Annotated in this window: 49 protein-coding genes and 3 tRNA genes (1 of these 52 cut by a window edge); 28 read left to right on the plus strand and 24 right to left on the minus strand. The window is 76.4% G+C overall.

Annotation, left to right across the window (positions count from 1 at the left end):
• Positions 1-79: 79 nt before the first annotated feature.
• A complete protein-coding gene (locus D459_RS0117255) occupies positions 80-454 on the minus strand; it encodes an FKBP-type peptidyl-prolyl cis-trans isomerase (RefSeq protein ID WP_017594262.1) in 375 nt (124 codons plus the stop codon).
• A gap of 79 nt (positions 455-533) precedes the next feature.
• A complete protein-coding gene (gene manA / locus D459_RS0117260) occupies positions 534-1,712 on the minus strand; it encodes a mannose-6-phosphate isomerase, class I (protein WP_017594263.1) in 1,179 nt (392 codons plus the stop codon).
• Positions 1,713-2,276: 564 nt separating this feature from the next.
• Here manA and D459_RS0117270 point away from each other — a divergent pair.
• Positions 2,277-3,653, plus strand: coding sequence for a GntP family permease (locus D459_RS0117270; protein WP_017594264.1), 1,377 nt, complete (start codon positions 2,277-2,279; stop codon positions 3,651-3,653).
• On the opposite strand, the gene D459_RS0117275 is transcribed toward D459_RS0117270, so the two are convergent.
• A complete protein-coding gene (locus tag D459_RS0117275) occupies positions 3,637-4,374 on the minus strand; it encodes a FadR/GntR family transcriptional regulator (RefSeq protein ID WP_017594265.1) in 738 nt (245 codons plus the stop codon). The genes D459_RS0117270 and D459_RS0117275 overlap by 17 nt on opposite strands.
• A 132-nt stretch (positions 4,375-4,506) precedes the next feature.
• Here D459_RS0117275 and D459_RS0117280 point away from each other — a divergent pair, with 132 nt between their 5' ends.
• Positions 4,507-5,043 (plus strand): gluconokinase, encoded by a 537-nt coding sequence (locus D459_RS0117280; RefSeq protein ID WP_017594266.1) that lies wholly within the window; start codon positions 4,507-4,509, stop codon positions 5,041-5,043.
• Between the two features lie 20 nt (positions 5,044-5,063).
• On the opposite strand, the gene D459_RS0117285 is transcribed toward D459_RS0117280, so the two are convergent.
• The 7 genes from D459_RS0117285 to D459_RS0117315 all read right to left on the minus strand — a co-directional run bounded on the left by D459_RS0117285 (position 5,064) and on the right by D459_RS0117315 (position 15,456).
• On the minus strand, positions 5,064-5,813 hold the full coding sequence (locus tag D459_RS0117285) for an IclR family transcriptional regulator (RefSeq protein WP_040710357.1): 750 nt from the start codon (positions 5,811-5,813) through the stop codon (positions 5,064-5,066).
• 240 nt (positions 5,814-6,053) lie between these two features.
• Positions 6,054-6,734 carry a sarcosine oxidase subunit gamma gene (locus D459_RS0117290; protein WP_017594268.1) on the minus strand — a complete coding sequence of 227 codons (681 nt, stop codon included), beginning with the start codon at positions 6,732-6,734 and terminating at the stop codon, positions 6,054-6,056.
• Positions 6,727-9,942 (minus strand): glycine cleavage T C-terminal barrel domain-containing protein, encoded by a 3,216-nt coding sequence (locus tag D459_RS0117295; protein WP_020380226.1) that lies wholly within the window; start codon positions 9,940-9,942, stop codon positions 6,727-6,729. Before D459_RS0117295 ends, D459_RS0117290 begins: the two co-directional genes overlap by 8 nt.
• Entirely contained in the window at positions 9,939-10,223 is a 285-nt protein-coding gene (locus tag D459_RS0117300; RefSeq protein ID WP_017594270.1) for a sarcosine oxidase subunit delta, read from the minus strand. Before D459_RS0117300 ends, D459_RS0117295 begins: the two co-directional genes overlap by 4 nt.
• A 49-nt stretch (positions 10,224-10,272) precedes the next feature.
• Complete coding sequence (locus tag D459_RS0117305; RefSeq protein WP_017594271.1) at positions 10,273-11,487, minus strand: sarcosine oxidase subunit beta family protein; 1,215 nt, start codon at positions 11,485-11,487, stop codon at positions 10,273-10,275.
• 94 nt (positions 11,488-11,581) lie between these two features.
• Positions 11,582-14,086, minus strand: a complete 2,505-nt coding sequence (locus D459_RS0117310) for a GcvT family protein (protein WP_051065463.1) — start codon at positions 14,084-14,086, stop codon at positions 11,582-11,584.
• Positions 14,087-14,253: 167 nt separating this feature from the next.
• Positions 14,254-15,456, minus strand: coding sequence for a glycine cleavage T C-terminal barrel domain-containing protein (locus D459_RS0117315; protein ID WP_017594273.1), 1,203 nt, complete (start codon positions 15,454-15,456; stop codon positions 14,254-14,256).
• 330 nt (positions 15,457-15,786) lie between these two features.
• On the opposite strand from D459_RS0117315, the gene D459_RS31980 reads away from it, so the two are divergent.
• The 3 genes from D459_RS31980 (at position 15,787) to D459_RS0117330 (ending at position 17,912) form a co-directional block, all read left to right on the plus strand.
• A complete protein-coding gene (locus D459_RS31980) occupies positions 15,787-16,320 on the plus strand; it encodes a methylenetetrahydrofolate reductase C-terminal domain-containing protein (RefSeq protein WP_017594274.1) in 534 nt (177 codons plus the stop codon).
• Positions 16,317-17,330 (plus strand): methylenetetrahydrofolate reductase, encoded by a 1,014-nt coding sequence (locus D459_RS0117325; RefSeq protein ID WP_017594275.1) that lies wholly within the window; start codon positions 16,317-16,319, stop codon positions 17,328-17,330. Before D459_RS31980 ends, D459_RS0117325 begins: the two co-directional genes overlap by 4 nt.
• Positions 17,331-17,411: 81 nt before the next feature.
• The gene (locus D459_RS0117330) at positions 17,412-17,912 is read left to right on the plus strand and encodes a GNAT family N-acetyltransferase (RefSeq protein ID WP_017594276.1); all 501 of its coding nucleotides are present in this window, start codon (positions 17,412-17,414) and stop codon (positions 17,910-17,912) included.
• A gap of 100 nt (positions 17,913-18,012) precedes the next feature.
• Here the strand turns inward: D459_RS0117330 and D459_RS0117335 are convergent, their stop codons facing one another.
• Positions 18,013-19,017 carry a CPBP family intramembrane glutamic endopeptidase gene (locus D459_RS0117335; protein ID WP_017594277.1) on the minus strand — a complete coding sequence of 335 codons (1,005 nt, stop codon included), beginning with the start codon at positions 19,015-19,017 and terminating at the stop codon, positions 18,013-18,015.
• A 591-nt stretch (positions 19,018-19,608) separates the two neighbouring features.
• Here D459_RS0117335 and D459_RS0117340 point away from each other — a divergent pair.
• Both D459_RS0117340 and D459_RS0117345 read left to right on the plus strand, forming a co-directional pair.
• Positions 19,609-20,925: a sensor histidine kinase gene (locus tag D459_RS0117340; protein WP_020380227.1), complete on the plus strand. Its 1,317-nt coding sequence runs from the start codon at positions 19,609-19,611 to the stop codon at positions 20,923-20,925.
• On the plus strand, positions 20,922-21,665 hold the full coding sequence (locus tag D459_RS0117345) for a response regulator (protein ID WP_017594279.1): 744 nt from the start codon (positions 20,922-20,924) through the stop codon (positions 21,663-21,665). Before D459_RS0117340 ends, D459_RS0117345 begins: the two co-directional genes overlap by 4 nt.
• Before the next feature lie 301 nt (positions 21,666-21,966).
• Here the strand turns inward: D459_RS0117345 and D459_RS0117350 are convergent, their stop codons facing one another.
• On the minus strand, positions 21,967-23,301 hold the full coding sequence (locus D459_RS0117350) for an MFS transporter (protein WP_017594280.1): 1,335 nt from the start codon (positions 23,299-23,301) through the stop codon (positions 21,967-21,969).
• 285 nt (positions 23,302-23,586) lie between these two features.
• Entirely contained in the window at positions 23,587-25,233 is a 1,647-nt protein-coding gene (locus tag D459_RS0117355) for an amidohydrolase (protein ID WP_017594281.1), read from the minus strand.
• A gap of 139 nt (positions 25,234-25,372) precedes the next feature.
• On the opposite strand from D459_RS0117355, the gene D459_RS0117360 reads away from it, so the two are divergent.
• The gene (locus D459_RS0117360; protein ID WP_017594282.1) at positions 25,373-26,563 is read left to right on the plus strand and encodes a helix-turn-helix domain-containing protein; all 1,191 of its coding nucleotides are present in this window, start codon (positions 25,373-25,375) and stop codon (positions 26,561-26,563) included.
• Here the strand turns inward: D459_RS0117360 and D459_RS0117365 are convergent.
• Positions 26,514-27,077 carry a TetR/AcrR family transcriptional regulator gene (locus D459_RS0117365; protein ID WP_017594283.1) on the minus strand — a complete coding sequence of 188 codons (564 nt, stop codon included), beginning with the start codon at positions 27,075-27,077 and terminating at the stop codon, positions 26,514-26,516. The genes D459_RS0117360 and D459_RS0117365 overlap by 50 nt on opposite strands.
• Positions 27,078-27,253: 176 nt before the next feature.
• On the opposite strand from D459_RS0117365, the gene D459_RS0117370 reads away from it, so the two are divergent.
• Positions 27,254-28,834 (plus strand): MFS transporter, encoded by a 1,581-nt coding sequence (locus tag D459_RS0117370; protein ID WP_026120479.1) that lies wholly within the window; start codon positions 27,254-27,256, stop codon positions 28,832-28,834.
• Between the two features lie 349 nt (positions 28,835-29,183).
• Here the strand turns inward: D459_RS0117370 and D459_RS0117375 are convergent, their stop codons facing one another.
• The gene (locus tag D459_RS0117375) at positions 29,184-29,903 is read right to left on the minus strand and encodes a GntR family transcriptional regulator (protein ID WP_020380228.1); all 720 of its coding nucleotides are present in this window, start codon (positions 29,901-29,903) and stop codon (positions 29,184-29,186) included.
• Between the two features lie 125 nt (positions 29,904-30,028).
• Positions 30,029-31,240, minus strand: coding sequence for a molybdopterin molybdotransferase MoeA (locus D459_RS0117380; protein ID WP_017594286.1), 1,212 nt, complete (start codon positions 31,238-31,240; stop codon positions 30,029-30,031).
• Positions 31,241-31,512: 272 nt separating this feature from the next.
• Between D459_RS0117380 and D459_RS0117385 the strand changes: the two genes are divergently transcribed.
• From D459_RS0117385 to D459_RS0117395, 3 genes are all read left to right on the plus strand, one after another.
• A tRNA-Gly gene (locus D459_RS0117385) sits at positions 31,513-31,585 on the plus strand.
• A gap of 41 nt (positions 31,586-31,626) precedes the next feature.
• Positions 31,627-31,697 (plus strand) — tRNA-Cys (locus D459_RS0117390).
• A 15-nt stretch (positions 31,698-31,712) separates the two neighbouring features.
• Positions 31,713-31,786, plus strand: a tRNA-Val gene (locus tag D459_RS0117395).
• Between the two features lie 337 nt (positions 31,787-32,123).
• Here D459_RS0117395 and D459_RS0117400 read toward each other — a convergent pair.
• A complete protein-coding gene (locus D459_RS0117400; protein WP_017594287.1) occupies positions 32,124-32,591 on the minus strand; it encodes a hypothetical protein in 468 nt (155 codons plus the stop codon).
• Between the two features lie 420 nt (positions 32,592-33,011).
• Here D459_RS0117400 and D459_RS31985 point away from each other — a divergent pair, with 420 nt between their 5' ends.
• From D459_RS31985 to D459_RS0117455, 11 genes are all read left to right on the plus strand, one after another.
• On the plus strand, positions 33,012-34,100 hold the full coding sequence (locus D459_RS31985; protein ID WP_017594288.1) for a GlxA family transcriptional regulator: 1,089 nt from the start codon (positions 33,012-33,014) through the stop codon (positions 34,098-34,100).
• Between the two features lie 139 nt (positions 34,101-34,239).
• A complete protein-coding gene (locus tag D459_RS0117410) occupies positions 34,240-35,055 on the plus strand; it encodes an enoyl-CoA hydratase (protein WP_017594289.1) in 816 nt (271 codons plus the stop codon).
• A gap of 274 nt (positions 35,056-35,329) precedes the next feature.
• The gene (locus tag D459_RS0117415; protein WP_020380229.1) at positions 35,330-35,893 is read left to right on the plus strand and encodes a TetR/AcrR family transcriptional regulator; all 564 of its coding nucleotides are present in this window, start codon (positions 35,330-35,332) and stop codon (positions 35,891-35,893) included.
• A gap of 36 nt (positions 35,894-35,929) precedes the next feature.
• On the plus strand, positions 35,930-37,222 hold the full coding sequence (locus D459_RS31990) for a cytochrome P450 (RefSeq protein ID WP_017594291.1): 1,293 nt from the start codon (positions 35,930-35,932) through the stop codon (positions 37,220-37,222).
• A gap of 176 nt (positions 37,223-37,398) precedes the next feature.
• A complete protein-coding gene (locus tag D459_RS0117425) occupies positions 37,399-37,935 on the plus strand; it encodes a YbhB/YbcL family Raf kinase inhibitor-like protein (protein ID WP_017594292.1) in 537 nt (178 codons plus the stop codon).
• 156 nt (positions 37,936-38,091) lie between these two features.
• Complete coding sequence (locus tag D459_RS0117430) at positions 38,092-38,733, plus strand: HAD family hydrolase (RefSeq protein ID WP_017594293.1); 642 nt, start codon at positions 38,092-38,094, stop codon at positions 38,731-38,733.
• Positions 38,734-39,152: 419 nt separating this feature from the next.
• Positions 39,153-40,166: an ATP-grasp domain-containing protein gene (locus D459_RS0117435; RefSeq protein WP_017594294.1), complete on the plus strand. Its 1,014-nt coding sequence runs from the start codon at positions 39,153-39,155 to the stop codon at positions 40,164-40,166.
• The gene (locus tag D459_RS0117440; protein ID WP_017594295.1) at positions 40,163-40,981 is read left to right on the plus strand and encodes a 3'(2'),5'-bisphosphate nucleotidase CysQ family protein; all 819 of its coding nucleotides are present in this window, start codon (positions 40,163-40,165) and stop codon (positions 40,979-40,981) included. Before D459_RS0117435 ends, D459_RS0117440 begins: the two co-directional genes overlap by 4 nt.
• 205 nt (positions 40,982-41,186) lie before the next feature.
• A complete protein-coding gene (locus tag D459_RS0117445) occupies positions 41,187-41,645 on the plus strand; it encodes a DUF1707 domain-containing protein (protein WP_017594296.1) in 459 nt (152 codons plus the stop codon).
• Positions 41,646-41,862: 217 nt separating this feature from the next.
• On the plus strand, positions 41,863-42,294 hold the full coding sequence (locus D459_RS0117450; protein ID WP_017594297.1) for a DUF1707 SHOCT-like domain-containing protein: 432 nt from the start codon (positions 41,863-41,865) through the stop codon (positions 42,292-42,294).
• 35 nt (positions 42,295-42,329) lie between these two features.
• The gene (locus tag D459_RS0117455) at positions 42,330-42,800 is read left to right on the plus strand and encodes a DUF1707 SHOCT-like domain-containing protein (RefSeq protein WP_017594298.1); all 471 of its coding nucleotides are present in this window, start codon (positions 42,330-42,332) and stop codon (positions 42,798-42,800) included.
• Between the two features lie 60 nt (positions 42,801-42,860).
• Here D459_RS0117455 and D459_RS0117460 read toward each other — a convergent pair whose 3' ends face one another.
• A complete protein-coding gene (locus tag D459_RS0117460) occupies positions 42,861-43,355 on the minus strand; it encodes a DUF3145 domain-containing protein (RefSeq protein ID WP_026120481.1) in 495 nt (164 codons plus the stop codon).
• Between the two features lie 217 nt (positions 43,356-43,572).
• On the opposite strand from D459_RS0117460, the gene D459_RS31995 reads away from it, so the two are divergent.
• The 5 genes from D459_RS31995 (at position 43,573) to D459_RS0117485 (ending at position 49,246) form a co-directional block, all read left to right on the plus strand.
• Entirely contained in the window at positions 43,573-44,199 is a 627-nt protein-coding gene (locus D459_RS31995; RefSeq protein WP_193790261.1) for an RNA polymerase sigma factor, read from the plus strand.
• Entirely contained in the window at positions 44,189-44,989 is an 801-nt protein-coding gene (locus tag D459_RS35055; protein ID WP_051065464.1) for a hypothetical protein, read from the plus strand. The genes D459_RS31995 and D459_RS35055 overlap by 11 nt, the downstream gene beginning before the upstream one ends.
• Positions 44,990-45,081: 92 nt before the next feature.
• The gene (locus D459_RS0117475) at positions 45,082-45,606 is read left to right on the plus strand and encodes a YbaK/EbsC family protein (protein WP_017594301.1); all 525 of its coding nucleotides are present in this window, start codon (positions 45,082-45,084) and stop codon (positions 45,604-45,606) included.
• Positions 45,607-46,362: 756 nt separating this feature from the next.
• Positions 46,363-48,789 carry a CHAT domain-containing protein gene (locus D459_RS0117480; protein WP_020380231.1) on the plus strand — a complete coding sequence of 809 codons (2,427 nt, stop codon included), beginning with the start codon at positions 46,363-46,365 and terminating at the stop codon, positions 48,787-48,789.
• Positions 48,790-48,847: 58 nt separating this feature from the next.
• On the plus strand, positions 48,848-49,246 hold the full coding sequence (locus D459_RS0117485; RefSeq protein WP_020380232.1) for a DUF2203 domain-containing protein: 399 nt from the start codon (positions 48,848-48,850) through the stop codon (positions 49,244-49,246).
• Between the two features lie 114 nt (positions 49,247-49,360).
• Here D459_RS0117485 and D459_RS0117495 read toward each other — a convergent pair whose 3' ends face one another.
• The 6 genes from D459_RS0117495 to D459_RS0117520 all read right to left on the minus strand — a co-directional run.
• Entirely contained in the window at positions 49,361-50,014 is a 654-nt protein-coding gene (locus D459_RS0117495; RefSeq protein ID WP_026120483.1) for an MBL fold metallo-hydrolase, read from the minus strand.
• 8 nt (positions 50,015-50,022) lie between these two features.
• Positions 50,023-50,814, minus strand: a complete 792-nt coding sequence (locus D459_RS0117500; protein WP_017594306.1) for an enoyl-CoA hydratase-related protein — start codon at positions 50,812-50,814, stop codon at positions 50,023-50,025.
• Between the two features lie 85 nt (positions 50,815-50,899).
• Positions 50,900-51,373: a peroxiredoxin gene (locus tag D459_RS0117505; protein WP_026120484.1), complete on the minus strand. Its 474-nt coding sequence runs from the start codon at positions 51,371-51,373 to the stop codon at positions 50,900-50,902.
• Positions 51,374-51,434: 61 nt separating this feature from the next.
• A complete protein-coding gene (locus D459_RS0117510) occupies positions 51,435-52,604 on the minus strand; it encodes an alkaline phosphatase family protein (RefSeq protein WP_017594308.1) in 1,170 nt (389 codons plus the stop codon).
• Positions 52,605-52,653: 49 nt separating this feature from the next.
• The gene (locus D459_RS0117515) at positions 52,654-53,247 is read right to left on the minus strand and encodes a DUF5998 family protein (RefSeq protein ID WP_081620601.1); all 594 of its coding nucleotides are present in this window, start codon (positions 53,245-53,247) and stop codon (positions 52,654-52,656) included.
• Between the two features lie 797 nt (positions 53,248-54,044).
• On the minus strand, positions 54,045-55,951 hold the 3' portion of the coding sequence (locus tag D459_RS0117520; protein ID WP_026120485.1) for a bifunctional acetate--CoA ligase family protein/GNAT family N-acetyltransferase. It continues 826 nt past the right edge of the window; the window shows 1,907 of its 2,733 coding nt (coding positions 827-2,733); the start codon falls outside the window, past its right edge; its stop codon occupies positions 54,045-54,047.

Here is a 55,951-nt window from a genome sequence, read left to right on the forward strand (position 1 = left end):
GGGGGCGCGGCGCCCGGGCGGACGCCGCGCCCCGCCGCTCCGCCGGTGCGGAGCACGGTGCAGAGCACTCCGGGGCCGGTCAGCCGACCTCGACCAGGTCGATGACGAAGACCAGGGTCTCCCCCGGCTTGATCACGCCGCCGGCGCCGCGGTCGCCGTAGGCCAGGTGCGGCGGGATGATCAGCTTGCGGCGGCCGCCCACCCGCATGCCCAGGACGCCCTGGTCCCAGCCGGGGATGACCTGGCCGACGCCGAGCTGGAAGCGGAGCGGCTCGCCCCGGTTCCAGGAGGCGTCGAACTCCTCCCCGGTGGAGTGCGCGACCCCGACGTAGTGCATGGCCAGCCGCGAGCGGTGCACGGCCTGCGCGCCCTCGCCGATGGTGATGTCCTCGACCTGCAGCTCGGCCGGCGGCGGGCCGTCGATGAAGTCGATCTCGGGACGTTCGAGCGCCATCTCTTCGTTCTCCCCGTAAGCGGTTCCAGGCAACGGTGCACCAGCGTATCGGCACTCTTGGGGAGACATCTCCGGGGGTTCAGAGGCCGACGGTCGCCGCGACCAGGTGCCCCTCCCCCTCGACCGCGACGGCCCCGCTGCGCGCCGGGACGAAGACCGACTCCCCGCGGCGCAGCGCCACCCGGGCGCCGCACTCCGCGCTCAGCTCCGCCCCGCCCTCCAGGGCGAGCACCACCGAGGGCGCCCCGCCGGGCAGCTCGGCCGCCACCCGCCCGGGGCCCAGCACCGACAGCGCGAAGTCCTCCACCCCGGTGCGGAACTCGCGCCGCCCCTGCACCGGCACCGGCCGGGTGTAGGGGATGGGCAGCACCGAGAAGTCGACCACCGCGAGCAGCTCGGCCACGTCGACGTGCTTGCCGGTCAGCCCGGCCCGCAGCACGTTGTCCGAGCTGGCCATCACCTCCACGGCGGTGCCGCGCAGGTAGGCGTGGACGTTGCCGGCCGGCAGGAAGAGCGCCTCGCCGGGGCGCAGGGTGATCCGGTTGAGCAGCAGGGCGGCGACGGCGCCCGGGTCGCCGGGGTAGCGGTGGTACAGCTCCAGCACGGTGGCGTGGTGGCCGCCCCCGCCCCGCTCGGCCCACTCCTCGATGAAGTCGCCGAGCAGCCGGGGGCGGTCGGCCGCGTCCAGGGTGAGCAGGTGCGTCATCGCGGAGCGCAGCGCCAGGTGCGGGTCGGGGGCGGCCAGGTCGGCGCGGATCAGCCGGGCCAGCTCGCAGCGGATCCCGGCCAGGTCGCCGAGGGCGGAGACCGGGTCGCGGAAGCCGCACAGCGCCTCGAACGGCTCCAGCGCCAGCACCAGCTCGGGCTTGTGGAAGGGGTCGCGGTAGTTGCGGTGCCCGGCGTCGACCGGGATGCCGGCCTCCTCCTCGGCGAGGAAGCCCGCGCGCGCCCGCGCCTCGTCCGGGTGCGCCTGCAGGGAGAGGGGCGCGTCCGCGGCGAGCACCTTGAGCAGGAAGGGCAGCCGCTCGCCGAAGCGGTCCACGGTCCGCCGGCCGAGCACCTCCTTGGGCGCCGCGGCGATGTACTCCTCGAAGCCGAGCGGGCCCTCCTCGGTGGCGAGCGAGCTGGGGGCGGCCTGGTGGGCGCCCATCCAGAGCTCCGCCTGCGGGGTGCCGTCGGGCTCGGTGCCGAGCAGCCGGGGTATCGCCGCCGTGTCTCCCCAGGCGTAGGGGCGTACCTGGTTGATCAGCCTGTGCATCCGCCCTGCTTCTTCCCGTTCCCGTCCGCCGCGCCGTCGTCCTCCAGTCTCCCGGAGGCGGCCCCGGTCCGTCTGCACTGCGATCCCTACCTGCACGGGTGGTGCGGGCCCTACCCTGCCCCGCCGCGGCCGGACCCCGGCGCCACGAAGTTACCGATTGGTTTACATGGATCCCCCGATCCTGTCCAGCCTGTGCCGCCCCGGGCTCCGGCCCTGCTCTGCGGGAGCGGTGGCCGTTCCGGGCCCGGCGGGCCGCCGCAGGGCGGTGCGGCGCGGATCGGGCGGGGCCTCCGCCGGGGCCGCGCGGCCGGGGCGGGGACCGCGCGGGCCGGCCGGAGCGGGGCCGAGCGGGGCACGGGGCCGGTATCGATCGGGTCACATGTGCCGGGGCCTTCGGATCTTCACACCCGCGCGGCCGCAGCGGACGCGGGGTTTCCGCCGGGTTCACAGCTCTTTACGGGGGTGCCAACAGAACCTCACAAATGGTATTACCATTGCCTGAATGTTACCCCGGCCACGCTGAAGGGCGCGGCCGGGCCGTGTTCTCTCCCGTCCGGAGGCACCGTGGAAACCATCGAACCCGCCTACGGCACAGGGCCGCTGCTGGGGATCGCGGCCGGCGCGATCGCCGTGCTGCTCTTCCTGGTCATGAAGGTGCGGCTGCACGCGTTCGTCTCACTCATCCTGGTCAGCCTGCTGGTCGCGCTGGCCACCCGCATCCCGGCCGCCGACATCATGCCGACCCTGCTGGACGGGTTCGGCTCGACCCTGGCCAACGTCGCCCTGCTGGTCGGCCTGGGCGTGATGATCGGCCGGATGCTGGAGGTCACCGGCGGCGCCGCGGTGCTGGCCAACGCGCTGGTGCGGGCGTTCGGCGAGAAGCGCGCCCCGCTGGCGCTGGGCGTGGCCTCGCTGCTGTTCGCCTTCCCGATCTTCTTCGACGCCGGGCTCATCGTGATGCTGCCCATCGTCTTCAGCGTCGCCCGCCGGATCGGCGGATCGGTGCTGTACTACGCGCTGCCCTCCGCGGGCGCCTTCGCGGTCATGCACGCCTTCGTGCCGCCGCACCCGGGGCCGGTCACCGCCGCCGACATGCTCGGCGCGCCGATGGGCACCACGCTGCTGGTCGGCACCGTGCTGGCCATCCCCACCTGGTACATCGGCAGCTACCTGTACTCGGTGTACGCCGGGCGCAGGTTCGAGCTGCCGGTCCCCGAGGACGGCGCCTCCGCCGCCGAGGACGGCCCGGAGCGCCCGCCGCACCTGCTCACCGTGGTGGGCCTGCTGCTCATGCCGATGGCGATGGTCTTCCTCAACACCGGCACCGCCACCCTGGCCACCGCGGGCGTGCTGGACGGCGACGCGGCCTGGGCGCAGGCCCTCCAGCTGATCGGCCAGGCGCCGGTCGCACTGCTGGCCACCGCCCTGGTCGCGATGGCGGTGCTGGGCCGGGGCCGGTTCTCCAAGGACCGGGTGCAGCGGCTCGTCGACGGGGCGCTCGGCCCGGTCTGCTCGATCATCCTGATCACCGGCGCGGGCGGCATGTTCGGCGGGGTGCTGCGCGCCAGCGGCATCGGCGAGGCGCTGGCCTCCTCGCTGGAGTCCACCGGCCTGCCGGTGATCGTGGCCGCCTTCGCGATCGCCGCGGCGCTGCGCGTCGCGCAGGGCTCGGCCACCGTGGCGCTGACCACGGCCGCCGCCCTGGTCGCTCCGGCGGTCGAGGCCGCCCCGGACATGGGCGGGGTGGAACTGGCGCTGGTGGTGATCGCGATCGCCTGCGGCTCCACCGTGCTCTCGCACGTCAACGACTCGGGGTTCTGGCTGGTCGGCCGGTTCCTGCGGATGGACGTGGCGACCACGCTGCGCACCTGGACCGTGATGGAGACGCTGATCGGCCTGGTCGGCTTCGCGCTGGCCTTCGGGATCAGCCTGCTGCTGTAGCGCCGGGCGGGGCGCCGTCCCCGGCCCCGTCCAGCGCCTCGACCACCTCGCGCACGATCGAGCGCATCGCGGCCTCCGCCACCTCGGGGAGGCCGCCCTCGATGGCCGACGCCACGTGCGCGTGGAGGCAGAGCGCCTCGGGCCGGGGGCGGACCGGCATCAGCCGGTGCTGGGTGCGGCCGGCGAGGACCTCGGCGACCACCCCGGACAGCCCGGCGAACATCTCGTTGCCGGACAGCTCCAGGATGCGCCGGTGGAACTCGATGTCGAGGGCGAGGAACCGGTCCAGGTCGCCGCGGCGCCCGGTCTCGGCCATCACCTCGTTCAGCTCGGAGAGCGCCCTGCGCTGGGCGGGGGTGGCCCGCCGGGCGGCGGCGGCCGCGGCCGGCGGCTCCACGGCGGCGCGCAGCTCGGTGAGGGTGCGCAGCTGGGCCATCCGGCCCGGCCCGGCCAGCCGCCACCGGATGAGCTGGGGGTCGTAGACGCTCCACTCCGCCGCGGGGCGGACGGTGATCCCGGTGCGGGGGCGGCTGAGGACCAGCCGCATCGACTCCAGGACGCGGACCGCCTCGCGGGCCACGGTCCGCGAGACGCCGAAGTCGCGGGCCAGGCTCTCCAGGGTGAAGACGTGCCCGGGGCCGTAGTCGCCGGCCGCGATCGCCGGTCCGAGCTCCGCCAGGACCCGGTTGTGCAGGGTGCGGTGGTCGGCGTCGGCGGTCATCGGGCTCCTCGGCGCTGCGGCGGGCGGCCGGGGGCCGCCCCGGGGCCGCTCCGCCTCATTGATAACACTATTGTTCCGCGGGGTCGGGGACCGATGTGCTCCGGCGCCGCGCCACGGGGAGGGAAACAGTACATGCACTTCGTCTTCATGGGCGTTTCGGGATCGGGCAAGAGCAGCATCGCCCGGCCGGTGGCCGAGCGGCTCGGGCTGCCCTTCGCCGAGGCCGACGCCTTCCACCCGGAGGCCAACATCGCGAAGATGTCGGCCGGCGTCCCGCTGTCCGACGAGGACCGGCGGCCCTGGCTGCTCTCGCTGGCGGAGTGGATCGCCGAGCGGGAGCGGGCCGGGGAGCACAGCGTGATGGCCTGCTCGGCGCTGAAGCGCTCCTACCGGGACCTGCTCCGCGGCGGCGCCCCCGACGTGCGGTTCCTGCACGCCGACGGCCCGGACGAGGTGATCGCCGACCGGCTGGCCCGGCGCACCGGCCACTTCATGCCGGTCGGGCTGCTCGCCTCGCAGCGCGCCGCGCTGGAGCCGCTCGGCGCCGGCGAGGCCGGGGCGGTCCTCGACGTGTCCGCCCCGGTGGAGGAGCTGGTCGAAGAGGCGGTCGGCGTGGTCCGCGCCGCGCTGGCCGGGCAGGGCGGCGCGGCGCCCACCGCGCTGCGCTGACCCCGGCCCGCGGGGGCGGCTCAGTGCTGGTCCATGTGGCCCATCCGGGTGGAGATCTCCATCCCGGCCTCGGCCACGGCCTCGCCGATGCCGTCCAGCTTCTCCTCCTCCATCCGGTAGGAGGGGCCGGAGGCGCTGATCGCCGCGATGACCTCGCCGGTGAGCCCGCGGATCGGCGCGGCGACCGCGTTCAGCCCGGGTTCCAGCTCCTCCACCGCGGTGGCGAAGCCGCGCTCCAGGATCTCCTGGAACTCGGCCCGCAGCTCCTCGGGGTCGGTGATGGTGGCCGGGGTGACCTCCTCCAGCCTGCCGCGGAGGATGCGCTTCTGCTCGTTGGGCCGCATGTACGCGAGGAGCACCTTGCCGCTGGAGGTGGAGTGGATCGGGTTCTGCCGGCCGATCCAGTTCTGGCTCACCACCGCGGAGGAGCCGCGGACCTGGTCGATGTTGACCACCATGTCCCCGCTGGGGATGGCGATGTTCACCGTCTCGCCCAGGTCGGAGGCGAGGTCCTCGCAGACCCGGCGGCTCTGCTGGGTGAGGTCGAGGCCGGCCGCCATGGTCCCGGCCAGCCGGATGACCCCGAAGCCCAGCCGGTACTTGCCGCGCAGGCCCGGCTGCTCCACCAGGCCCCGCCGCTCCAGCGCGCCGACCAGTCGGAATGCAGTGGACTTGTGCACGCCCAGTTCCGCGGCGATCTCGGTCACCCCGGCCTCCTTGTGCTGGGCGAGGATCTCCAGCACGGTGATGGCGCGATCGACCGACTGCACGGGTGCACCGTCCTTCCCGGGGCCGGTCTTCACCGGTCCCTCTTCACCACTCGACCCCCGCTCCGTCCGTTCCGTTGCCGTGGTGCTCCGACTCTTTACTGCGCGGTGGTCGTTGGAAGCCATGCCCACAAAGATAACGCCGTATCCTCCACCTCCCCGGGCGGGGCGCGTCCGCTCCGGTGTCCTCGCAGCTCACCGCAGGCCCCGCGGACCCGAAAGACGCCCCGGTCCGGACGCCCCTCAGCCGACCCGGTGCGGCGGGGCCGCGCCGTGCAGGGCGTCGGCCAGGAACCGCGCCAGGTACTCGGCGAAGGAGGCGCGGACCAGCAGCCGGAACTCCGGGACGCCGCCCTCCGGGCCGGTCCGGTGCACCCCCACCGCGGCCTTGCCCAGCAGCGACTGGGCGTAGCCCCCGGGACCGAACACCCGGGGGTGCAGGTCCAGCGGGCACCCCCGGGCGATCACCTCCGCCGCCTGCGGGCCGCGCAGCTCGAAGACGGCCCGCTGCGCCGACTGGTCGGCGACCGCGGCGCACGGCCCGCCGTACTCCCCGCCGAGCGCGGCGCGCAGCCCGGCCGCCAGGCCCGGCCCGGTCGCCTCGGCGTCCACCACCAGGTACCAGCCCGGCCCGCAGTGCAGCACGTACGGGCTTCCGGTGCCCGAGGAGCGGCCCGGCGCGGGCAGCGCGCAGCCGAGGAACTCCTCGGCCATCCGCGACGCCGCGGCGGCGTCCTCCTCGTCGACCTTGATCTCCACCTGCGCCAGGAACGGGAGCTCGCGCAGCACCGCGGTGCCGGTCGATCCCGCCTCCGCCATGAGCCGCTCCAGGTGGGCGGCGGGGCTGCGCCGCCCCGGCCGCTGCCCCGGCACGCGCACCGGCGCGCCCCCGCCGCCTTCCGCCGGACCCTCCGGGTCAGCCATCGCGCCGACTCCCTTCCCTGTCGTAGAAGACCGGATCGGCGACCCGGACCGGGACCGCCTCCCCCATGTGCACCGCGTACAGCCGCTCTCCGTGCCGCTCCCGCCCGGAGCGCAGCAGGCCGAGCGCGAAGGTCCGGCCCAGCGCCGCGCTGTCGTAGGCGGAGGTCACCCGGCCGATCGGCGCGGCGATCCGCTCCCCGGGTCCTCTCCTACCCGCCCCGGGGCCGCTCCTCCCCCCTCCGGCGGGGCCCGGTGCCTCCGCGACCAGCTGGGCCCCCTCGGCGAGCAGCGCCCCGGGGTCCTCCGGGAGCAGGCCGACCAGCTGCTCCCGGTCGGGCCGGGCGGTGTCCGGCCGGGTCAGCGAGCGCTTCCCGACGAACTCCTTGCGCTTGGCGACCGCCCAGTCCATGCCGAGGTCGAGCGGGGTCACGCTGCCGTCGGTCTCGTGCCCCACCACGATGAACCCCTTCTCCGCGCGGAGCACGTGCATCGCCTCGGTGCCGTAGGGGGTGACGCCGTACCTGCGGCCGGCCTCCACCGCCGCCTCCCACAGCGCGAGGCCGTGCCAGGCCGGCACGTTGACCTCGTAGGTCAGCTCGCCGGTGAAGCTGACCCGCAGCACCCGCGCCGGGATCCCGGCCACCGTCCCCTCGCGCACCGACATGAAGCGGAACCCCTCGGCCGAGACGTCCATGTCCGGGGCCAGCTCCCGCATGACGTCCCGGGAGGCGGGCCCGACCAGGCTCGCCACCGCCCAGTGGTCGGTGGCGTTGAACAGGTGCACGCACAGGTGCGGCCACTCGGTCTGCGCCCACTCCTCCAGCCACTCCAGCACCCGCTCCGCGTTGCCGGTGGTGGTGCTGACCAGGTACTCCTCCTCCGAGATCCGGGCGACGACCCCGTCGTCGAGCACCATGCCGTCGGCCGTGCACATCACGCCGTACCGGCAGCGGCCCGGGCGCAGGGTGGAGAGGGTGCCGGTGTAGATCCGGTCGAGGAAGGCGCCGGCGTCCCGGCCGGCGACGGTGATCGCGCCGAGCGTGGAGGCGTCCAGCATCCCGACCGCCTCGCGGGCGGCGGCGCACTCGCGGAGCACCGCGGCGCGCATGTCCTCCCCGTCCCGCGGGTAGTAGCGGGCCCGGCGCCACTGGCCGACGTCCTCGAAGACCGCCCCGTGCTCCTCGTGCCAGGCGTTCATCGGGGTGCGCCGGAGGGGTTCCAGCAGCTCCCCGCGGGCCCGCCCGGCCAGCGCGGAGAACGGGACCGGCGTGCAGGGCGGCCGGGGGGCGGTCCCGCCGACCTCGTCCATCCCCCGGCCGAGCAGGCCGGCGAGGGCCCCGGTCAGCACGGTGGCCGAGGTCCGCCCCTGGTCCGGGCCGGTCCCGGCGGTGGTGTACCGCTTGACGTGCTCGATCGAGCGCATCCCGGCGGCGACGGCGTCCCGGACCCCGTCCAGCGCCGCGTCCCGCTGCAGGTCGATGAAGACCTCGGCGGCATCGCCGCCCGGCCGCACCACGGTGAACAGCGCCATCGGCGGCGCCGTCCGAGCCTCCGCGCCACCCGACCGCCCGGCGGGAGGCAGGTCGGCGGAACCGGAGCCGGCCCCCGGGGCGGTACCGGTGTCCGAAGCGGCGCCGGTCTCCGGAGCGGGCGGTGCGCCGCGGGCCGACATCGCGGCCGGTGCCGCCCCCTCGGCCAGGGCCGCGGCGGCTGCGGCGCGGCCGGCCCGGTCCCCCTGCTCGGCGGCGGCGCGCACCGAGCGGACCCCGGTCAGCGCCCCGGCGCAGGTCGTGGTCGCCGGGAGCCCTTCGGGCAGGAATGCGGCGTGCCCCTCCGACCAGCGGAGCCGGCCGCCCGCCTGCACCGCCAGGGCCGCCGCGGGGTCGTGGCCCCCGGAGACCGCGAGCAGGTCGCAGCCGATCCGCTCGGCGGGGCCGGTCACCGTCCCGTCCGCCGCGACCGGGGCGAGCAGGGCGGCGGCCAGTTCGCCCCGGCCGTCGGGGACCGTCCCGGCGGCCGCGGTCGCGGTGCGCACCTCGATGCCGCGCCGGGCCAGTCCCGCCAGCGCGTCCGCGCCGGGCTCCGGGCGGGCGTCGGCGACCGCGGCGATGTCCGCGCCGGCGTCGTGCAGCGCGGCGGCGGCCAGCAGCGCCTCGTCGTGGCAGCCCGACACCGTGATCCGCTCCCCCGGAAGCACGCCGTGCCTGCGCGGGTAGGCCGCGGCCGCGCCGGCCAGCATCACCCCGGGCAGGTCGTTCCCGGCGAAGGCGAACGGCCGCTCCACCGACCCGGACGCGAGCACGGTGCGCCGGGCCCGGATCCGCCAGAGCAGGTGCGTTCCGTCCGGGCGGCGCTCCAATGCGACCAGCTCGCCGTGGTCGTAATGGCCGATGACGGTGGTCCGGGTGAGCAGCCGGACCTCGGGGGCGTCGGCCAGCCGGGCGGTGGTCCCGGCGATCCACCGGTCGGTCGCCGGGTCCAGGCCGAGCGCGTCGCCGCCCGGCCTCGGCGCCTCGTCGGCGAGGATCACCCGGACGCCCCGCTGCGCGGCGGCAGCGGCGGCGGCCAGGCCGGCCGGCCCGGCGCCGACCACGAGCACCTCGCAGTGGGCCCAGCGCGCGTCCCCCCGGGGCGGGGTCCGGCCGGCGGAGGGGGACGCCTGCCCTCCAGGGGACTCCTGCTGCAGGTCGCGGTGGGCGACGACCGGGAAGGCCGACGGTCCGGAGGACCCCCGCTGCGGGTCGCGGCCGGCCGGCGATGAGGGGCGCGGCCCGGCGGGCTCCTGCTGCGGATCGCGGTGGGAGACGGGTGGGAAGACCTCCGGTCCGGTGGGCTCCTGCTGCAGGTCGTGGGTGATCGGCGATGAGGACTGCGGCCCGGAGGGCCCCCGCTGAGGGGGCCGGTAGGTGACGGGCAGGGCGCCGAGGCCCGCCGTGGAGGCGGCGATCAGGCCGTCCCGGACCTCCACCCCGGTGGCGGGGGCCAGGGCGCGGAACTCCGGGGCCTCCACTCGGACCTGGGCGCCGGGTTCGGCGGTGCCGATGCCGACCACCCCGCGCGGCCGGCCGGTGCGGACGCCCGCGGCGGCGGTGCGCACCCCGGCGGCGAGCAGCGCCGCGGAGAGCGGCTCCCCGCGCACCGCGGGCAGCTCGCGCCCGTCGAAGAGCACCGAGGTGTCCGGTTCCCCGCTGATCCGCCGCCCTGTCACCACTCGCCTCCTCCGGACGGGCCGCCCTGGCAGGGGGCGGAGGTGAGCACCCGGTAGTCGGCGGTGTGCCGGACCACGTCGCACCAGCGGCGGCAGCCCGCCGCGTGGAACCAGCGCTCGGTGAACAGCCCCTCCGGGTTGTCCCGGAAGAACAGGTAGTCGGCCCATTCGGCGTCGGTGAGCGACGCCGGTGCGGCCGGGTGGGCGATGTGCGACTGGCCGCCGTAGCGGAACTCGCACTCGTCCCGGGGCCCGCACCAGGGGCACGGGATGAGCAGCATCGCGGTCCCTCCTCCCGTCTTCTCCGCTCGTTCGGGCCGGCCGGCCCGCTCAGTGCGCCACCGCGGCCGCGCCGTGCTCGTCGACCAGGGCGCCGGTGCCGAACCGGTCCAGGCCGAACGGCTCGGCCAGCGGGTGCGCCCGGCCGCGGGCGATGGTGTCGGCGAACACCTGCCCGGCGCCGGGGGTCGCCTTGTAGCCGCCGGTGCCCCAGCCGCAGTTGAGGTAGACCCCCTCGACCGGGGTCGGGCCGATGACCGGCGAGGCGTCCGGGGTGACGTCGACGATCCCGGCCCAGGTGCGGACCACGTCGGCGTGGGCGAACACCGGGTACAGCTCGACGGCGGCGGCGACCTGGTCCTCCACGGTGCGGAACGAGCCCCGTTGGCCGTAGCCGTTGTAGGCGTCGATGCCCGCCCCGAGCACCAGTTCGCCCTTGGGCGCCTGGCTGACGTAGACGTGCGTGGCACTGGACATCACCACGGTGTCCAGCACCGGTTCCAGCAGCTGGGAGACGAGCGCCTGCAGCGGGTGGCTCTGCAGCGGCAGGCGCAGGCCCAGCTCGGCGGCGAGCCGGGAGGTGCGGCCGGCGGCGCACAGCCCGACCCGGGGCGCTTCGATGTCGCCGCGGGAGGTGCGCACCCCGGTGACCCGGTCGCCGTCCCGGAGGAACCCGGTGACCTCGCAGTCCTGGATCAGGTCGACGCCGAGCCGGTCGGCCTCGGCGGCGAACGCCCAGGCCACCAGGTCGTGGTCGGCGATGCCGGCGCGCGGCTGGTAGGTGGCGCCCAGCACCGGGTGGCGCACGTGCGGTCCGGTGTCCAGGATCGGGACCAGTTCGGCGACCTGCTCGGGCTCCAGCCATTCGGCGTCGATCCCGCTGAGCAGGTCGGCGTCGACCCGGCGCACCGATTCGCGCACCTCGTGGGTGGACTGGGCCAGGTTGAGCACGCCGCGCCGGCTGAAGTGCAGGTCGCGGCCGAGCTCCTCCTCCAGCCCCTCCCACAGGCGCAGCGCGTGCTCGTAGATCGCGGCGCTGGCCGGCCACAGGTAGTTGGAGCGGATGATCGCGGTGTTGCGGGCCATGTTGCCGCCGGCCAGCCAGCTCCGCTCCAGCACCGCGATGTCGGCCATGCCGTGCTCGGCGGCCAGGTAGTAGGCGGTGGCCAGGCCGTGCCCGCCGGAGCCGACGATGACCGCGTCGTATCCGGCGCGCGGCTCGGGCGAGCGCCACAGCCGGCCGGTCTGCCGGTGGTCGGGGGTCATCGGGGACCGGCCTCCTTCGCTGCGGGGCGGCCCCGGGCGGTCCTCGGCCCGGGGGTGCGGTGCCCGCCGCCGGTGCGCCGGGCCGGGCGTCCGGTCATGCCCTCACCCGCTCCATGCCGGGGTCGAACAGCGGGTCCGCGGCGGCGACCGCCGGCACCCGCCGGTCGAAGTAGCCGATCTCCACCGGGGTGCCCGGGGCGGAGAGCTCGGCGGGGAGCCAGGCGTAGGCGATGCCGGTGCCGACGGTGTAGCCGTAGGCGGCGCTGGTGACGTACCCGGCGGCGGTGTCGGCGCCGGGCCGGTGGACGGGTTCGCCGCCGAGCACGGTGTTCTCCGGCGGGCCGGTGGTCAGGCAGGTCAGCCGGATCCCCGGGTCCTCCGGGTCGAGCGCCTCGACGGCGGACCGGCCGATGAACCCGCCCTTGGTGCGCAGCCGCAGCGCGAAGCCGAGGCCGGCCTGGTAGGGGTCGTGCTCGGCGGTCATGTCGGCGCCGAAGGCGCGGTAGCCCTTCTCCAGCCGGAGGCTGTCGAAGGCGCCCCGGCCCGCGGCGAGCGCGCCGAGGCCGCGGCCGGCCTCCCAGAGCGTGTCCCAGAGCCGCAGCCCCAGCTCGGGGCCGGTGTACAGCTCCCAGCCGAGTTCGCCGACGTAGGAGACGCGCATCGCCAGCACCGGGACCTCGCCGATGTGCAGCCGGGCGCAGTGGAAGTAGTCCAGGCCGCCGTTGCCCAGGTCGTGGCCGGTGAGCGGCTGCACCAGGTCGCGGGCGCGCGGCCCCCACACGCCGATGCAGGCGGTCTGCCCGGTGATGTCGCGGACCGCCACCCCGGGCGGCGCCAGCGCGGCCAGCCGGGCCAGGTCCAGCCGGCTGTTCACGCCGAGCTGGAACAGCTCGTCGGCGACCCGGGCGACGGTGATGTCGCCGAGCAGCCGGCCGCGGTCGTCGAGCATCAGGCTGTAGGAGACCGCGCCGGGCGGGCGGCCGGTGCGGGCGGTGGTGACCCGGTCCAGGAACTCGCCCGCCCCGGGGCCGGCGACCTCCAGCCGCATCAGCGAGGACATGTCGTACAGCGCGACCCGCTCCCGGGTGGCGCGCGCCTCGGCGGCGATCGCCGGGGACCAGTAGCGGGACGCCCACGGCCCGGGGCGCGGCGCCCCCCGCGCCTCGGGGAGGTCGGCGTTGGCGGCGTAGTGGTAGGGGCGCTCCCAGCCGGAGGCCTCCAGGAAGAACGCGCCGAGTTCGCGCTGGCGGGCGTGGAACGGGGCGACGCGCATCGGGCGCGGCCGCTCGATCGGCTGCTGCGGGTGGATCGCGTCGTAGACCTCGATGAAGTTCCGGCAGGCGCGCTCGGCGATGAACGCCGGGGCGAGCTGGTGCTCCTGGAACCGGTTGACGTCGCAGGCGTGCAGGTCGACGGTTGACGCGCCCTCGGCGATCAGCTCGGCGACGGCGCGCGCCGCGCCCGCCGAGTGGGTGATCCACACCGCCTCGGCCGCCCACAGCCCGGGCGTCCCGGCGAACTCCCCGAGCAGCGGCATGTTGTCGGTGGTGAAGGAGAACAGCCCGTTGAAGGCGTCCTCGATCTTGGTGTCGGCGAGGTCGGGCAGGAGGGCGAGGGTGTCGGTCCAGGCCGGGGCGAAGTCCTCCGGGGTGAACGGGTGCATGGACGGCATGGGCAGGTCGGGCGTGCCGTCGGGGGTGCCGATCTCGTCGGCGGGGACCGGCATCGGGCGGTGCCCGTAGTAGCCCACGCCGACGCGGTCGCCGCGCTCCCGGTAGTACAGGTCGCGGCCCTGGTGGCGGAGGATCGGGTGGGGGGCGGCGTCCGGCCCGTTGCCGGCCAGCGCCGCGGTCGGCCCGGTCCAGCCGAACTGGTGGGCCAGCGGGAGCAGCGGCAGCACCTCCCCCGCCATCGCGGCGAGCCGCGGCCCCCACATCCCGGCGCACAGCACCGCGATGTCGGCGGGCAGCCGGCCCTGGTCGGTGCGGACCCCGGTGACCCGGCGGCCGGCCGCCCCGGGCCCGCCCTCCACCTCGATCCCGGTGACCTCGTGCCGGGGCAGGAACCGGGCGCCGCGCCAGAGGGCCGCCTCGGCCTGGGCGCGGGCGGCGCCGAGCGCGTCGGCCAGCCCGTCGGTGGGGGTGTACAGGCCGCCCAGCACCCGGTCGGCGCGGACCAGCGGGTGGGCGGCGGCGCACTCCTCGGGTCCGATCACCCGGGCCGGGATCCCCCAGGAGCGGGCCCAGCCGCACCGCCGGTGCAGCTCGTCCAGGCGCTCGGGGGCGGTGGCGAGCTCCAGGCCGCCCACCGCGGAGAAGCAGGGCCGGCCGTCCACCCGGAGCCGGGTGTACTTGGCGGCGGTGTAGGCGGCGAAGTCGGACATGGCCTTGGCCGGGTTGGTCTGGAACACCAGGCCGGGCGCGTGCGAGGTGGACCCGCCGGTGCGGTAGAGGTCCCCCTGGTCGACGACGGTGACGTCGGTGTGGCCGCGGGCGGTGAGCTCGTCGGCCAGCGCGCACCCGACGATGCCGGCGCCGATGACCACGATCCGGGGCGGCCTTCCGGACCGGGTGCGGGGGACGGTCGGAGAAGCGGCCATGGCAGCCCTGCCTTCGCCTCGTCGTTTCGTTCCGCGCAACGCTCGGCGTTTCACGCAACAGGGTCCGCCGTGCGTTCCGCGCTGTCAAGGGAGCGCCCCCGCCCCTCGGGCCGGGGCGGCCCCGGCCCTCCGGTGCCGGTCGCGGGGCGGGGGGCCGGGGGCGGCGCTCAGCCGACCGGGGCGCGCAGGTCCTGCTTGGGCAGCATCTTCTGCGGGTCGACGAAGGGCTTCTCCACGACCACGGCGGGGACCGTCCCGCCGGGGCGGCCGACGCGGAGCTCGGTGCCGAGTTCCGCGGAGCCGATCGGGACCATGGCGAACCCGATGTTGCGGTCCAGCCGGGGCGAGTGGCAGGCCGAGGTGACCTTGCCGATCGGCGCGTCGCCGCCGGGCCCGTGGACCGGGAAGGCGTCGATCATCGACCCGTCGTTGTAGCTGCCCAGCCGGGGGCCGCCGATCTCCACCCCGACCAGCTTGCGCCGCACGCCCTCGTCGCGGATCCGGGTGAGCGCGGCCTTGCCGATGAAGTCGGCCTCCTGGTCGAGGTCGACCATCCAGCTGACCTCGTAGCCGTAGCCCACCTCGAACGGGTTGGTGTCCAGGCCGATGTCGCTGCCCCAGGCGAGGATGCCGCCCTCGATGCGGCGGATGTGGCAGGGGCCGATGACCTCGATGCCGTGCGGCCGGCCGGCCTCCAGCACGGTCTCCCACAGCCGCACGCCGTCGCGCGAGGCGTTGCGCAGGTAGATCTCGAAGCCGATCTCGGAGGTGTAGCCGGTGCGCGAGACGACGACGTCCATGCCGTCCAGCCCGTACTCGGCGCACCGGTAGTAGCCGATGTCCAGCACGGAGGGGCCGAACAGGTCCTTCATCACCTCGCGGGAGAGCGGGCCCTGCACCTGGACCGGGCCGACGTCGGGTTCGCGGACGGTGACGTCCATGCCGCTGTTGTGCGCCAGCCCCTGGGCCCACAGCAGCACGTCGCTGTCGGCCAGGGAGAGCCAGAAGTGGTTCTCGCCCAGGCGGAGCAGGACGGGGTCGTTGACGATGCCGCCGTCGGGCGCGGTGACGAACACGTACTTGCACTGCCCCACGGCGCATTTGTTCAGGTCGCGCGGGACCAGCATGTTGGTGAACGCGAAGGCGTCCGGTCCGGTGATCTCGACCTGCCGCTCCACCCCGACGTCCCACAGGGTGACGCCGTTGAGGAGGTGCCAGTACTCGGCGACCGGGTCGCCGTAGTGGCGGGGGTGGTAGGTGCGGTTGTAGACGCTGTACTTGGCGACGCCGTGCCTGCGCGAGGCGTAGAAGAACGGCGACTTCCTGATCCGCGGGTAGAGCAGGATCTCCGGGCTCTCGTTCACGGGCATCTGGACCTCCACCACTCGATGCGCAACGAGGATCGCCATGCGCAACAGAGCGTCCCCCGGCGCCTCGGGGGCTGTCAAGGAGTGCGCGGACGGATTCGTTCCGCCTTTCGCAACGGGAATCCATTGACGCAACGAATCGGCCGATTCTACGCTGTGCTCATCTGAAGATGTTCCCTGATATGCGCCTTGTTGCACATAGAGCAACTCGATCGCCGGTGGTGTCCCGGGCCCGCTCCGACGGACCGCACCGGCCCCGCCCCGCGGTCCCCGGCGGCCGCGCGGCCCGTCCCGGCGGACGGCCGCCGACCGGCTCACGGAACGAGGCTGACCATGGCCACGCTTCTCGCCACCATCGAACACGCCGTCAAGAAGCCCGTCTGGGGCTGCCGGATGTGCGGCCAGTGCGTCCTGCACTCCACCGGCTTCACCTGCCCGATGACCTGCCCGAAGAACCTGCGCAACGGCCCCTGCGGCGGGGTCCGCGAGGACGGCTCCTGCGAGGTCGACCCGTCCATGCGCTGCGTCTGGCTCAAGGCCTGCACCCGCGCCGACCGCCTCCCCGGCCCGCTCCGCACCGGCATCGACGAGATGCGCGCCCCGGTCGACAAGCGGCTCGAAGGCACCTCCTCCTGGGCCAACCTGCTGACCGGGCGGGACCGGGCGGTCCCGGCCGGCTGGCCGGCCGGTGACCCGGAGGGGGCCGGCCAGGCCCCGCCGCCGGAGGCGCCCGCCGCCGGCACCGACCCGGAGGAGGACGAGCTGCGCACCCTGGGCCTGGGCGTCGAGGCGGCGCCCGACCCCGGGGACCCGGAGTTCCAGGAGACCGAGGACGGCGCCGGCGGCGCCGCGGAGGCCGTCCGATGACGGCCCCGCCCCGCCCCGGCGCCCCTCCCGGCCGCTCCGGCGCGGAACCGCCCGCGCCGGCCCCGCGCCCGGTCTCGCCCCTGGCCGAGCTGCTCACCGCGGCGGACCCGGCCCGCCCGGTGCTCACCGCCGAGTGCCCGGTGGTCGACACCGGCGGCATCGCGGCGCTCGCGGAGCGCGTCGCCCGGCTGGCGCCCTACGTGGACGCGCTGAACGCCACCGACAACCCGGCCGCGCACGCGCACGCCTCCAACGTCGCCATCGCGATCGCGCTGAAGGGGCTGGGCGTGGAGCCGATCCTGCAAGTGGTCTGCCGGGACAAGAACCGGCTCGCCCTGCAGTCCGACATCGTCGGCGCCGCGCTGCACGGCGTCACCGCGGTCTCCTGCATGACCGGGGACGACGTCACCGCCGGCGACGAGCCCGAGGCCCGCCGCGTGTTCGACCTGGACGGGCCGCAGCTGATCCGCGCCGCCGCCTCGCTGGCGCACGGGCGGTTCCTGTCCGGCCGGCCGCTGGACCCGCCGCTCCCGCTGCTCATCGGCGCGGCGGAGAACCCCGCGGCCCCGCCGTACGAGTACCGGGTCCGGCGCGCCCTGAAGAAGGCCGCGGCCGGCGCCCGCTTCCTCCAGCTCCAGATCTGCTACCGGGCCGAGCACCTGGAGGCGTTCTGCTCGCTGGCCGCAGCCTCCGGGCTGACCCGCCGCACCGCGCTGCTGCCCACCATCGCGCTGGTGAAGGGGGCCCGCGCGCTGCGCTTCATGAACGACCACGTGCCCGGCATCGCGGTGCCGGACGAGGTCGTCGACCGGGTGGAGGGCGCCTCCGACCAGGGCGAGGCCGCCTACCTGCTGGCGCTGGAGCAGGCCCGGCACGCGCTGGCCCAGCCCGGGGTCCGCGGCCTGCACCTGGCCGACTTCCGGCACGACTCCTCCGTCGCCCGGCTCGCCGCCGACCTGGGGCTGCCCGCGGGCCGGGCCGCCCCCGGGGAGAACACCCTGGCCCGGTGAGCCCGCCCGCCCCGCACACCGGGGCGAAACGGGTGGAAACCCCGCCCGGTCCGTGGTCGACTTCCTCCGAGGAGGAACGCGATGCGGATCAGGAAGGGCGGGGCCGGCGACGTCCCCGCGGTCATGGCGATGCTGGACGGCGCGGTGCGCTGGCTCGCCGCCCGGGGCCGGTCCGACCAGTGGGGGAGCCTCCCCTGGTCGGAGATCCCGGAGCGGGTGCGGGCGATCCGGGACCGGGCCGAGGGCGGCCGGCTGTGGATCGCCGAGGACGGGGGCGCCCCGGCCGGGGCGCTGGGGCTGGGCGGGGAGCCGCTGCCCTACGTCGCCCCGGCCCCCGAACCGGAGCTCTACATCGACCTGCTGGTCACCGACCGCCGGTTCGCCGGGCGGGACGTCGGCGGGCGGCTGCTCGGCTTCGCCCGGGAGCAGGCCCGCGAGCGCGGCGTCGCACTGCTCCGGGTGGACTGCTGGGCCGGCGGCGACGGCGCGCTCATCGAGTACTACCGCTCCCGGGGCTTCACCCCGACCGAGCGGGTGCCGGTCCGCGGCACCGCGGTGCAGGTCTTCGAGGACCGGGTGTAGCGGGAGGCGCGGGCCGCCCCCAGGGCGATGACCGGGGCCCTGTCGGAGCGCTCCGACAGGGCCCCGGTCATCGGGGGCGGACCGGCCCCGTCCGCCGGGGTCAGGGCGCGGCGCGCTCCGCCCGGCGCAGCCGCAGCCAGGCGGCGGCCGCCAGGACGGTGAGCACCGCGGTGGCCGGCAGCCCCTCGAACAGGCCCGCGAAGCCCGCCCCTCCGGTGTAGTGCGAGGGGTCGGTGACGGTCACGATGAGCAGGCCGAACGCGTCGCCGGCGGCGGGCCAGCCGCGGTCGCCGGCCTCGGGCAGCGCGACGGTGAGCAGGAACCCGGGCAGGATCAGCACGGCGGCGTGGAAGGCGGTGGCCGCCCACAGGCTGCCGGTGCGCAGCGTGACCAGGGCCGCGAACACCGACCAGAGGAAGATGTTGAGCATCAGCACCCAGTGCGGCTCGTGCGGCGTCGCCCCGGGCAGCACCAGGTTGCCGATGAAGAAGAAGTGGAACAGGGCGAAGCAGGCGGAGGAGAGCAGCACCGCCGCGGTCCTGCCCCAGCGGGCGCCGACGGCCTGCAGCATCCAGCCGCGGAACAGCTGCTCCTCGATGCCGACCATGACGACCCGCATGACCAGGACCAGCGTGCCGATCAGCAGCACGCCCGCGGCGCCGCCGCCGGCCTCGAAGTCGAGGGCGCGGTCGAAGCGCGCGGTCCCGGCGGCCAGCGAGACGCCGATCCAGGCCAGGATGTAGCCGACGGCGAGCAGCGTCCCCCACCCCAGGCCGGGGAGGGTGCGCCGGTCGAAGCCGAACCCGGTCGAGGCGAAGAAGGAGCGCCGCTCGTAGTGGCGCAGCCACAGCCAGAGCACCACGTAGGGGAAGGCGTAGTTCAGCGGAACCGCCAGCACGCCGACCGTCCCGGCCAGGACCTCGTTCCCGGCGGAGAGCCGCTCCAGGGCGGGGCCGATGAGGAACACCGCCGGCACCAGGCCCAGCAGGTAGAAGAGCTGGGTCAGCGGGACGGTGGCGAGCGGGTGGGTGGTGCGGGCGCCCGATGCGCCCGCCGCGATGAAGGCGTCGCCGGGGGTGCGGCGGCGCGCTGCGGTGGTGTCCATGCCGAGGAAGCTACGGCCGCGCCCCGGCCGCGGGCATCGCCCTGCGGGCACATGACGGTCACCTCCGCCGGAGGCGCGCGGCGGCGGCCGATACCGGCGGCGCGAAGAAGAGGCGAGCACTGGAGAACCCCCGTTCCCCGCCGTCGTCCTGCGGCGGCCGCCCCACCGGCGATCCGAGGAGGGGCCGGCGGGTGCTCGGACGCCCCGGCCGAGCACCCGGGGCCGCCGCTCCCTCCTGGCCCGCAGGCCGGTGCGGCCCGCAGGCCAGGACCGGCGGCCCGAGGCCCGCAGGAGGGAAGAGGAGGAGAAGGAAGAGGGGAAAGAACGGACGCCGGGTGCTCGGGCGGCCCCGGTCGGCCTCCCGGACCTGCCGCTCCGCCAGGGCGCCGGCCGTGCTCCCCACTCGGCCGCCGCTCTGCCCCGACCCGCGGGCCGGAACCGGCCGGAACCGGGGCCGGCTGCGGGGAGGAAGAGGGGCCGCCCCGGGCCGGGTGCGGGGCTCCGCCATGCCTCTGGTCATGGGTCCGGACATGACCCCTCCATGACCCGCTGCGCGGCCGGGGTGCGCCGGACCGGTGCTAGCTTCGGCGCATGAACGGGGACGGACCGGACGGAGAGCGGGGCGGCGTGCGAGACCTGGGCAGATGGGTGGCGCTGGACGGGCGGGGGCGGGCGCCGCTGGTGCTGGCCCTGATGTTCTGGGGCGTGTTCCTGCTCGACGCGGGCGCCATCGCGTTCTACGCCGCCTTCGTCCCGCCGCCGCCACCGGACCCGGTGGCCGACCTGCTCGGCCTGGGCCACCTGGCCGCCCTGCCGGTCGCCGCCCTGTGCTGGCCGTTCCTGTACTGGGCCCCGCAGCCGCTGCCGCGCCGGGCGGCGGTGCTGAGCGTCGTCTTCTTCACCGCGGTGCACCTGCTGATGCTCACCTCGGGCGGCTCGCTGGTGTTCGTGATGTCCAGCATCGCGATCGGCAACGTGGTGCTGGTGCTGGGCACCCGCGCTGCGGTGGCCTGCACGCTGCTGGCCGTCCTCACCCCGGTCCCGCTGTTCGCGCTGACCGGCGGGCCGGTGCTGCGCGGCGTGTTCGAGGCCGGGATCATCCTGTTCCTGGGCGTGATGATGATCCTGGTGTTCAGCGGGCTGCTGTCCGCGCGGCGGCAGGCGGAGCGGACCCGCTCCCTCCTCGCCGAGCTGGAGGAGGCCCACGCGGAGCTGCGCCGCTACGCCGAGCGCACTCGGGAACTGACCGTCGCCGAGGAGCGGGCCCGGATGGCGCGGGAGATGCACGACTCGGTCGGGCACTACCTGACCGTGATCAACATGGGCCTGGCCAACGCGGAGCGGTTCCGCCGGGCGCGCCCCGAGGCGGCCTGGGACGAGGTGCGCGACGCCCGGCTGCTCACCCAGGAGGCGCTCGCCGACACCCGGCGGTGGGTGCGCGCGCTGCGCCCGCTGCGCCTGGAGGGACGCGCCGGGCCGGACGCGATGCGCGCCCTGGCCGCGGCGTTCTCCGGAAGCAAGGACGACCCCGCGGTCTCCTTCACCCAGGAAGGGGAGTGGCCCGACCCCGGGGAGGAGGCCGAGCTGGTCTGCTACCGGATCGTGCAGGAGGGCCTGACCAACGCGGCCCGGCACGCGGCGGCCGCGCGCATCGGGGTCCGGCTGGCCTGCACCGGGGAGCGGATCGAGCTGACGGTGGCCGACGACGGGGTGGGCGGCGACCCGGAGCGCACCGGGAGCGGCGGGTTCGGCCTGCGCGGCCTGCGCGAGCGGGTGCAGGCGGCCGGCGGCACCCTGGAGGCCGGCGACGGGGCCGGGGGCGGCTTCGAGCTCCGCGCGGTGCTGCCGGTCCGCCCCGGCGCGGCGGGGCCCCGCGGCGCGTCCGCCCGGACGGAGGCGGCCCGATGAGCGGCGGCGGGCCGCGCCCGGTGCGGGTGCTGATCGTGGACGACCAGGTGCTGATGCGCCAGGGCCTGCGCAAACTGCTGGAGATCGAGGAGAGCGTCGAGGTGGTCGGGGACGCCGCCGACGGGGTGGCCGCCCTGGACCTGCTCTCCCGCACCGACCCCGGCCCCGACGTGGCCCTGGTCGACGCCCGGATGCCGCGGATGGACGGGGTCGAGCTGATCGCCCGGATGGCCGCCGAGCACCCGCGGGTGGCCGCCGTCGTGCTGACCACCTTCGACGATGACGACTACATCTTCGGCGGGCTGCGCGCCGGGGCCAAGGGCTACCTGCTCAAGGACACCCCGCCGGAGGAGCTGGTGGCCGCGCTGCACCGGGCCGCCCGCGGGGAGACGGTGCTCGGCGACGCGGCCGCCGCCCGCCTGGTGGAGCTGGTCCGCGCCCCCGGTTCGGCGCCCCCGCCCTCCCCGGCGGCCCCGGAGCCGGCTCCGGGGCCGGAGCCCGCTCCGGCCGCCTCCGGGCCGCCGGCCTCCCCGCTCTCCGAGCGGGAGGCCGAGGTCGCCCGGCTGGTCGGCGAGGGCGCCACCAACCGGCAGATCGCCCGCCGCCTGTTCATCACCGAGGGCACCGCGAAGAACCACATCTCCAGCATCCTGCGCAAGCTCGGCCTGCGCGACCGCACCCAGCTCGCCGTCTGGGTCGGCCGCTCCGGCCTGTCCGGCCCGCCGGACCGGCCGTCCTGACCGGGCGCCCGGGTTCCCGTTCCCGGCGGCCGCGCGAGCGGTGCCGGGGCGGAACCGTGCGGGTCCGCCGCCCGGCCAGGGGAACGGCGGCGCCTCCGCCCCGTCCCGCCCTCCGGCCGGCGCCGCGGACCGGACGGACGCGGCCCCGCCCCCTCGCGCCGCGCTCACGGGTCCCCGGCCCGGGTGGAACGCCGCGAACGGCCGGGCCTCCTCCCCCGTCCGGGGCCGGCGGCCTCCGCGCCGAGGAACGACGCGGGCCCCGGCGGGGGAACCGCCGGGGCCCGCGCGTGCGCCGGGACGGTCAGCGCACGACCACGTTGTCGCGGACCCGCAGCCGCTCGCCGTAGAACCCGCCGAAGGCGGTGACCACGGCGACCCCGGCGAGCAGCAGCGACGCCACCCAGGAGGCGCCGTCGGCGCCGTCCATCAGGGCGGTGGCGATGAACGGCAGGAACCCGCTGAGCGCGCCCGCGATGTTGTAGGCCAGGGCGACGCCGCTGTACCGCAGGTGGGCCGGGAACAGCTCGGTGAGCAGCGCCCCGGAGACCGCGTAGGCGATGGACAGGATGCCGACGCCCGCGGCGACCGCGAGCACCACCAGCACCGGGGAGGTGGTGTCGATCATCCAGAACACCGGGAAGGCGACGGCCGCGGTGGCCAGCCCGCCCCACATGGTCATCCGGCCGGGGCCGAGCCGCTCGGCGAGCCGGCCGGCGACCACGATCACGCCGATCTGCACCACCGCGGCGACCAGGGTGGAGTTGACCATCAGGCTCCGCGACATGCCGAGGGTGTCGGCGCCGTAGCTGATGGCGAAGGTGGTCATCACGTAGAACCCGCCGACGCCCAGCAGCGCGGAGGCCACCGCGACCAGCAGCCGGCCCCACGCCTGGCGGAACACGTCGACCGCCGGGACCTTGGAGCGCTCCTCGCGCTTCTCCAGCTCCTCGAAGATCGGCGACTCCTCGACCTTGCGGCGGATGTAGACCGCGATCAGGAGCAGCGGGAACGCGGCGAGGAACGGCAGGCGCCAGCCCCAGGAGTCGAACTGCTCGGCCGGCATCAGCAGCACCAGCGCGAAGGCGCCCGAGGAGAGCAGGGTGCCGACCGGGGAGCCGATCTGCGGCAGGGCGGCGTAGCGGCCGCGCTTGTCCGGCGGGGCGTGCTCGACGGCCAGCGTCACCGCGCCGCCCCACTCGCCGCCGACCGCCACGCCCTGCACCAGCCGGAGCAGCGCCAGCAGCAGCGGCGCGGCGATCCCGATGCTCGCGAAGTCCGGCAGCAGGCCGATCAGGCCGGTGGCCGCGCCGATCGCCACCACGGTGAGCAGCAGCGCCGGGCGCCGGCCGATCCGGTCGCCCATCCACCCGAACAGCACGGCGCCGATCGGGCGGGCCACGAACCCGACGCCGAAGGTGGCGAACGCGGCGAGCGTGGCCGCGGTCGCGTCGAGGGTGGTGAAGTAGAGCCGGTTGAACACCAGCGCCGCGGCGGTGCCGAAGAGGAAGTAGTCGTACCACTCCAGCGCCGTGCCGACGAACGCGGCGAAGGCGATCCGTCCGGACTCGCGTCCGCTCACCACCGGGGCCTCCGGCGCGGAGTGCGCGCCGGGGGCCGCCGGGTCGAGATCACTCATGTCGTCGTTCTCCTATTCGCCGCCCGCGCCGGCAGGGACGCGGGACTTTCGGGGGATGCGGGTACTGCGGAGCGGGAGGCGCGGTGCCGCGGTGCGGTCGCGGCGCTGCGGCCGCACCGGGGATCGCCCCTCCCTTCCTATTCGACCTGCGGAAACAAGCGGTCTCGCGGAGCGGCGCACCAGGCGGCGCCGGAGGCACCGGCGGCGCGGCCCGGGACGCCGGGGCCCCGTGCCGGAGCCGGTGCCGGGACCGGCGCCCTGCCCGGCGGCCTCCGCCGGGGCGGGTCAGCCCGCGGCGGCCGCCAGGCCGGGCAGCGCGTCGGCGCCGTGCACGCACGCGCCGCCCACCAGGGTGGCGAGCACCCGGGCGGAGCCGATCGGCCCCTCGGTGACCGGGTCCCGGTCCAGCACCACCAGGTCGGCGAGCTTTCCCGGGGTCAGGCTGCCGCGGCGGTGCTCGTCGCGGGCGGCCCAGGCCGCGTCCAGGGTGTAGGCGCGCAGCGCGGTCTCGGCGGGGACCCGCTCGTCCGGGGAGAGCACGGTGCCGCCGCTGCTGATCCGCTCGACCATGGACTCCATGCCGAGCAGCGGCGCGCCCGGGGCGACCGGCCGGTCGGAGCTGCCGGGGACGCGCAGCCCGTGGTCGAGGAAGGACCGGTGCCGGTAGAGCCAGTCCCGGCGGGACGGGCCGAGCGCGGCGGCCATGGTGTCGCCGACGGTGTACAGGAAGTGCGGCTGCGGCACCGGGACCGCGCCGGCCGCGGCCAGCCGGGGCAGCTGGTCCGGGCGGACCACCCCGGCGTGCTCGATGCGGTGCCGTGCGTCGGGCCGGGGCAGCGCGCGCTGGGCCTCCTCGAAGGCGTCCAGGGCCAGGTCGACCGCGTCGTCGCCGATGGCGTGCGCGGCGACCCGCCAGCCGGCCCGGTGCGCGGCGACGACCAGGGCGCGCATCTCCTCCGGGTCGTTCTGGTAGACGCCGGTGCCGTGGCCGTGGTCGCAGAACGGCTCGGTGACCGCGGCGGTGCGGCCGATCAGCGACCCGTCCAGCCAGATCTTCATCGGCCCCAGGCTCAGCACGTCGTCCCCGAAGCCGGTGCGCAGCCCCAGGTCGATGCCGGTCTCGATGCCGTCCTCGGGGTGGCCGTGCAGCGGGTGCATGTTGTCCGCGGCGACCATCAGCTGGACCCGGGTGCGGAGCAGGCCGCGCTCGCGGGCCAGCTGGTAGGCGGCGGCCTCGACGGGGGTGCGGCCGATCAGCCCGCGGCCGATCCCGGCCTCGGTGACGTGGGTGAGCCCCTCGGCGGCGTACACCCGGGAGGCGCGGCCGACCGCCTCGGCCAGCTCCGCCGCCGGGTAGGGCATGACCAGGGCGGTGACCAGCTCCTGGGCCCGCTCCTGGAGCAGCCCGGTGGGGGTTCCGGAGGGGTCGCGGACGATCACGCCGCCCTCGGGGTCGGGCACCGCCGCGGTGGCGGCGCCGGCCGCCTCCAGCACCGCGCTGCTCACCGCGCACATGTGCCCGGAGCGGTGCTTGAGCCAGACCGGGCGGCCGCCGGCGGCGCGGTCCAGGCCGGCCCGGTCGGGGTGCGCGCCGAGCACCGTGTCGTCGTAGCCGGAGCCGACGACCCAGGCGCCGTCCGGGGTCTCGGCGGCGCGCCGGGCGACCGCCGCGTAGACCTCGTCCAGCGTGGCGGCCTCCTCCAGGGCCACCTCCGACAGCGACTGGCCGAACCACGCCATGTGGTTGTGCGCGTCGCCGAACCCGGGCACGACCACCGCTCCCCCGCAGTCCACGGTGGTGCGGGCGGGCAGGTCGGCGATGTCGCCGTCGAGCCCGGCGATGCGCCCGGCGAACACGCCGAGCGCGGTGGCGGCGGGGCGGTCGTCGTCGACCGTGCGGATCCGCGCGTTGGTCAGTTTCAGGTCCAGCATCGGGCGGTGGTTCCCTCGGTGGTGTCGCGTTCGGTGCGGCCCGGCCGGCGGGGCGGCGGGCGTCCGCTCCAGCGTGCAGCCGGAGCGACCTGGGACACAATGACGATTCGCAGCGAAGTCGGCGGCGGATAATGGGCATATGCACAGCTCCACTCCCGGCGGGGACGCCGGGCCGCTGCACCTGCCGCCGCCCTCCGGGGCGCTCCGCCGCGCCGTCCGCGAATGCCTGGACGACCTGGACGACCTGGTCGGCGTCTACTCCGCCGAGGTGGCCGGTTTCGGCGGCTACCGGGACACCGTCCCCCTGGACGACCTGCGCGGCACCGCGCACGCCTCGCTGGAGCTGCTGCTGCGGATCATCGGCGGGCTGCCGATCCCCGACCGGCTGCAGGGGATCTCCGAGGAGCTCGGCCGGCGCCGCGTCCACCAGGGGGTTCCGCTGGAGGAGCTGGTACAGGCGGTGCGGCTGGACTTCCGGCTGCTGTGGACCGCGCTGCTGGACCGGGTGACCGCCGCGGAGCTGCCCGAGCTGACCCGGGAGGCGGTGCGGCTGTGGGAGTCGGTGGAGTTCCACACGGTGCGCGTGCACACCGGGTATCTGAACGAGACCGCGGTGCTGGCGCGCGAGCGGGAGCAGCAGCGCGCCGTGCTGCTGGGCCGGCTGCTCGCCTCGGACGGCAACGACCGGCGGCTGGTCGAGCAGGCCGCGACGGCGCTGCGGTTCTCCCCCGGCGCGCGGTTCGCGGTGGCGGCGGCGCCGGCCGGGGGCCGGGAGCGGCTGCGCGCCGCCGCGGCCGCGGCGGCCGGCCCGGCGCACGTGCAGGAGCACGACGGGTGGACCGTCCTGGTGGCGCAGCTGGCCGCGGGGCGGCGGGAGGTGCCCGGCTGGCTGGAGGGCGTGCCGTGCGCGCTCGGCCCGGTCGCCGAGGGGCTGGACCGGGTGCCCGCGTCGCTGCGGGTGGCCGCCGCGGTCGCCGCGGTGCTCCCGGCCGGCGCGGAGCGGCCGGTCCCGCTGGCCGAGGCCTGGGCTCCGGTGGCCGCGGCCCGGCTCGGCGAGCTGGCGCCGGTGCTGGCCGACGCGCTGGTGGAGGGGTTGGACGCGCTGCCCGGGCACGAGCGGGACCGGCTGGTGCAGACGTTCCGCCGCTACGCCGCGACCGGGTCGGTCGGCGAGACCGCCCGGGAGCTGTTCTGCCACCGGAACACGGTGCTCAACCGGCTGGCCCGGCTGGCCGAGCTGACCGGGTGCAGGCCGACCCGGCCGGCCGAGGCGGCGGCGCTCATTCTCGCTCTGGAGTGCGCTTCCGAACCGCGTCCGCCTGCTCGATGAGGCGGTCCATCACCCCCTGGAGCACCTCGGGTTCGGGCTGGGGCAGGCCGACCACCGCGGACAGGTAGAGCCCGTCGCCGACCAGCCGGATGGTCTCGGCCAGCACCGGGTCGCCCAGCTCGCGGTGGAGCAGGCGGGACCACTCCTCGAAGAAGTGCCGGACCAGCTCCCGGGAGGCCTCCGACATGCCCTCCTTGCTGCGCAGGGCGGCGATGATCGACCCGTAGACGTCGGCCTCCTCCGCGGACTGCGGCAGGGAGGTGCGCAGGAAGACCCGGACCACCCCCTCGTCGCTCTCCACCGCCTCGCGGAACTCCGATTCCGCCAGGTCGGAGAGGCGCCGGATGAGGCCCTCCATCATGGCCGCCTTGCTCGGGAAGTGGTAGAGCAGCCCGCCCTTGGAGACCCCGGCCGCCGCGGCGACCCCTTCCAGGGTCACGGCGGAGAAGCCCTGCTCGATCAGGATGTCCTGGAGCGCGTCGAGGATCCGGTCGCGCGTTGTGGTTGCACTCACCTTTGACACTGTACCGGCCGGACGGTACTGTACCGTCTGGACGGTTCAGAACAGCGAATGGGAATCGATTCATCCGATGACCCGTTGCCTCCAGGTGCGCGGCCCGCTCCGGGCCGCCCCGGACCTCCGCGACTCCCCGCCCCCATCCCGAAAGCCGACGACGAAGTAGAGGGAACATGACTTCCGCAGTGACCGGCCGGCAGCCGACCGGCCGCACTGTCCCCAAGGCCGGAGCGCGCGAATGGCTCGGCCTGGCCGTGCTGGTCCTGCCGGTGCTGCTGATCGCCATCGACATGACCGTGCTCGGCTTCGCCGTGCCCTACCTCACCGAGGACCTCCGGCCCACCGGCGGCCAGCTGCTGTGGATCATCGACATCTACGGCTTCATGCTGGCCGGGCTGCTGGTCACCATGGGTTCGCTGGGAGACCGGATCGGCCGCCGCCGGCTGCTGATGATCGGCGCGCTGGGCTTCGGCGGCGCCTCGCTGCTGGCGGCCTTCTCCACCACGCCCGAGATGCTGATCGCCGCGCGCGCCCTGCTCGGCCTGGCCGGCGCCACCCTGATGCCGTCGACCCTGTCGCTGCTGCGCAACCTGTTCCTGGACGACCGGCAGCGGATGCTGGCGATCGCGGTGTGGGCCTCCGGCTTCTCCGCCGGTAGCGCGCTCGGCCCGATCATCGGCGGCTGGCTGCTGGAGCACTTCCACTGGGGCTCGGTCTTCCTGATCAACCTGCCCGTGATGGCGGTGCTGCTGGTGCTGCTCCCGCTGCTGGTCAAGGAGTCCCGCGACCCGAACCCGGGCCGGCTGGACCCGCTGAGCGTGCTGCTGTCGATGGCCGCGATGCTGCCCGCCGTCTACGGCGTCAAGAAGACCGCCGAGTACGGTCCGGAGCCGCTGCCGCTGGCGCTGCTCTTCTTCGGCCTGCTGATGGGGGCGCTGTTCGTCCGCCGCCAGCTCCGCCTGGAGCACCCGCTGATCGACGTCCGGCTGTTCCGGATCCGCCGGTTCAGCGTGGCCGTGGCCACCAACCTGATGCTGGTCTTCTCGATGGTGGCGTCGCTGTTCTTCCTCACCCAGTACCTCCAGCTGGTGCTGGGCATGAGCCCGATCCGCGCCGGGTTCGTGCTGGTGCCCGGGCTGCTCCTGTCGGTCGTCGCCAGCTTCGCGGCGGTGGCCGCGGCGCGCCGGCTGAGCCTGGCCGCGGCCCTGGTCATCGGCCTGCTGCTGGTGGCGGCCGGGTTCGTCGCGGTCACCCTGGCCTCCACCGACCAGGGCGCGATCGCGATCGCGGTGGCGTTCGTCCTCATCGGGACCGGCATCGGCCTGGCCGAGACGCTGACCAACGACGCGATCCTCAGCGCCGCCCCGCCGGCCCGCGCCGGCGCCGCGTCGGCCATCTCCGAGACCGCCTACGAGCTCGGCGGCGCGCTGGGCGTGGCGCTGCTCGGCAGCCTGCTCACCGCGGCCTACCGGGTCGGACTGGCCGACGTCCCGTCGGTGCCCGGCCCGGACATGGAGGCGGCCCGGGACACCCTGGGCGGCGCGGTGACCGTCGCCGAGGGGCTGCCCGCCGAGGCCGGCGGTGCGCTGCTGCACGCCGCCCAGGCCGCCTTCACCGACGGCATGCACCTGACCAGCGCCATCGCCACGGTGATCGTGCTGGCCGCCGCGGCCCAGGCCTGGTTCCTGCTCCGCCGGGAGCGCACCCCGGCCGCCGCCGAGGCCGCGGAGCCGGAGAAGGCCGCCGCGCACTGACCGCGCCGACCGTATCGACCGCGCCATTGACCGCGCCGGCCAGGGGCGCCTCCGGATCCCGGGGGCGCCCCGCCGCGCCACCGGTGCCGCACCGCGCGGCACGGAGCGGACTCGGGCTCCGGGACCGGACCCAGGGGTGATCCGGCCCCGGAGCGGACGGGCGCGGTCGAGCCGACCACAGGGGGTTCAGCGGTGCGCCCGCCGGCCCCGAAAGAGAGGCCGGTCACACATTCTGGCCGCTGCCTCCGCCGCGCGCCAGACATCGCGCGCCTTTTCCGGCCTTGACCCTTCGGCGTCGATCTCGGCACCGTCGCGTCTCAGCGCCGGGAGGGGCCGCGGGGCCCGGGGACTACCCCTCCTCCGGCGCTTCCTCCGGCCGCTCGGCCTCCTGCTCGGCGGAGATCTCGTGGTACATCCGGCGGGTGGTGTCGGTGTGCTCGCGCATCAGCCGGGCGGCCCGCTCGCCGTCGCCGGCCTCGATCGCGTCGATGATCCCGGCGTGCTCGCGCCAGGAGTCCCGGCCCCGGCGGACCGCGACCAGGCCGTGGTACCAGCGCACCCGGCGGGCGACCTGGGCGGCCAGCCCGGCCAGGACCTCGTTTCCGGACAGCTCGGTGACCAGCCGGTGCAGATCGGCGTTGAGCGCCACGGTCCGCTCGGCGTCGCCCTGCTCCAGGCAGGCCTCCCCCTCGGCGCACAGCGCGCGCAGCCGGGCGACCCCGGCGGCGCCGGCGTTCCCGGCGGCGAGCCGGGCCGCCTCGCCCTCCAGCAGCCCGCGCACCGCCAGCAGCTGCTCCGCCTCGTCCTCGCCGGGCTGGTGCACGAAGGCGCCGTACCCAGGGCGCAGGTCGACCCAGCCCTCGTTGCTGAGCCGCTGCAGCGCCTCCCGGATGGGCTGGCGGGACACGCCCAGCCGCTCGGCGAGCTCGTTCTCCACCAGATGCTGCCCGGGAGGCAGCCTGCGCAGCGTGATGAGCTCCAGGAGCGTCTCGTAGACGCTCTCGCGCAGCGGCACGGGACGCCGGACCGGAGTGGTGAGCAGGTTCTTGTCGAGCGGGCTTGGCGCCATCGTCAATCGGGTTCCGTCTTCGTCGCGGCGGTGTCGGCGATGCCTGGGCGGGATCGGCCCTCCTGGTGCCAGCAGTGTAATCGGCGCCGCCCCTCGGGGCCGCACCCCCGGCGGGGCCCGGAGGTTCAGCGGGGCAGGCGGAGCAGCTCCGCCTCGGGGCCGCGCCACCCCGGCGGGATCACCGCGTAGGCGTCGGCGGCGGCCGGGGAGCGCAGGCTGCCGGGCCGGTCGTGGCCGATCGGGCGGACCCCGTCCGCGTCGGCCCGGACCGCGACCAGCCGGGTGTCCCGGGGGTGCGGGTCGATCCCGTCCAGCACCCTGGCGCGGGCCGGCTCCGCCGCGGCCGGATCCGGCCGCCCGCCGATCGCCGCCAGCACCGGGACGAGCAGGGTGAGCGCGGCGACCAGGGCCGCGTTGGGGTTGCCGGGCAGGCCGACCACGGCGGGGCCCGGCGCGGAGGGCGGGCCGAGGTGCGCGAGGAGCTGCGGGTGGCCGGGGCGGCACGCCACGCCGTCCACGACGACCTCGGCGCCGAGCGCGGCCAGGGCCGGCCGCAGGTGGTCGGCGGGCCCCTTGGAGGAGGCGCCGCACACCGCGATGGCGTCGGCCCCGGACCCGGCCGCCGCGCGCAGCGCGCCCACCGTGCCGCCGAGCCGGTCCCGCACCCGCACCGGCGGGTCGGCCTGTGCTCCGGCCCAGGCGGCGACGCCGGGGAGCATCGGGCCGATCGCGTCCCGGACCGCGCCCGGGGCGGGGATCCCGGCGGGGACCACCTCGTCCCCGGTGACCAGCACCGCGACCCGCGGCCGGTAGACCGGGAGCGTGTCGTGGCCGAGCGCGGCGGCCAGCCCGAGCACCGCGGGGGCGACCGGGGAGCCCTGCTTGACCACGATGTCGCCGGGGCGGGTGTCCTCCCCCGCCCGGCGGATGTGCCGTCCGGGGGCGGGCGGTCCGCCGTCCGCGGCGACGGCGTCCTCCGCGGTGCGCACCGCCTGCTCCAGCGGGAGCACGGCGTCGGCCCCGGGCGGGACCGGCGCGCCGGTGGCGATCTCCACCGCCGTGCCGGCGGCGAGCGGGACGGCGCTCGGCGCGGCGCCGGCCAGCACCCGCCCGGTGACGGCCCACGGGCCGGGGCCCGCCACCGCGTAGCCGTCCATCGCCGAGGTGTCGCAGTCCGGGATGCCGACCAGCGCGGTGAGGTCGGCGGCGAGGACGGCGCCGAGCGCCTCGGAGAGCGGGACGGTCCGGACGGCGGCCGGCCCGCACCTCTCCCCCAGCGCCCGCGCGGCGGAGCGGGCCCGCTCCCACGGCGCCGGCGTCCGTTCCCCTCGGCCCATCACCGCTCCTCGTGCCGCTGCGGCCCCGGCCGCTCCCTCTGCTCGCACAGGACCTGTATATCCGCGCCTCCGCGGGCGCAGGCCCCGACTCGCCCGCTCCTCCGAGCCTATCGGCCGCCCTCGACTGTATACAGAATACGAAGTAGACGGAAGGGTCTCCCGCCCGCCGCTTCCCGGTCGATTTGCCACCTGCGGAGATTCCGCTAAAGTTCTAAACGCAGCACGGCGCAGGGCCCACCGGGAAGCCGGGGGGAACGGGGCCGGGGCAGCACGCGGACGTGGCTCAGCTGGTAGAGCATCACCTTGCCAAGGTGAGGGTCGCGGGTTCGAATCCCGTCGTCCGCTCGGAGAACCGGGGCGCCTGGCGCACCCCGGGGCCTGAGTCCGGTGGAGTGGCCGAGAGGCGAGGCAGCGGCCTGCAAAGCCGTCAACACGGGTTCGAATCCCGTCTCCACCTCTCATGAGGGAACACGGGCGGTTAGCTCAGTTGGTTAGAGCGCTACCTTGACACGGTAGAGGTCACAGGTTCGAATCCTGTATCGCCCACCGGAATCACCGCGGGCCGGAGATTCTTCCGGCCGCAGCGACGAAAAGCGCCCCCGCCTTTGAAGGCGGGGGCGCTTTTCGTCGTCGGCGCGCGGGCCGATCGCGGTCGGCGGGACGGAGGCCGGCCCCCATCCGGGCGAGCGCGGCCGTGGTGTGGACTCCGAGTCCGTATCGGCCTCGGAGAAGTCGATGGCCATCGCCTCTCCGTCTGAGTCGATGTCGACGATCCGGTCTCCTGCTCCCGCCGGCGCCCCGAGCGCACCGGCCCGGGGCTCCCGCCCGAGGTCCACCTGTTCGGCGGCGGCGATGCGCAGCGCTCTTCCGGCGGGCTCCGCGGTCAGGCCCCCGTGCTGGAGCCGGGGCGGACGATCATCAGCACCGTCACCACCGCCCAGAGCAGGTTGAAGACGCCGGTCAGCATGGCCAGCCGCGCGGTGGTGCGGCGCTCCACCTCGGCGGCGCCGCCGTCCAGTCGGTCCAGCAGCGCCTGCTGGCCGGGGAGGACCAGCAGCGCCAGGACGCCGGCCGCGATGGCGGTGAGCCCGATCGAGACCAGCAGCCAGGCGTCGGTCAGGACGCCCATGGTGCTCGCGGTGGCGAAGCCGAAGACCGGGACGGCGATGCCGACGAGGGCGTAGACGCGGCAGATCCGGTGCAGCAGCCGGACCGGGGCCAGGGCCGCGGCGTCCGGCCCGGCCGCCGCGGCCCGGCGGACGGACGCGGGGAACATGCTGCCGGCCACGGTGACCGGCCCGACGGCGATGACCGCCGCCAGGACGTGCAGGGAGAGCAGGAGCTTCGCCATCACTCGCTCCCCCTTCCGGAACGGGCGGCGGCCGTCGCCGTCGGGGCCGCGGGGATCGGGGGCCGGGTGGTCTCGGTGCTGGGCATCGCGGTGCTGCTCTCTCCTCTGGTTCCTTCGATTCCTTCGCCTGTGCCGGGGGCTCCGCCGGGCGGCGGAAGGCCGCGCCCGGGGCCCGGAAGCGGTCGCCGCGGCGGCCCGGGGCCCGGTCCGGGCGCTCCGGGACGGGCTCCCCGCACCTCGCGGCCGTCCGCCGGACCGGCACGGAAGGAAACGTTAGGGCGGTGCGGCGCCGCCCCCCAGAGGCGAAAACGCCGATTTCCAACGGATTCCCGCCACCGGCCGCCCGGTGCGTCTCCCCCGCCCTGAGGACCGGCCCGGCCCCGCGGACCGGCCCGGCGCGGCCTGCTCTACCGTGGCCGCATGCACACGGTTGCGGTCCTGGCCCTGGACCATGTGGTCGTCTCCGACCTGGCGATCCCGATCGACGCGTTCGGGCGCGTCCGGCTGGCGGACGGCGGCCGGCCGTACCGGGTCCGGGTGTGCGCGGCATCGCCGCAGGTCGCCGGGGACGCCGTCGCGCTGACCGCGCCCCACGGCCTGGACGCGCTGCGGCGGGCGGACACCGTCGTCGTCCCCGGGTGCGCGCCGCACGCCGCTCTCCCGGGGGAGCCGGTGCTCGACGCGCTGCGCGCCGCCGCGGCGGCCGGCGCCCGGATCGCCTCGGTCTGCGTCGGCGCGTTCGTGCTGGCCGAGGCGGGGCTGCTGGACGGGCTGAGCGCGACCACCCACTGGCTGGCCGCCGGCCGGCTGGCCGAGCTGTACCCGCGGGTCGACGTGCGCCCGGACGTGCTCTACGTGGACAACGGCCAGGTGCTGACCTCGGCCGGCGCGGCCGCCGGGATCGACCTGTGCCTGCACATGGTCCGGCGGGACCTGGGCTCGGCGGTGGCCGCCGACGCGGCACGGACGATGGTGGTGCCGCTGGAGCGGGAGGGCGGGCAGGCGCAGTTCGTCGCGCAGGCGCGGCCGCCGGCGCCCGCCGGGTCCGAGCTGGAGCCGGTGCTCTCCTGGATCGAGGAGAACCTGGACGCGGAGCTGACCCTGGCGGCGATGGCCGCGCGCTGCGGCATGAGCGAACGGACCTTCGGCCGCAGGTTCCGGGAGCAGACCGGGACCACGCCGCTGCAGTGGCTGCTGCGCGCCCGGGTGCGCCGCGCCCAGCTCCTGCTGGAGACGACCGACGAGGGCGTCGAGCGGATCGCGGTGCGGGCCGGGTTCGGTTCGCCGACCGCCTTCCGGGAGCGGTTCCGGCGCGTCGTCGGGGTGGCGCCCCGGGCCTACCGCGCCTCCTTCCGCAGCCGCGGCCCCGGGTCGCACGCGCTCGTCACCGCCCCGGCGGAGCGGGCCGACCGCGCCGAGGGGGTCCGCGGAACCGCCCGCCCGGGCCTCCCCGGCGCCGGCCCGTTCGCCGCCTACGGCCGCGCCCCGGCGGCGGCCGGACCCCGCTGACCCGCCGGAGCACGCGACCGCCCCGGAGAACCGCCGCCGAGCGCGGCGTCCGGGCCCGCACACGGGGGCCGTGCTCCGCGGGTCCGGGGCGGTGGACCACACTGAGGGGCACCGCGGCACAGAGGGAAGGAAGAGGCCCATGTCAGGCGAGACGGCCGAGACGGCCACCGCCCCGGCGGAGCACGCCGGCGATCTGATCGTCTCCGAGGAGGGCGGGGTGCTGAGCGTCACCTTCGACCGCCCGGACGCCCGCAACGCGATGACCTCGCAGATGTACGAGGGGCTGCACCGGGCCTGCGAGCGGGCCGACGGCGACCCCGGGGTCAAGGCCCTGGTGCTGCGCGGCACCGGTGCGAAGGCGTTCGTGGCGGGCAGCGACATCCGGGAGTTCGAGGCGTTCTCCTCCGGCAGGGACGGCGTCGAGTACGAGACCCTGATCAGCAGGGTGCTCAACCGGATCGAGGACGTCGACGTGCCCACCGTCGCGGTGGTCCGCGGCTACTGCGTCGGCGGCGGGCTGGCCATCGCCACCGCATGCGACATCCGCCTCGCCGACGAGACCGCCCGGTTCGGCGTGCCGATCGCCCGCACCCTGGGCAACTGCCTCTCCGCCAACACCATGTCCCTGCTGCACCAGAGGCTGGGCGCGGCGCGCACCCTGGACCTGCTGCTCCGCGCCGACTTCCTGGGCGCCGAGGACGCCCGCACCGCCGGCTTCGTCTCCGCGGTCACCGCCCCGGAGGAGCTGGAGGAGGCGGTGGCCGACACGCTGCGCCGGATCCTCTCCCAGGCACCGGTCACGATGTGGGCGTCCAAGGAGATCACCCGGCGGCTGCGCCGCTCGGGCCTGCCCGAGGACTCCGACGTGATCGAGGCCGCCTTCGGCAGCGCCGACTTCGCAGCCGCGGTCCGCGCCTTCGGCACCGGGACCCGCCCGGAGTGGACCGGCCGCTGACCCTCGGGGCCGCCCCGGACCGGGGCGGCGCCCCGGCCGGAGGGGGCGGGACGCCTCCGGCCGGCCCGCGCGGGCACGCCGCCTCGGGCGGAACTCCGCGGCCGCGCGGGGCCGAGGCGGCCGGTCCCCGGCGGTCCGCTCGGCGGGGGGGGGGCGCCCCCGCCGCACCGCACGCGCACCTCCCGGCCGGGCCGGGCGGACCTCCGGGAAGGCCGCCGCCGGGCGCGCCCGGCGGCGGCCTTCTCCGCCTCGCGGGGCTGGCATGGTTGGCCCCATGACCAGACCACGCAAGGCGCGCGCCGCGGAGGCGGCCGTCGAGGTGATCGCGGAGGGCGGGCTGCGGGCGCTGACCCACCGGGCGGTGGACGCGCGGGCCGGGCTGCCGCCGGGGAGCACCAGCAGCTGCTACCGGACCCGGCTGGCGCTGCAGCGGGCCGCACTGGAGCGGATCGTCGAGCTGGACGAGGCGGTGCTGGAGGAGTTCGCCTTCCCCCCGGGCGACGCCGAGGCCGCGCTGGAGGCGCTGACCGGCCTGCTGGAGCACTGGACCGGCCCGGCCCGCGAGCGCTCCCGGGCCCGGATGGAGCTGTACCTGGACGCCGCCCGCGCCCCCGATCTCCGCCCGCACCTGGAGGAGGCGAGCCTGCGCTTCCTGCACCGGGCCCGGGACGGGCTGGCGGCCGCCGGGATCCCGGACCCGGAGAGCGCCGCGCGGCTGCTCGTCGCCCAGCTCGACGGGGTGGTCTTCGACGCGGTCGCGCGGCCCTTCCACGGCCCGGCGGACCGGGCCTGGCTGCGCGGCGCGGTCTCCGCCGCCCTCGCCTCGCTACGCCTGTAGCATGGATCGCTACAGATGTAGCAACCTGGAGGCCGGATGCTTCAGCAGGCCGCGATCGCCGCCGAACTGGCGCGCCACCGCTACGACGCACTGATCACCCTCCACCGGCGCCACGGCCCGGTCTTCTCCCTGGGAGCCGGGCGGTACCGGTACGTCTACCTGATCGGCCCGGAGGCGAACCGCTTCATCTTCGCCAACGGCCACCTGTTCGGCACCCGCGACGTCTTCGACTCCCTCGCCGCCGTCGACGGTCCCACGTCGCTGCTGATCAGCGAGGGGGCCGAGCACACCCGGCGGAGGCGGCTGGTCCGCCCCGCCCTGCACCACCGGCAGGTGGCCGGGTACGTGCGCACCATCGCCGAGGAGGCCGACACCGCCGTGGACGCCCTGACGCCCGGCGGGACCGCCGACGTCTACCAGGTGTTCCGCGCCGCCGTCCGGCGCAGCACCGTGCGGTCGCTGTTCGGCCCGAGGCTCGCCGCCGACGCGGACTTCTTCGGCGCCCGGCTGCAGCCCATGCTCGACCTGATCGACCGGCCGCCGCAGCTGGTCCGGCTGCACCGCAGGCTGGGAACGCCCGCCTGGCGCCGGGCGATGGCGGCCAAGGCCGGCGCGGACGCGCGGATCTTCGCCGAGATCTCCCGGCTGCGGGCCGGCTCCGCGGACGGCGACGGCCACATCCTGGCCGCCCTGGTGCACGGGCGAGGCGAGGACGGCACCGGCCTGAGCGACGAGGAGGTCCGCGACCAGGCGATCACCCTGATCGCGGCCGGCTACGAGACGACCGGCGCGGCGATGGCCTGGGCGGTGCACCGGATGCTCCGCACCGAGGGGGCCTGGAAGGCGGTCCGGGCCGAGGCCGAGGAGGCCGGCCCGCCCACCGCCGCGGCCCTGGCCGGGATGCCCTACCTGAGCGGGGTCGTCCAGGAGACGCTCCGGCTGCACCCGCCGGCCGCCATCAGCGCCCGCCGGGCGGTCGAGGGGTTCTCCTTCGCCGGGCGGCGCGTTCCGGCCGGCGCCTTGGTCGTCTACAGCCCTTACGCCACGCACCGGCTGCCCGGGGTCTGGGAGGATCCGGCGGCCTTCCGCCCGGAGCGCTGGACCGGCGGCCTGCGGCCGGCCCCCGATGAGTTCCTGCCGTTCGGCGGGGGCGCCCACCGCTGCGTCGGCTCCGCGCTGGCCACCACCGAGCTGGCCGTGATGCTCGCCCGCCTGGCCGTCCGCACCGTCCTGAGCCCGATCGGCCCGCCGCCGGCCCCCTCGGGCCTGATCACGATGCGCCCCGGCGGCGGCCTGCCGGTCCGCGTCCTGCACCGCGCCCCGCGCTGAGCGGCACCCCGGGCCCGTTCCCCGCCGCCCCCTGCACCGGGCGCCGGTTGGCCATGGGCCGGGCGGACACGATAGACACTGGCGGAGGCGCGCGAGGGGCGGCGCGGTGCGCGGCCGCCCGCCGGACCGGTCCGGGCGCGCCGCCGCTCCGTCCGACGATCACGAGGAGGCACGCCGTGGCCAAGCCGCCATCTCCCTACGACTTCCTGCCCGAGGTCCCGTCCTTCACCGTCACCAGCGACGACGTCGCGGACGGGGTCACCCTGTCCGCGGCCCAGGTCAGCGGGATCATGGGGGCGGGCGGCCAGGACGTCTCGCCGCAGCTGTCCTGGAGCGGGTTCCCCGAGGGGACGCAGAGCTTCGCCGTCACCTGCTTCGACCCCGACGCGCCCACCGGCAGCGGCTTCTGGCACTGGGCGGTGTGCAACATCCCGGCCGGCGTGACGTCGCTGCCGGCCGGCGCCGGCGGCGAGGGCGGCCCCGGGCTGCCCGAGGGCGCCGTGACCGTGCGCAACGACGCCGGGGGGCACCGCTACATCGGCGCGGCGCCGCCCGCCGGGCACGGCCCGCACCGCTACCTCTTCGCGGTGCACGCGGTGGGCGTCCCGGCCCTGGACGTGGACTCCTCGGCGAGCCCGGCGTTCCTCGGGTTCAACCTGTTCTTCAACACGCTGGCGCGCGCCGTGGTCACCCCGGTCTACGAGCAGAAGTGAGGCCGCCCGCCGCCCGCGGGCGGCGGACCGCTCCGGAGGGGCGGCCGGCGCCGGACGTCCGGCGCCGGCCGCCCCTTCGCGTTCCCTCCCGACGGTTCCGCACATATGATCCGTCACGAAGGAAGAGAATCGAACAGGAGAGAGGTGCGCACGAACATGGTGATCGAACGTTCCGGCCCCGTCGTCGTCTTCGACTACGGCGAGGTCGTCTCCCTCCCGCCCTCCGCGGAGGACCGCGCCGCCCTCGAAGGCCTGTCCGGCACGGACGCCGAGGCGTTCTGGGAGGCCTACTGGGGCGAGCGCCGCGAGTACGACCGCGGCCTGCCCGCCGCCGACTACTGGGGCCGCGTCGCCCTCCGGGCGGGGGCCGACTGGGACGCCGCCCGGACGCAGCGGCTGTGGGCGGCCGACGTGGCCTCCTGGCTGCGCCCCGACCCCCGGGTCGCGGACCTGCTCGCCGAGCTGTCCGGGCGGGGCGTGCGCACCGCCCTGCTCTCCAACGCCCCCCGCGACATCGCCGGGGCGCTGCGGCACTCCCCCGCCCTGGCCGCCATGGAGCACCTGTTCTTCAGCTGCGACCTGGGCGCGTGCAAGCCCGAACCGGCCGTCTACCGGCACGTGCTGGACGCGCTCGGCTCCTCCCCCGCCGAGACGGTCTTCGTCGACGACCGGAAGGAGAACGTGCTCGCCGCCGCGGAGCACGGCATCGACGCCCACCACTACACCGGTTTCGCGGCGTTCCGGGCGTTCCTGGCGGAGCGGCTCGGCTCCGAGCCGGGCCGACACGCCGAACCTTAGTGGTCTCGCACCGTTCTGAACTGGGAACGGACAGTGTTGAGGGCGGGCGGATCCGGGGGCCGGGCATGCGGGCGGCCCGGCCCGGATGCCGCAGTGGAAGGGAGGAGAGCGCCTCGCCGAGGGTTCCGGGGCCGGCCCGCGCGCACGGCCGCGGGGAGCACGCCCACGCCGGGTCCCCGGTTGTCCTGGAAACCGGAACCGGCCAAGTACGGGCATGGTTCCCGGTGGCGTCCTACGCTCGTTGAGGGACGGACATCGACCATCCCCTTTGGACCGGGCCCGCCGCTTCGGCCCTTCGCGAGGAGGAACCGCCGTGGTCCCGATCGAACACCACGCGGTTCCGTGCCGATCACAACACCCATACCGAGCGGAGAGGTTCATCGGTGACCGCTGCACAGTCTTCCGAGCGGCCGACCGTGGTGATAACGACCGCGGGATCGGCGGCGACATCCGGCACCATCATCCACCTGCGGCGCCTGGGGTACCGGGTCATCGCGACCGACATCGACGCCACCGCGCCGGGCCTCTATCTCGCCGACGAGTGCCATCTGGTGCCCCCGGGGACCAGCCCCGAGTTCGTTCCCGAACTCCGCGGCATCTGCGCCAAGGAGAACGCGGTCGCGCTGATCCCCCTGGTCGACGAGGAGCTGCTGGCCGCGAGCGAGCTCGCCCTGGAAGGGCTGCAGGTGCTGCTGCCGCGCACCGAGTTCATCGCGACCTGCCTGGACAAGTACGTGCTGATGCGGCGCCTGGCCGAGGCGGGGCTCCCGGTCCCGAAGACCGCGCTGGCCGCGGAGTGGACCGACGCGCCGGAGGCGCCGGTGGTGGTCAAGCCGCGCTCCGGCCGGGGCAGCCGGGGGGTGTCGGTGTGCACCTCCCCCGAGGAGCTGGGCGGGCTGCTCACCGAGAGCGGCTACGCCTCCGAGGACCTGATCGTCCAGGAGCGCGTGCCCGGCCAGGAGTTCACCGTCTCCGTGGTGGTCTGGCGGGACGGCGGGGTGCAGGCCGTGGTGCCCAAGGAGGTGGTGCTCAAGCGGGGCGTCACCAAGTTCGCCGTGACCCGGCGGAACCGGAGGGTGATCGAGGTGTGCCGGGCCGTCCAGGAGGAGCTGCGGGCCGACGGGCCGTTCAACGTCCAGCTCAGCCTGGACGCCGCCGGCGAACCGCGGATCTTCGAGATCAACCCCCGGTTCTCCTCCACCGCGCCGCTGACCGTGGCGGCCGGGGTGGACGAGATCGCCGGGCTGCTGGGCCAGGCCGTGGCCGACGGCCCCCGGCTGCGCGACGAGTGGCGGGAGGGCGTCGTGATGGTCCGCCGCTGGGCCGACGAGTTCATCGACGAGGAGAGGTTCTCCTCGTTCGGCATCTCCCCGGCCGGGTCCGGCCCCGCCCGGGACTGCGAGGCGCCGGTGATCGCGCAGGCGGCCCCGTGAGCCGGCGAAGACTCCGGTCGGACACCCTGGCCACCGCGCTCACCGGGGCGGTGCTGGAGGTCGGGGTGCTGCTGCGCGAGTGGCGCTCCGACGCCCGCGCGACCAGCGGCGTCTGGGAGGGATCGCAGTTCAAGGCGGAGGCGGACGCGATGGCGCACGGCGCGCTGAGCGACCGGCTCCGCGCCCTGGAGCCGGGGGTGCCGGTGCTCAGCGAGGAGGACTCCGCCTCGCTGGTCTCCGACCGCCCCGGCGTGCACTGGATGATCGACCCGATCGACGGCACCGCCAGCTTCGTGCACGGCTACCCCGGCTACGTCACCCAGGCCGCGCTGATGGAGGGCGGCGCCCCGGTGGTGGCGGCGATCTACGCGCCGGAGAACGACGTGATGTACGCGGCGGTGCGCGGCGTGGGCGCCACCCGGAACGGGGACCACCTGCCGCGGCTCTCCCCCGCACCGGTCGGCACCGGCGCGCTCATCGACAACACCCCGGAGCCGCGCGGCATCGCGCTCGCCGCCTACCGGCACTTCGGGTTCGGCGAGTACCAGGAGTCCGGCAGCATCGGGCTGAAGCTGTGCCGGGTGGCCGAGGGCGCGGCGCAGCTCTTCGTCAAGGACGTCCCGGTCCGCGACTGGGACGTGGCCGCGCCGCAGCTCGTCCTGGAGGAGACCGGGGCGGGGCTGCTCCGGCTGGACGGCACCCGGTTCGACCACCGCGGAGGGTACGAGAGCGGCGGCCTGATCGCCGGCACCGACGAGGCGGCCTGCGCCGAGGTGGCCCGCTGGCACCGGTCCCGGAGCGGGCCCGCCCGGTGATCTCGGCGCTGCGGGGGCATCAAAGCGTCCCGCAGCGCCGAGATCACCGGGCTCGTTGAGCCGTCCCGGGCCGAGGCGTCCTCCTTTCGGAGGACCCCGGACCGGCCCGGCGGTCCATTGCCCGGCGTCCGCGGCGGACTTAGCCTCGGTGGTGAGCAGCGTCTCCGCCGGCCCGGCGGGGAGCCGATCCCGAGGAGGCCGCCCGATGGACCCCGAACCGCAGCACCGCGGGGACATGCGCGTGTCCGACGCCGAGCGGGACGTGACGGCGCAGCGCCTGGCCGCCGCGCTCTCCGACGGCCGCCTCGACATGGAGGAGTACCAGAAGCGGCTGGACGCGGCGATGTCCGCGGTCACCGCGTCCGACCTGCGGGGGCTCACCGCCGACCTGCCGCCGGACGCCGGCGCCGCCCCCGCGCCCCGCGGCGAGGGCCCGGTCGACCTCTCCGCGATGGCCCCGCCCGCCCGGCCCTCCTTCTGGCACGGGCGGCTGGAGGAGTGGCGCTCCTGGGGCGGCGGCGCGGTCATCATGATCGGCATCTGGGGCGTCACCAGCGCCACCAGCGGCGAGTTCCTGCCGTTCTGGCCGCTCATCCCGCTGGGCATCTGGGCCGCGGTCCTGGTCGCCGGGATGCTCTCCGGCAAGAGCGGGAACTGCTCCTAGAGCCTCGACGCGGTGATCTCGGCGGCGCGCCCCTTTCAGAGCGCTCCGGCAGGGCCGCAGCGTCAAGATCATCGGGGCGGGTGCCGCCTCCGCGCCGGGGCCGGAGCGGGACAGCGGCCTTTTCTCTCGGCACGGTCCCGCGTATCGTGAATCTCCCCATCATCTTGTGCGAGGGGGGTGGGCCCCGGTGGAGGATGAACGCGTCCCTGAGGAACGCATGCGCGCCTCGGACGCCGACCGGGACGCCACCGCGGAACGCCTCGCCACCGCCCTCGCCGAGGGCCGCCTCCGCCTGGACGAGTACGAGGAGCGGCTGCACGCGGCGATGAGCGCCGTCCACCTCGGCGATCTGGCCGCCCTCACCGCCGACATCCCCGAGCCGGCCCCGGCCGTGCCCGCCGTCGGGGAGGAGCCGGAAAGTCCCGCCGCCACCGCGCTGGGACCGGCCCCCTCGGCCTGGAAGGAGTGGACCGACGAGTGGCGCTGGTGGCTCGGCGGCGCGGTCATCATGACCGGGATCTGGGGCGTCACCAGCATCATGGGCGGCGCACTGCTGCCCTACTGGCCGCTGGTGCCGCTGGGCATCTGGGCCGCGATCCTGGTCGCCGCCGCCATCTGGCCGGATGAGAGCTCCGACAGCCGTAGGTGAACCCGCCCTGCCGGACCCGAGGGGGTGACACGGGAATGGGCGACGAACCGCTTCCCCCGGAGAGGATGCGCGCCTCCGACGCGGACCGCGACGTCGTCGCGCGGCGCCTGGGCCACGCCCTGCAGGAGGGCCGGCTGACCCTGGAGGAGTACCGGGAGCGGCTGGATCTGGCGATGCGCTCGGTCACCTCGGGCGACCTGGCGGGCCTCACCCGCGACCTGCCCGACCCCCCGGAGGAGGTGCTCCACCCGGAGCGGGCCGAACCGCCCCCGGACCCCGCGCGGCTCCGCGCCGAGGCCTGGCGCCGCCGCCTGGAGCCGTGGCGCGGCCTCGCCGCGATCTCCGTGGTGCTCATCGCGATCTGGGGCGTCACCAGCGTCATCGCCCAGGAGCTGATCGTCTTCTGGCCGCTGGTCCCGATCGGCTTCATGGCCGTCTTCACCTGCGTGGGCGCCTTCGGCCGGCACCCTCCGCGGGACGGGGGCGGGTGCGCCGGCCACCGGTGAGCGCGGCACCGCCGGGGCGGCCCGCCCGGGGCCCGGCGGGGCGCCGGGGTACCGGGGTGCTCAGCCCGCGGCGTGCAGCCAGCGCACGGGGGCGCCGTCGCCGGCGTAGCGGAACGGCTCCAGCTCCTCGTCCCACACCCGGCCGGTGAGCCGGTCCAGCTCCTCGACCAGGTCGACCTCCTGGGCGGCGGCCCGCTCCATGGCGCTGCGCAGCCGCGCCTCGGGCACCAGGACCTCGCCGGAGGCGCTGGTGACCGCGGTGAAGATGCCGAGGGCGGGGGTGTAGCTGTACCGGACGCCGTCGCAGCCCGGGGTGGCCTCCTCGGTCACCTCGAAGCGCAGCCGCTGCCAGCCGTTGAGGGCAGAGGTGATCGCGCCGGAGGTCCCGGGCGCGCCCTGCCAGTTGAGCTCGGCGCGGTGGGTCCCCGGGGCGGCCGGCTGGTCGTCCCAGTCGAGTTTGACGGGCACACCGACGACACCCGCGACCGCCCACTCGACGTGTGGGCACAGCGCCGCGGGCGCGGAGTGGACATACAAGACGCCACGTGCGGACACCGAACCTCCTGATACGAACGAGTGCGCTTCCCCGACGCCCTCGTTCACCGCGGAGGAGCCGTCCGTTCGAGAGTTCTCCGTGGCCCATTGTGCCCCATCGGCCACTCGGGCACCAGGTCGCTCCTGGCCGGATCCGGCATGCCCGCCTGCGGTCGGCGCGCTGCGGTTAGCGTGGTCCTCAGGTGTGGCAGGTTCCGCGAGTCTACTTGGGGTGCGGGTGAGTGACCAGACCTGTGACGGCCCTTCACCGGGAGAGCTGGTCGAGCGCGCCCGCACGGGCGATCCGGCCGCGGTGGAGGCGCTGCTCCGCCGGTACGCGCTGATGGTCGACGCGATCGTGCACTGCTACCGGCTGCCGCACCAGGACGCCGCCGACGCCCGCCAGCTGGTCTGGTGCCGGCTCGCCGAGTACCTGGACCGGATTCGCGAGCCGGAGCGGGTGGGGTCCTGGATCGCGCGCACCGCGCACAGCGCCTGCGCCAAGCAGGCCCGGATGGCGGCCCGGCTCGCCCCGGTCGACCCGGACACGCTGCACGCGGTGGACCACGAGACGCCGGAGGCGGTGGTCCTCGCCGCGGAGCGGGGCCGCCTGGTCCGCGCCGCCATCACGGCCATGGGCGACCCCGACCGCACCGTGGCCGCGCTGGACCTGCACTGGCCGCGGGCGCCCGCGGCCGTCGTCGCCGAGGCCGCCCGGCTGCCCCCGTCCCGGGTCGAGGCCGTCCGCAGGCGCGCCCGCCGCAGGCTGAAGCGGCTGCTCACCGAGGATTTCGGGGAGTACGGCGGACCCCCGCCCGACGACCCGCCGAACGAACGAGAAAGGGCACCGCGCCGTGAACCGTGACCCGCGCCCTCCGGACGACGCCCCGGGGGACGACCCGAACGCCCCCGGCGGGGCCCCCGGTCCGGAGGGCCCGGAAACCGGCGGAGCCGCCGCCGAGGGCCCCGAACCGGCGGACGCCCCCGGCGGAAGGGTCCCGAGGCCGGGCGCCCCCTCCACCGGCGAACCGGAACCGGCCGACGCCCACTCCCCACCCGGCGCCCCCTCCGCCGACGGAGCCGAGCCGGCCGACGGCCCCGACACGGAGGCCCCGGAAGCGGGCGCCCCCGGCCGAGAGGCCCCGGGGCCAGGCACCCCCTCCACCGGCGGCCCCTCCGCCGGCGAACCGGAGCCGGCCGACGACCCGGACCTGGAGTCGTTCATGGCCGGGCTCCGCACGGTGCAGCCGCAGGCCCGGCCCGTCCCGGCCGGCGAGCTGGCGGCCGCCGCCGCGGTCTTCGCCGTACGCGGCCCCGGGGTGCCGACGGCCGACCTGGTCGGCGACTCGGTGGAGGCCCCCGCGGGCGCCCTTCGGGACGCCCCGGACGGCGGCCCCCGCTACCTGCTGCTCCGCACCCGGGAGGCGGAGATCCGGCTGGAGGTCACCGGGTACGGGGGGCACCGGGACATCGTCGGGCGGCTCTCCCCGGCCCGCGCCGGCACCGTGGAGGTGCGGAACCCGGGCTCCGCCCGGGACGCCCCCCTCGACCGGGACGGCGCCTTCGCCAGCCGCGGCGTCCCCCGCGGCCCGGTCCGGCTCCTCTTCCGCGCGGACGGCCGCCCCCTGGTCGCCACCCCCTGGCTGACCGTCTGAGCACCGCCGCGCCCCTCCCCCGGCCCGCACCGGGAGTAGGCTCGTCGGACGATCCTTCCTCCCCCGGCCCCCTACCCCGAGGAGACCGCAGCATGGCCGCGGACCGGACGCCCGAACCCACCGCACTCCGCGAGCGCGGTCCGGAAGAGCTGCCGGAGCGCAGCCGCATCGTCGCCGAGGCCCTGCGGGCCGCCGGGATCACCGGCGGAGTGGTCGAGCTGGACGCCTCGGCCCGCACCGCCGCGCTGGCCGCCGAGGCCCTGGGGTGCGAGGTCGGCGCGATCGCCAACAGCCTGGTCTTCATGGCGGAGGAGACCCCGGTCCTCGTTCTCACCAGCGGCCGGCACCGGGTGGCCACCGAAGCGCTGGCCGCCCGCCTCGGCCTGCCCGCCCTGAAGCGCGCCACCCCCGAGCAGGTCCGCTCCGCCACCGGTCAGGCCATCGGCGGCGTCGCCCCGGTGGGCCACCCGGAACCGCTGCTCACCGTGGTCGACGAGGCGCTGCGCGATCACCCCCGGATCTGGGCCGCCGCGGGCACCCCGCACACCGTCTTCCCCACCACCCACGGCGAACTCCTCGCCCTCACCGGCGGCCGCCCCCTCCCCGTCACCGCCTGACCCGCCCGGCCCCCCTGAACGCCCCTCCCCGGAGGCGCCGAACGGGCGCTCAGGGGCGGATCTTCCGGGTCCGCGGCCCCTCCACGCACGGAAGCGCGCCGCGCAGCGGCTCCGAAGCCGCTCACCGGCCTTCAGAGAGCACCGGGAACGCGTCCAGGGCACCCGAGCGGGCCGCCGGCGAGAAGGCCTCACGTTCCCGCCGTGCAGACGGGCCCGGCCGACGCAGAGCGTCGGCCTCGACGCCGCCGCCGTCCCGATGCCGAGGCCGAAGGGCAGAGCTTCGGGAGGGCCGCCCGCACCGCCGGCGGGTCCGGGCGCTCCGCACCGGCGCCGTGCGCCTGCGGGCCCGGCGCCTCGCCGCGAAGGCCCGGGCGGGGCGCGTCGAGCGCGGCCCCGCGTTCCCTCCCTCCCCTTCCCTGGCCGCCCCGCTCCGGCGGCGGGTCCCGGATCGGAGGATGAGACCGGAACCGCCCGAACCGCGTCGAACAGGCCCGTTTCACGGGGGAAAGCCGTTCGCGGGGCTTTTTCCAGGGGGTTCTGCAGGGGTTGCGGGTGGCCCGTTGGCATGGTTGGAGGCTTGTCACGACGGCGGAGGGATCTCCGGCTTTATCGGGATCCGCGACCGGGCCCGGGCCGGAATTCGCGGCCGCCCCTCCCGCCGGGCGGGCCGGGGCTGTTAAGCAGGGGCGTGCGGGCGCTCCGCCGGGCGGCGGAGCGGGCCGCGCTCATCCCCCGTTGGTCCGATCAGGACGAAGGGTGCTGCCCGTGACGGTGCTGCCCAGCGACGACCTCTTCGACTCCGCCGCCCTGCTGGCCCGCGACCCGGCCGCCGCCCTGCGGACCGCGGAGCGGACACTGGCCTCCCGTCCCGGACCGGCCGCCCGGGCCGAGGCCACCCGGCTGCTCGGCCTCTGCCTGCACGAGCAGGGCGACGCCGCCGGAGCCGAGCGGGCGCTGCGGCGGGCGGCGGCGATCGGCGCGGCGGCGGGCCGGCACCGCGCCGCGGAGCGGGCGCGCCGGTCCCGGCTGGCCATCCGGACCCGGCACGGCGGCCCCGGGCTCTCCGGGCCCCGCCTGGCCGACCCGGGCGGATCGCCGGCCCCGCCGGCGGCGCTCCTGCTCCGCCTCGGGATCGACCACGCCCAGCGGGGCCGGTTCGCCGCCGCGGCCGGGGAGTTCGGCGCCGCCCTGGCCGCCCTCCCCGGCGACGGAGGGCACCTCCCGCCCGCCCTGCTCTGCAACCGGGGCCGGGCGCTCATCTACGCCGGCCGCCCCGCCGAGGCCGAGGAGGACCTGCACCGCGCCCTCGCGCTGGCCGAGCAGCGGGCGCTGGGCTACCTGCGCGGCGCGGTGCTGCAGAACCTCGCCTGCCTGGCCGGGTGGCACGGGGACACCGCGCGCGCCCTGGAACTCCTCACCGCCGCCGAGGCGACCGCCTCCCCAGGCCGCCGCACGGCGCTCGCCCTGGACCGGGCCGACGTCCTGCTCGGCGCGGGGATGCCCGACGAGGCGGCGCACTGCCTCGCCTCCGCGGCGCCCGGCCGCGGCGCGGAGGGCGCCGAGGCCGCCTCCGCCCTGCTCCTGACGGCCAGGCACCGGCTCAGCCGGGGCGAGCACGCCTCCGCCCGCGACCTCGCCCGCCGCCTGCGGCGCTCCTTCCCTCCGGAGTCGCTCTGGTCCGCGCTGGCCCGCACCGTGGAATGGGCCGCCCTCTGCCAGCTCCGGCCCGACCCCGTCCCCTTCCGCGCCGCGCCGCTGCGCACCGGCGTGCTCGGGGCGGACACGCTGCGGGCGGCCGCCCGGTGCGTGCCGTACCTGCCGCCGACCGCGGACGGCGGGCGGGCGGCCCGGTCCCGCGCCGCCGCGCTGGAGCGGATCGAGCGCGGGGACCACTCCGGTGCGCTGCGCCTGCTCGACGCGGTGCGGGCCGCGCGGCTCCCCGGGCACATGGAGCCGGCCGGGCACGCCTTCCCGCAGGAGCGTGAGATCGCCGCGGCCGCCCTGGCCCGGGCGCTGGCGGCGGGGAGCGGAGCGGAGGCCCTCGACTGGCTGGAGTTCACCGGCCGGGCGGGCTCCGCCGCCCCCTCCGGCGGGTGCTCCAGCAGGGCCTGGGCCGGGTCGGTGGCCCGGTTCCGCGGCGCCCGGCCGCGCCCCCGGGCCGGCTTCGCGGGCGCCGAGCGGCTCCGCCTGTCCGCGCAGTGGCACCGGTGCCGGCCGCGGCGGCGCGCGGGGGCCTCCGGCGGCGCCGCCCGGGCGCTGCTGGAGCGGCTGGGCGAGCGGGCGTTCGTCGGCTTCGCGTGCAGCGGCGGGGTGCACGCCGCGGTCACCGTCGCCGGCGGCGAGGTGCGGGTGCACCGGCTGCCGGGCCCGGGGGAGGCCGAGGACGCCGTGGCGAAGCTGCTCTTCGCCGCGTGCTCGCAGGCCGCCGTGCTGGACGGCGACCCGGACGCGGCGCTGTCCGCGAGCAGCGCCGCCGCGGTGGACCGGCTGCTGCTGGACCCGGTGGCGGCGGCCGTCGGGGACCGCCCGCTGGTCCTCCTCCCCCCGCGCTGCGCGCAGGGGCTGCCGTGGGGGCTGCTCCCCTCGCTGCGCGGCCGGGAGGTCTGCCTCGCCCCGTCCCCGCGCGCCTGGGCGGCGCTCGACGCGGGCCCCGGGACGGCCGCCGGCCCGGCGCTGCTCGCCTGCGGCCCCGGGCTGGACGGCGGGGAGAAGGAGCTGCGCGCGCTGCGGCGCCGCTACGCCGGGGCCGAGGTGCTCACCGGGGACCGGGCCGGCGCCGAGGAGGTCCTGCGCCGCCTGCCCGGCGCGCCGGTCGCCCACCTGATCGGGCACGGCTCGGTTCCGGCCGAGGCGCCGATGCTCTCCGGGATCCTCTTCGCCGACGGCCCGCTGCTCGCCTACGACGTGGAGCTGCTGGCCGGGGCGCCGCGGCTGACCGTGCTGTCGTCCTGCTGGACCGGGCGCTCGGTGCCGGCCCCCTCGGGCGCCCCGCTGGGGCTGGCGGCGGCGCTGCTCGCGCGCGGCGGGCGCACCGTCGTCGCCGGCGTGCTCCCGGTCCGGGACGGCTGCATCCGCGGTCCGATGGAGCGCTTCCACGCGGCCCTGGCGGCGGGCGCCGGCCCCGCGCGGGCCGTCGCCGACCACCTCGCCGCGCACGGCTTCGTCTGCCTGGGCGCCGGTTGAGGGCCGGGCCGGCCGCGGCGTCCGCCGCAGGCGGCGGCGGAGCGCGTACCGTCGGAGCATGACTTCCGATGCCGAAGACGCCTCCCCGTCCGGTCCGCGGGTGTTCACCCTGGAGGAGGCCCGCGGTCTGATGCCGGAGATCCGGCGGCGCGCCGCGGAGCTGGTGGGGCTCCGCGCCGACCTCGCCGAGCTCGCCGCCGACCTGCGCGCCTCCGGCGAGTCGGGGCTGGGCGGCCGGGCCGAGCTCAAGGGCCTGGAGGCCCGGTTCGAGGAGCTGCGCGCCTGGTTCCCGGAGAACGGGGTGGAGGTGAAGGGCCTGGCCCCGATCCTGCTCGACCTGCCCGCCCTCCTGGACGGCGCCCCGGTCCGGCTCTGCTGGCTGGAGGGCGAGCCCGAACTCGCCTGGTACCACCGGAGCGACCTGGGCTTCATCGCCCGCCGCCCGCTGCCGGGCTGATCCGGTCCCGCCGTCGGGGACAGTGCGGTCAGGGGGTTCCTCCGCGGGCCCGGCGGGGCCGGGGCGGGGTGCGGGCGGCCCGGGCGGGGTGCGCCGCCGCGGGCCGCCCGGTGGTCACCAGCCGCGGGCCCGCCACTCGTCCAGGTGCGGGCGCTCGGCGCCGAGGGTGGTGTCCTTGCCGTGGCCCGGGTAGACCCAGGTGTCGTCGCCGAGTTCGGCGAAGACGCGCGCCTCCACGTCGCTCAGCAGCGACCGGAAGTCCGCGTCGGACCAGGTCTTGCCGACGCCGCCGGGGAACAGGCTGTCCCCGGTGAACAGGTGGACGGCGCCCGAGGGGTCGTCGTAGCGGAGCGCGATCGACCCCGGTGTGTGCCCGCGGAGGTGGACGACCCGCAGCTCCGCCTCGCCGACCGGGATCCGGTCGCCGTGCTCCACCGCGTCGTCGACGGAGACCGGGAGCTCGCCGGCGTCGGCCGGGTGCGCCACGGTGCGGGCGCCGGTGGTGCCCACCACCTCGGCCAGGGCCTGCCAGTGGTCGCCGTGCCGGTGCGTGGTGATCACCCGGGCCAGTCCGTCGTCGCCGATCAGGTCCAGGATGCGGTCGGCCTCGTCCGCGGCGTCGATCAGCGCCGCCTCGCCGGTCCTCTTGCAGCGGAGCAGGTAGACGTTGTTGTCCATGCCCCCGACCGCGAGCTTGCTGATGGTCAGTTCGGACAGGTCGCGCGTGTCGGCGGGTCCGCCGACCCGCGTATCTCCGGAGTAGGTCACGTCTCCCATTACAGCACCCACTCCGGCTTGCGTTTCTCGAAGAACGCGGCCCGCCCTTCGGCGGCCTCCGCGCTCGCGAAGTAGCGGGCGGACAGCTCGGCCATCCGGGCGAACGCCTTGCCGCGCTCCTCCGCGCCGTCCGCGCCGAGCAGGGCCTTGGCGCCGGTGAGCGCGCCGGGCGCGGCGGCGCGCAGGCCGTCCAGCACCCGCCCGGTCACGGCGTCCAGCTCCCCGGCCGGGACGGCCGCGGTGAGCAGGCCGGAGGCGGCCGCCTCCCGGGCGCCGAACACCTCGCCGGTGAGGAAGTAGCGGGTCATGGCCCGGTCGGTCATCCGCACCGAGACCGGGATGGAGATCATCGCCGGGATCACCCCGATGCGCACCTCGGAGAAGGCGAACTCGGTCTCCTCCGGGGCGATCGCGATGTCGGCGGCGGCGACCAGGCCGAGCCCCCCGGCCCGCGCGGTGCCGTTGAGCCTGGCCACCACGGGCTTGGGCGCCTCCATGATCGCGGAGAAGATCTCCGCCATGCCGGGCGCGGCCGGGTCGGGCTCCTTGCCCGCGAGCTGCTCGCCGACCTCCTTCAGGTCGGCGCCGGCGCAGAACACCCGGCCCGCGCCGGTGAGCACCACGGCGCGCACGCCGTCGTCGGCCATCGCCGCGGCGAGCTCCGCGGCCAGCTCCGTGCGCAGCCGCGCGGAGAGCGCGTTGCGGTTGTGCTCGGAGTCCAGGGTGATGGTGGCGATTCCGCGGTCGGAATCGCGCCGCACCAGCGGTCGCCCGCTGTCCGGTTCCGCCATCTGGCGTCGTCCCTTTCCGTCGTCTTCCGTCGTCGTTCCGTCGTCTCGGTGCCGGGCCGCCGCCGGGCCCCGGCGTCCGCGGCGCTCAGCCGCGGGCGCGGCGGGCGCGCAGCGCCTCCAGGGCCCCGTCGGCGTGCGCGCTCATCCGGATCTCGCTCCGCACCACCCGCAGCACCGTGCGGTCGGTGTCGATGACGAAGGTGTGCCTGCGGGTGGGGGCGAGCGCGGACAGCCCGGGGGCGGTCCGGCGCACCCCGTAGCGCAGCGCGACGGCCCCGTCGGGGTCGGAGAGGAGCGGGAAGCCGAAGCCGTGCCGCCCGTCGAAGGCGGCCTGGCGGTCCACCGGGTCGGCGCTGATCCCGGCGCAGTGCGCGCCGAGTTCGGCGAACTCCGCCGAGAGGTCGCGGAAGCGGCAGCTCTCCGCGGTGCAGCCCGGGGTCATCGCGGCGGGGTAGAAGAAGAGCGCCAGCGGGCCGCCGGCCAGCAGCCCGCCCAGGTCGCGCGGTTCACCGTGCTGATCGGGCAGCGAGAAGTCGGGGGCATGGTCACCGATGTCCACGGCCGCCACCCTAAGCCACCGCCGCGCGGGGCGACAGGGGCGCCCCGGGTGCGCCCCCGGCTCAGGTCGCGGTGGTCGCGGCCAGCAGCGGAATGCTCAGTTCGGCGGGGGTCAGCGAGCCGTGCTGGCCGACCAGGCGGCTCTCGGCCGGCTCCGCCGCGGGCAGGACCAGGGCGGCGGCGCCCCGGGCGACGGCCAGCACGTCGCCGATCCGCTCGCGGACCGCGCCGTCGGTCGCCGGGCCGTAGTAGCCGGCGGCGACCGCCTCCTCCCGGGTGAGCACCGCCGCGGCCGGGCCGAGCCGCTCGGCCCATGCCGACCGGACGTCCTCGGCCGCGCCGGGCTCGGTGTACACCTGCCGCATCCGCGCCTCGCCCGCGACCACCCGCACGCCGCGCCGGAGCTCGGGGTCGGCCTCCAGGTCGACCCGCTGCCCGGGGTCGGAGTCGACCATGCCGTGGTCGGCGGTGATGTAGAGCGCGGTGTCGGGCGGCAGCGCGCCGGCGATCTGCTCGGCCAGCCGGTCCACCTGGCCCAGGTGGACGCGCCAGTGGTCGGAGCCGACCCCGTGCAGGTGGCCGTAGGAGTCCAGGTCGGCGTGGTAGGCGAAGACCAGCGAGCGCTCCCGCGCCGCCAGCTCCGCGGAGACCCGCACGGCGACCGAGGTGAGGTCGTCCGCGGGCAGGTAGCTGCTGCCGCGCGCGGTGGCGCGGGTGAGCCGGCTCCCCTCGAAGGCGGCGGAGGCGACGTAGCCGGTCGCCACCCCCGCGCGCTCGGCGCGCTGGTAGACGGTGGTCAGCGGCTGCCACTCCTCGGGCTCCACCCCGGCCTCCGCGCCCCAGCGGAGCTGGTTGAGCACGGTGTCGGTGCCGGGGACGACGACCTTGTAGCCGACGATGCCGTGGTGGCCGGGGGCCGCGCCGGTGCCGAAGGTGGTGAGGCTGGTCGCGGTGGTGGTGGGGAAGGCGGCGGTGAGCGGGGGCCGCGCGGCCGGGGCGCCGATCAGCGAGGAGAGGAACGGCGCGTGCTCCCGCGCCGCCAGCAGCGGCTCCCAGCCCATCCCGTCGATCAGCAGCACGCAGGCGCGGCGGGCCGGGGGCAGGCCGAGCGCGTTCGGCTCGCCGGGGACCCCGAGCGAGGCGAGCACCGAGGGGGCCAGGTCGGCCAGGGAGCCGGCGCCGTAGCGCGGGGCCTCGAAGGGGGCGTCGCCGCCCGGAACGGCGGTGGTCAACATGGCCTCCTGAGGGGTCGGGGGCGCCCGCGGCGCCGGCCGCCGCCGGTCAGCGGGCGGTGGCGGCGGACAGCACGTCGGCGAAGTTGATCACGGTGGCCACGGCGTCCGCTCCGTCGGCGGCCTGGCTGACCCGCAGGGTCAGCGGTTCGGCGGTCACCGCGCCGGTGTAGCCGTGGTCGGCCTCGCAGGCCTCGTCCGCGCAGGAGGCCGGCTCCAGGTCGATGTGGGCGATCGCGCCCCAGTTCACGCTGAGGCTGATGCTGAGCACCACTTCGCTGGGCAGCGTGCCCGGGGTGTACTCGGCCGGGTCGGCGACGACCCGGGTGAGCGCGACCGACTGGATGTTGCCGAGCCCGATCGCGTCGGTGGTGGTGGAGGCGTGCGGACGCTCCGCGCCCTCGCCCGCCGGGTGCTCGTCGGTGTGGCAGACGATGAGGCGGGTCGGGGTCAGCAGCAGCACGGTGATGTGCCGCCGCATCTCCATGGCCGGGTCGAACGTGGCCTCGTGGTGGACGACGAAGGCCTCTGCGACCTCGCCGCCGAGGGCGGTGGCGACGGCGTCGATCACGAGGCCGGGGTAGTAGCCGCTCCGCTCGATCTCCAGACGCCAGTCGGTGGGCACGGCACGCGTTTTCCTCATACCTCCATCCTGCCCTCTCCCGGCGACGGATCGCACCGGCCCTGTGGACGGAGGCGGCGCCGCGGCCGGCCGGGGCATGGGTAGCGGGCGCCCTCGGCGGGTAGGGGCGTGGGCATGGACGCGACAGAGTTCCGCAGCGCCGGGAGCACGGCCCGGACCGTGGGGCCGTGTGCGACGTATCCGCCTCCGCCGCCGGGACCGCCCGGCCCTCCGGGGCCGCCCGGGCCCCCCGGACCGCCCGGTCCCGTTCCGCCGGGGCCGAACCCGATCCCGCCGGACCCCCCGCTGCCGGGTCCGCCCGGCCCGGGCCCCGGTCCGGGACCTGGTCCCGGCCCGCTGCCGCCCGACCCGGAGCCGCAGCCCGACCCGGCCTGAGGGGCCGCCGGGACCACCGGCCGTACGGCCGGCCGCATGCGGGCCGGTGCGGACCGGGCCGCGCGGCCGCCCGCGCCCCCGGCGGCCTCTGAGACCGTCCGGCGGGGCGCAACCTTCCGCTCGCCCCGCCGGACGGCGGCCCCGCCGTCACCGCCCCGCCCCCGGCCGAGACCGGCCGGGGGCGGGGCGGTGCGCTCTCCGTCCTCGGAGCGCCGATCCGGAAGCCGATGGGAGAAGGGGCGGCGCGGCGGCCCGCGGGCGGGAACCGGGGGAAGGCCTGTGCACCGTCCCGGGTCCGGACCCGCCGCCGGCCCCGGTGCACCGCGGCCGGTCCCGCCGGAGGCGGGGCGCCCGAGCCGCCGATCCGCTGAGGAGCCGAGCGGCGCCTCCTGCGGCCGCCGTCGGGCCGGCGGTGCGGAGTACTAGAAGGAGGTGCCGCGCAGTCGGCGCGGACCGCTGTCCGGCCGCGGTTCCGGCGGGCGGCGCAGCCACATCCGGGCGCCGAGGACGTGCGCGCCGTCGGCGTTGACCGTGACCGGGTCCAGGTCGAGGTGGCCGACCTCGGGGAAGGCGTCGGCCAGCCGGGAGACCCGGATCAGCAGGTCCTGGAGGGCCTCCACGTCGGGCTGGTCGGCCAGGCTGGTGGCCCCGGCGGGCAGCCCGAACAGCAGCGGCGAGGCGCGGACCGCGTGCACCAGGTCGGCCGCGTCGGTGTTGCTCAGCGGCGCCAGCCGGAACGCCCGGTCGTCCAGGAGCTCGGCGGTGACGTCGGCCAGGCCGAAGCCGACCACCGCGCCGAAGGACGGGTTGTCGCCGGCCCGCACCACCGTGGGCACGCCCGGGACGACCATCTGCTGCACCACCAGCATCGCCTCGTCGCCGAGGCGGCCGTGCAGCGCCTCGAAGGCGCCCTTGACGTCGGCCGCGCTGCGCAGGTCGGCGCGGATGCCGCTGCCGCCGGCCCGCAGCCGCAGGTCGGGGGCGTTGGCCTTGACCACGACCGGGTAGCCCAGCTCCTCCGCCGCGGCGACCGCCTCGTCCGCGGAGGAGACCGGGACGTCCCGCCAGACCTTGATCCCGTAGCAGGAGAGGAGTTCGCGGGTGGTCTCCGCGGGCACCGCCGTCTCCTCGTTGTGCACCGGCTCGCTGGTGAACCAGACCGGGCTCTGCTCCCCCTCGCCGCCGGAGGCCTCCATCCGCTCCAGCGCCGCGTCGACCACCTGCCGGGCGCGCGCCCCGTCGACGTCGGGCAGCTCGGGGTGGCGGCCCGAGTCCCGGCCGCGCCACAGCGCGTACCGGGTGGCGTGCGCCAGCGCCCGCACCGCGTCCTCCGGCGCCAGGTAGGAGGGGACGGAGCCGCGGGCGGTCTCGCCGTTCTCGTTGACCTGGCGGAGCTCCTCGGGCAGCCCCTGGTGGCCCAGGTAGGTGGTGAGGATCGGCTTGGCGGAGGAGGCCGCCTTGGAGCGCATCACCTCGGCGACGTCGTCGGAGATCGGGATCAGCGCGGGGATGAAGACCACGATGACCGCGTGCACCCGGTCGTCGGCGAGCGCCTCGGTCAGCGCCCGGTCGAAGTCCTCCGCGGTGGCCTTGGGGCCCAGGTCGACCGGCTCGTGCGGCTTGAGTCCGCTGCGCACCGCGGCGTCCTTGACCAGCAGCCCCAGCGAGTCGGAGTTGCCGAGGATGGCGACCCGGGGGCCGGAGGGAAGCGGCTGGTAGGCGAAGAGCTGGGCGACGTCGAACATCTGGGTGATGTCGTCCACCCGCACCACGCCGGCCTGCTCGAACAGGGAGGTGACCGCGTAGTCGGGCAGCGCCAGCGCGCCGGCCGCGTGCCCGGTGGGGATGCCCTGCGAGGAGCCGCCGCTGCGCACCGCCACGACCGGCTTGTGCTGGGCCAGGCGGCGGGCGAGCCGGGTGAACTTGCGCGGGTTGCCCAGCGACTCCAGGTACTGCAGCACCACCTCGGTGGCGGGGTCCTCCTGCCAGTACTGGATCAGGTCGTTGCCGGAGACGTCGGCCCGGTTGCCCGCCGAGACGAAGGTGGACAGGCCGATGCCGCGCTCGCTGACCCGCTGGAGGATGGCCCGGCCCAGCGCGCCGGACTGGGAGAAGAACCCGATCGGGCCGCGCGGCGGCACGTACGGGGAGAGCGTGGCGTTGAGCGAGACCGCCGGGTCGGTGTTGGCCACCCCCAGGCCGTTCGGCCCCACCACCCGCATGCCGGCCGCGCGCGCGGTGCTGACCAGCTCCTCCTGGCGCATCCTGCCCTCCGGCCCGATCTCGCCGAACCCGGAGCTGACCACGACCAGGCCGTGCACGCCCTTCT

Origin of the sequence: Nocardiopsis potens DSM 45234, from assembly GCF_000341105.1 — a bacterium.
Taxonomy (GTDB): Bacteria; Actinomycetota; Actinomycetes; order Streptosporangiales; family Streptosporangiaceae; genus Nocardiopsis_A; species Nocardiopsis_A potens.

What these genes read in the sequence shown, in the direction of transcription:
- D459_RS0117255 (WP_017594262.1), bottom strand. Translation starts at nt 454, where the DNA reads ATGGCGCTCGAACGTCCCGAGATCGACTTCATCGACGGCCCGCCGCCG.
- manA (WP_017594263.1), bottom strand. Translation starts at nt 1,712, where the DNA reads ATGCACAGGCTGATCAACCAGGTACGCCCCTACGCCTGGGGAGACACG.
- D459_RS0117275 (WP_017594265.1), bottom strand. Translation starts at nt 4,374, where the DNA reads ATGACCGCCGACGCCGACCACCGCACCCTGCACAACCGGGTCCTGGCG.
- D459_RS0117280 (WP_017594266.1), top strand. Translation starts at nt 4,507, where the DNA reads ATGCACTTCGTCTTCATGGGCGTTTCGGGATCGGGCAAGAGCAGCATC.
- D459_RS0117290 (WP_017594268.1), bottom strand. Translation starts at nt 6,734, where the DNA reads ATGGCTGACCCGGAGGGTCCGGCGGAAGGCGGCGGGGGCGCGCCGGTG.
- D459_RS0117300 (WP_017594270.1), bottom strand. Translation starts at nt 10,223, where the DNA reads ATGCTGCTCATCCCGTGCCCCTGGTGCGGGCCCCGGGACGAGTGCGAG.
- D459_RS0117305 (WP_017594271.1), bottom strand. Translation starts at nt 11,487, where the DNA reads ATGACCCCCGACCACCGGCAGACCGGCCGGCTGTGGCGCTCGCCCGAG.
- D459_RS0117310 (WP_051065463.1), bottom strand. Translation starts at nt 14,086, where the DNA reads ATGGCCGCTTCTCCGACCGTCCCCCGCACCCGGTCCGGAAGGCCGCCC.
- D459_RS0117315 (WP_017594273.1), bottom strand. Translation starts at nt 15,456, where the DNA reads ATGCCCGTGAACGAGAGCCCGGAGATCCTGCTCTACCCGCGGATCAGG.
- D459_RS31980 (WP_017594274.1), top strand. Translation starts at nt 15,787, where the DNA reads ATGGCCACGCTTCTCGCCACCATCGAACACGCCGTCAAGAAGCCCGTC.
- D459_RS0117325 (WP_017594275.1), top strand. Translation starts at nt 16,317, where the DNA reads ATGACGGCCCCGCCCCGCCCCGGCGCCCCTCCCGGCCGCTCCGGCGCG.
- D459_RS0117330 (WP_017594276.1), top strand. Translation starts at nt 17,412, where the DNA reads ATGCGGATCAGGAAGGGCGGGGCCGGCGACGTCCCCGCGGTCATGGCG.
- D459_RS0117335 (WP_017594277.1), bottom strand. Translation starts at nt 19,017, where the DNA reads ATGGACACCACCGCAGCGCGCCGCCGCACCCCCGGCGACGCCTTCATC.
- D459_RS0117340 (WP_020380227.1), top strand. Translation starts at nt 19,609, where the DNA reads ATGAACGGGGACGGACCGGACGGAGAGCGGGGCGGCGTGCGAGACCTG.
- D459_RS0117345 (WP_017594279.1), top strand. Translation starts at nt 20,922, where the DNA reads ATGAGCGGCGGCGGGCCGCGCCCGGTGCGGGTGCTGATCGTGGACGAC.
- D459_RS0117350 (WP_017594280.1), bottom strand. Translation starts at nt 23,301, where the DNA reads ATGAGTGATCTCGACCCGGCGGCCCCCGGCGCGCACTCCGCGCCGGAG.
- D459_RS0117355 (WP_017594281.1), bottom strand. Translation starts at nt 25,233, where the DNA reads ATGCTGGACCTGAAACTGACCAACGCGCGGATCCGCACGGTCGACGAC.
- D459_RS0117360 (WP_017594282.1), top strand. Translation starts at nt 25,373, where the DNA reads ATGCACAGCTCCACTCCCGGCGGGGACGCCGGGCCGCTGCACCTGCCG.
- D459_RS0117370 (WP_026120479.1), top strand. Translation starts at nt 27,254, where the DNA reads ATGACTTCCGCAGTGACCGGCCGGCAGCCGACCGGCCGCACTGTCCCC.
- D459_RS0117375 (WP_020380228.1), bottom strand. Translation starts at nt 29,903, where the DNA reads ATGGCGCCAAGCCCGCTCGACAAGAACCTGCTCACCACTCCGGTCCGG.
- D459_RS0117380 (WP_017594286.1), bottom strand. Translation starts at nt 31,240, where the DNA reads ATGGGCCGAGGGGAACGGACGCCGGCGCCGTGGGAGCGGGCCCGCTCC.
- D459_RS0117400 (WP_017594287.1), bottom strand. Translation starts at nt 32,591, where the DNA reads ATGGCGAAGCTCCTGCTCTCCCTGCACGTCCTGGCGGCGGTCATCGCC.
- D459_RS31985 (WP_017594288.1), top strand. Translation starts at nt 33,012, where the DNA reads ATGCACACGGTTGCGGTCCTGGCCCTGGACCATGTGGTCGTCTCCGAC.
- D459_RS0117410 (WP_017594289.1), top strand. Translation starts at nt 34,240, where the DNA reads ATGTCAGGCGAGACGGCCGAGACGGCCACCGCCCCGGCGGAGCACGCC.
- D459_RS0117415 (WP_020380229.1), top strand. Translation starts at nt 35,330, where the DNA reads ATGACCAGACCACGCAAGGCGCGCGCCGCGGAGGCGGCCGTCGAGGTG.
- D459_RS31990 (WP_017594291.1), top strand. Translation starts at nt 35,930, where the DNA reads ATGCTTCAGCAGGCCGCGATCGCCGCCGAACTGGCGCGCCACCGCTAC.
- D459_RS0117430 (WP_017594293.1), top strand. Translation starts at nt 38,092, where the DNA reads ATGGTGATCGAACGTTCCGGCCCCGTCGTCGTCTTCGACTACGGCGAG.
- D459_RS0117445 (WP_017594296.1), top strand. Translation starts at nt 41,187, where the DNA reads ATGGACCCCGAACCGCAGCACCGCGGGGACATGCGCGTGTCCGACGCC.
- D459_RS0117450 (WP_017594297.1), top strand. Translation starts at nt 41,863, where the DNA reads ATGCGCGCCTCGGACGCCGACCGGGACGCCACCGCGGAACGCCTCGCC.
- D459_RS0117455 (WP_017594298.1), top strand. Translation starts at nt 42,330, where the DNA reads ATGGGCGACGAACCGCTTCCCCCGGAGAGGATGCGCGCCTCCGACGCG.
- D459_RS0117475 (WP_017594301.1), top strand. Translation starts at nt 45,082, where the DNA reads ATGGCCGCGGACCGGACGCCCGAACCCACCGCACTCCGCGAGCGCGGT.
- D459_RS0117485 (WP_020380232.1), top strand. Translation starts at nt 48,848, where the DNA reads ATGACTTCCGATGCCGAAGACGCCTCCCCGTCCGGTCCGCGGGTGTTC.
- D459_RS0117500 (WP_017594306.1), bottom strand. Translation starts at nt 50,814, where the DNA reads ATGGCGGAACCGGACAGCGGGCGACCGCTGGTGCGGCGCGATTCCGAC.
- D459_RS0117515 (WP_081620601.1), bottom strand. Translation starts at nt 53,247, where the DNA reads ATGAGGAAAACGCGTGCCGTGCCCACCGACTGGCGTCTGGAGATCGAG.